This is a genomic window from Ferrimonas balearica DSM 9799 (genome assembly GCF_000148645.1).
Lineage (GTDB): Bacteria > Pseudomonadota > Gammaproteobacteria > Enterobacterales > Shewanellaceae > Ferrimonas > Ferrimonas balearica.
In genome coordinates, this window is record NC_014541.1 from 2,169,520 (window position 1) to 2,227,190 (window position 57,671).

Annotated in this window: 50 protein-coding genes (2 of these 50 only partly in view); 21 read left to right on the top strand and 29 right to left on the bottom strand. The window is 58.9% G+C overall.

From position 1 onward, the window contains the following. The 6 genes from rpsA to gyrA form a co-directional block, all read right to left on the bottom strand. Positions 1-1,242 carry the 5' portion of a 30S ribosomal protein S1 gene (gene rpsA / locus FBAL_RS09875; protein WP_013345447.1) on the bottom strand. It extends 429 nt beyond the left edge of the window, so 1,242 of the gene's 1,671 nt are visible here — the first part of the coding sequence; the start codon lies at positions 1,240-1,242; its stop codon lies beyond the left edge, outside the window. A 101-nt stretch (positions 1,243-1,343) separates the two neighbouring features. Then, positions 1,344-2,030 (bottom strand): (d)CMP kinase, encoded by a 687-nt coding sequence (gene cmk / locus FBAL_RS09880; RefSeq protein ID WP_013345448.1) that lies wholly within the window; start codon positions 2,028-2,030, stop codon positions 1,344-1,346. Between the two features lie 130 nt (positions 2,031-2,160). Next, on the bottom strand, positions 2,161-3,444 hold the full coding sequence (gene aroA, locus FBAL_RS09885; protein WP_013345449.1) for a 3-phosphoshikimate 1-carboxyvinyltransferase: 1,284 nt from the start codon (positions 3,442-3,444) through the stop codon (positions 2,161-2,163). A 77-nt stretch (positions 3,445-3,521) separates the two neighbouring features. After that, positions 3,522-4,619, bottom strand: coding sequence for a histidinol-phosphate transaminase (gene hisC / locus FBAL_RS09890; protein ID WP_013345450.1), 1,098 nt, complete (start codon positions 4,617-4,619; stop codon positions 3,522-3,524). 31 nt (positions 4,620-4,650) lie between these two features. Next, complete coding sequence (gene serC / locus FBAL_RS09895) at positions 4,651-5,718, bottom strand: 3-phosphoserine/phosphohydroxythreonine transaminase (protein ID WP_013345451.1); 1,068 nt, start codon at positions 5,716-5,718, stop codon at positions 4,651-4,653. Positions 5,719-5,777: 59 nt separating this feature from the next. Further along, positions 5,778-8,408: a DNA topoisomerase (ATP-hydrolyzing) subunit A gene (gene gyrA, locus FBAL_RS09900; protein ID WP_013345452.1), complete on the bottom strand. Its 2,631-nt coding sequence runs from the start codon at positions 8,406-8,408 to the stop codon at positions 5,778-5,780. A gap of 185 nt (positions 8,409-8,593) precedes the next feature. Between gyrA and ubiG the strand changes: the two genes are divergently transcribed. The 5 genes from ubiG (at position 8,594) to yfaE (ending at position 14,009) form a co-directional block, all read left to right on the top strand. Then, entirely contained in the window at positions 8,594-9,307 is a 714-nt protein-coding gene (gene ubiG / locus FBAL_RS09905; RefSeq protein ID WP_013345453.1) for a bifunctional 2-polyprenyl-6-hydroxyphenol methylase/3-demethylubiquinol 3-O-methyltransferase UbiG, read from the top strand. Further along, a complete protein-coding gene (locus tag FBAL_RS09910) occupies positions 9,307-9,969 on the top strand; it encodes an HAD family hydrolase (protein ID WP_013345454.1) in 663 nt (220 codons plus the stop codon). The genes ubiG and FBAL_RS09910 overlap by 1 nt, the downstream gene beginning before the upstream one ends. A gap of 373 nt (positions 9,970-10,342) precedes the next feature. After that, positions 10,343-12,616, top strand: coding sequence for a class 1a ribonucleoside-diphosphate reductase subunit alpha (nrdA, locus tag FBAL_RS09915; RefSeq protein WP_013345455.1), 2,274 nt, complete (start codon positions 10,343-10,345; stop codon positions 12,614-12,616). 14 nt (positions 12,617-12,630) lie between these two features. Beyond that, the gene (gene nrdB, locus FBAL_RS09920; protein WP_013345456.1) at positions 12,631-13,767 is read left to right on the top strand and encodes a class Ia ribonucleoside-diphosphate reductase subunit beta; all 1,137 of its coding nucleotides are present in this window, start codon (positions 12,631-12,633) and stop codon (positions 13,765-13,767) included. Beyond that, complete coding sequence (yfaE, locus tag FBAL_RS09925; protein WP_013345457.1) at positions 13,767-14,009, top strand: class I ribonucleotide reductase maintenance protein YfaE; 243 nt, start codon at positions 13,767-13,769, stop codon at positions 14,007-14,009. The genes nrdB and yfaE overlap by 1 nt, the downstream gene beginning before the upstream one ends. A gap of 13 nt (positions 14,010-14,022) precedes the next feature. Here the strand turns inward: yfaE and FBAL_RS09930 are convergent, their stop codons facing one another. Together FBAL_RS09930 and FBAL_RS09935 are read right to left on the bottom strand one after the other, a co-directional pair. Beyond that, on the bottom strand, positions 14,023-14,505 hold the full coding sequence (locus FBAL_RS09930; RefSeq protein ID WP_013345458.1) for a VOC family protein: 483 nt from the start codon (positions 14,503-14,505) through the stop codon (positions 14,023-14,025). Between the two features lie 106 nt (positions 14,506-14,611). Then, complete coding sequence (locus tag FBAL_RS09935; protein ID WP_013345459.1) at positions 14,612-16,636, bottom strand: NADPH-dependent 2,4-dienoyl-CoA reductase; 2,025 nt, start codon at positions 16,634-16,636, stop codon at positions 14,612-14,614. A 173-nt stretch (positions 16,637-16,809) separates the two neighbouring features. Between FBAL_RS09935 and sppA the strand changes: the two genes are divergently transcribed. After that, positions 16,810-18,645: a signal peptide peptidase SppA gene (gene sppA / locus FBAL_RS09940; protein ID WP_013345460.1), complete on the top strand. Its 1,836-nt coding sequence runs from the start codon at positions 16,810-16,812 to the stop codon at positions 18,643-18,645. A 98-nt stretch (positions 18,646-18,743) separates the two neighbouring features. Then, a complete protein-coding gene (ansA, locus tag FBAL_RS09945; protein WP_013345461.1) occupies positions 18,744-19,754 on the top strand; it encodes an asparaginase in 1,011 nt (336 codons plus the stop codon). Between the two features lie 27 nt (positions 19,755-19,781). Here ansA and FBAL_RS09950 read toward each other — a convergent pair whose 3' ends face one another. The 4 genes from FBAL_RS09950 to FBAL_RS09965 form a co-directional block, all read right to left on the bottom strand. Continuing rightward, positions 19,782-20,054 carry a YeaC family protein gene (locus FBAL_RS09950; protein ID WP_013345462.1) on the bottom strand — a complete coding sequence of 91 codons (273 nt, stop codon included), beginning with the start codon at positions 20,052-20,054 and terminating at the stop codon, positions 19,782-19,784. Beyond that, positions 20,051-20,377 carry a zinc ribbon domain-containing protein gene (locus FBAL_RS09955; protein WP_013345463.1) on the bottom strand — a complete coding sequence of 109 codons (327 nt, stop codon included), beginning with the start codon at positions 20,375-20,377 and terminating at the stop codon, positions 20,051-20,053. Before FBAL_RS09955 ends, FBAL_RS09950 begins: the two co-directional genes overlap by 4 nt. A 74-nt stretch (positions 20,378-20,451) precedes the next feature. Beyond that, the gene (locus tag FBAL_RS09960; RefSeq protein ID WP_013345464.1) at positions 20,452-20,937 is read right to left on the bottom strand and encodes a TlpA family protein disulfide reductase; all 486 of its coding nucleotides are present in this window, start codon (positions 20,935-20,937) and stop codon (positions 20,452-20,454) included. A gap of 73 nt (positions 20,938-21,010) precedes the next feature. After that, the gene (locus FBAL_RS09965) at positions 21,011-22,435 is read right to left on the bottom strand and encodes a glyceraldehyde-3-phosphate dehydrogenase (RefSeq protein ID WP_013345465.1); all 1,425 of its coding nucleotides are present in this window, start codon (positions 22,433-22,435) and stop codon (positions 21,011-21,013) included. Positions 22,436-22,656: 221 nt separating this feature from the next. Here FBAL_RS09965 and FBAL_RS09970 point away from each other — a divergent pair, with 221 nt between their 5' ends. The 4 genes from FBAL_RS09970 to FBAL_RS09985 all read left to right on the top strand — a co-directional run bounded on the left by FBAL_RS09970 (position 22,657) and on the right by FBAL_RS09985 (position 28,306). Next, positions 22,657-23,460: a DUF2989 domain-containing protein gene (locus tag FBAL_RS09970; RefSeq protein WP_013345466.1), complete on the top strand. Its 804-nt coding sequence runs from the start codon at positions 22,657-22,659 to the stop codon at positions 23,458-23,460. 233 nt (positions 23,461-23,693) lie between these two features. Then, entirely contained in the window at positions 23,694-24,701 is a 1,008-nt protein-coding gene (gene gap, locus FBAL_RS09975; protein WP_041251261.1) for a type I glyceraldehyde-3-phosphate dehydrogenase, read from the top strand. A 505-nt stretch (positions 24,702-25,206) separates the two neighbouring features. After that, a complete protein-coding gene (locus FBAL_RS09980; RefSeq protein ID WP_013345468.1) occupies positions 25,207-27,669 on the top strand; it encodes a DMSO/selenate family reductase complex A subunit in 2,463 nt (820 codons plus the stop codon). Between the two features lie 19 nt (positions 27,670-27,688). Beyond that, positions 27,689-28,306, top strand: coding sequence for a DMSO/selenate family reductase complex B subunit (locus FBAL_RS09985; RefSeq protein WP_013345469.1), 618 nt, complete (start codon positions 27,689-27,691; stop codon positions 28,304-28,306). Between the two features lie 49 nt (positions 28,307-28,355). Here the strand turns inward: FBAL_RS09985 and FBAL_RS09990 are convergent, their stop codons facing one another. The 5 genes from FBAL_RS09990 to zwf form a co-directional block, all read right to left on the bottom strand. Beyond that, entirely contained in the window at positions 28,356-28,754 is a 399-nt protein-coding gene (locus tag FBAL_RS09990) for a WYL domain-containing protein (RefSeq protein WP_013345470.1), read from the bottom strand. 81 nt (positions 28,755-28,835) lie between these two features. Beyond that, positions 28,836-29,471, bottom strand: a complete 636-nt coding sequence (locus FBAL_RS09995) for a bifunctional 4-hydroxy-2-oxoglutarate aldolase/2-dehydro-3-deoxy-phosphogluconate aldolase (RefSeq protein WP_013345471.1) — start codon at positions 29,469-29,471, stop codon at positions 28,836-28,838. A 9-nt stretch (positions 29,472-29,480) separates the two neighbouring features. Continuing rightward, on the bottom strand, positions 29,481-31,289 hold the full coding sequence (gene edd, locus FBAL_RS10000) for a phosphogluconate dehydratase (RefSeq protein ID WP_041251663.1): 1,809 nt from the start codon (positions 31,287-31,289) through the stop codon (positions 29,481-29,483). Between the two features lie 2 nt (positions 31,290-31,291). Continuing rightward, a complete protein-coding gene (gene pgl, locus FBAL_RS10005) occupies positions 31,292-31,999 on the bottom strand; it encodes a 6-phosphogluconolactonase (RefSeq protein WP_013345473.1) in 708 nt (235 codons plus the stop codon). Between the two features lie 3 nt (positions 32,000-32,002). After that, a complete protein-coding gene (gene zwf, locus FBAL_RS10010; protein WP_013345474.1) occupies positions 32,003-33,469 on the bottom strand; it encodes a glucose-6-phosphate dehydrogenase in 1,467 nt (488 codons plus the stop codon). Positions 33,470-33,739: 270 nt separating this feature from the next. Between zwf and FBAL_RS10015 the strand changes: the two genes are divergently transcribed. Both FBAL_RS10015 and pyk read left to right on the top strand, forming a co-directional pair. After that, positions 33,740-34,594, top strand: a complete 855-nt coding sequence (locus tag FBAL_RS10015; protein WP_013345475.1) for a MurR/RpiR family transcriptional regulator — start codon at positions 33,740-33,742, stop codon at positions 34,592-34,594. 196 nt (positions 34,595-34,790) lie between these two features. Beyond that, positions 34,791-36,227, top strand: coding sequence for a pyruvate kinase (pyk, locus tag FBAL_RS10020; RefSeq protein ID WP_013345476.1), 1,437 nt, complete (start codon positions 34,791-34,793; stop codon positions 36,225-36,227). Positions 36,228-36,397: 170 nt separating this feature from the next. Here pyk and serS read toward each other — a convergent pair whose 3' ends face one another. The 5 genes from serS to FBAL_RS19600 all read right to left on the bottom strand — a co-directional run bounded on the left by serS (position 36,398) and on the right by FBAL_RS19600 (position 42,702). Further along, positions 36,398-37,687 carry a serine--tRNA ligase gene (gene serS, locus FBAL_RS10025; protein ID WP_013345477.1) on the bottom strand — a complete coding sequence of 430 codons (1,290 nt, stop codon included), beginning with the start codon at positions 37,685-37,687 and terminating at the stop codon, positions 36,398-36,400. Positions 37,688-38,009: 322 nt separating this feature from the next. Then, entirely contained in the window at positions 38,010-40,196 is a 2,187-nt protein-coding gene (locus tag FBAL_RS10030) for a prepilin-type N-terminal cleavage/methylation domain-containing protein (RefSeq protein WP_013345478.1), read from the bottom strand. Between the two features lie 14 nt (positions 40,197-40,210). After that, positions 40,211-41,416, bottom strand: coding sequence for a PilX N-terminal domain-containing pilus assembly protein (locus tag FBAL_RS10035; RefSeq protein WP_013345479.1), 1,206 nt, complete (start codon positions 41,414-41,416; stop codon positions 40,211-40,213). 9 nt (positions 41,417-41,425) lie between these two features. Further along, a complete protein-coding gene (locus FBAL_RS10040) occupies positions 41,426-42,142 on the bottom strand; it encodes a PilW family protein (RefSeq protein ID WP_013345480.1) in 717 nt (238 codons plus the stop codon). Beyond that, entirely contained in the window at positions 42,139-42,702 is a 564-nt protein-coding gene (locus tag FBAL_RS19600; protein ID WP_013345481.1) for a pilus assembly FimT family protein, read from the bottom strand. Before FBAL_RS19600 ends, FBAL_RS10040 begins: the two co-directional genes overlap by 4 nt. A gap of 122 nt (positions 42,703-42,824) precedes the next feature. Between FBAL_RS19600 and FBAL_RS10050 the strand changes: the two genes are divergently transcribed. After that, positions 42,825-43,259, top strand: a complete 435-nt coding sequence (locus FBAL_RS10050) for a type IV pilin protein (protein ID WP_013345482.1) — start codon at positions 42,825-42,827, stop codon at positions 43,257-43,259. Between the two features lie 70 nt (positions 43,260-43,329). On the opposite strand, the gene crcB is transcribed toward FBAL_RS10050, so the two are convergent. The 5 genes from crcB to lrp all read right to left on the bottom strand — a co-directional run bounded on the left by crcB (position 43,330) and on the right by lrp (position 48,743). Next, complete coding sequence (crcB, locus tag FBAL_RS10055) at positions 43,330-43,707, bottom strand: fluoride efflux transporter CrcB (protein ID WP_013345483.1); 378 nt, start codon at positions 43,705-43,707, stop codon at positions 43,330-43,332. Continuing rightward, positions 43,700-45,028, bottom strand: coding sequence for a replication-associated recombination protein A (locus FBAL_RS10060; RefSeq protein WP_013345484.1), 1,329 nt, complete (start codon positions 45,026-45,028; stop codon positions 43,700-43,702). Before FBAL_RS10060 ends, crcB begins: the two co-directional genes overlap by 8 nt. Further along, entirely contained in the window at positions 45,025-45,633 is a 609-nt protein-coding gene (gene lolA / locus FBAL_RS10065; RefSeq protein ID WP_013345485.1) for an outer membrane lipoprotein periplasmic chaperone LolA, read from the bottom strand. Before lolA ends, FBAL_RS10060 begins: the two co-directional genes overlap by 4 nt. Further along, positions 45,630-48,089, bottom strand: coding sequence for a DNA translocase FtsK (locus tag FBAL_RS10070; protein WP_013345486.1), 2,460 nt, complete (start codon positions 48,087-48,089; stop codon positions 45,630-45,632). Before FBAL_RS10070 ends, lolA begins: the two co-directional genes overlap by 4 nt. Before the next feature lie 150 nt (positions 48,090-48,239). Further along, positions 48,240-48,743 (bottom strand): leucine-responsive transcriptional regulator Lrp, encoded by a 504-nt coding sequence (gene lrp, locus FBAL_RS10075; protein ID WP_013345487.1) that lies wholly within the window; start codon positions 48,741-48,743, stop codon positions 48,240-48,242. A 179-nt stretch (positions 48,744-48,922) separates the two neighbouring features. Here lrp and ald point away from each other — a divergent pair, with 179 nt between their 5' ends. From ald to cydC, 4 genes are all read left to right on the top strand, one after another. Beyond that, positions 48,923-50,041 carry an alanine dehydrogenase gene (gene ald, locus FBAL_RS10080; protein WP_013345488.1) on the top strand — a complete coding sequence of 373 codons (1,119 nt, stop codon included), beginning with the start codon at positions 48,923-48,925 and terminating at the stop codon, positions 50,039-50,041. Positions 50,042-50,148: 107 nt separating this feature from the next. Continuing rightward, on the top strand, positions 50,149-51,099 hold the full coding sequence (gene trxB / locus FBAL_RS10085) for a thioredoxin-disulfide reductase (RefSeq protein WP_013345489.1): 951 nt from the start codon (positions 50,149-50,151) through the stop codon (positions 51,097-51,099). A 57-nt stretch (positions 51,100-51,156) separates the two neighbouring features. Further along, on the top strand, positions 51,157-52,839 hold the full coding sequence (cydD, locus tag FBAL_RS10090) for a heme ABC transporter permease/ATP-binding protein CydD (RefSeq protein WP_013345490.1): 1,683 nt from the start codon (positions 51,157-51,159) through the stop codon (positions 52,837-52,839). Then, positions 52,832-54,502 (top strand): heme ABC transporter ATP-binding protein/permease CydC, encoded by a 1,671-nt coding sequence (gene cydC, locus FBAL_RS10095; protein ID WP_013345491.1) that lies wholly within the window; start codon positions 52,832-52,834, stop codon positions 54,500-54,502. Before cydD ends, cydC begins: the two co-directional genes overlap by 8 nt. Before the next feature lie 36 nt (positions 54,503-54,538). On the opposite strand, the gene FBAL_RS10100 is transcribed toward cydC, so the two are convergent. Then, the gene (locus FBAL_RS10100) at positions 54,539-55,009 is read right to left on the bottom strand and encodes an outer membrane lipoprotein (RefSeq protein ID WP_013345492.1); all 471 of its coding nucleotides are present in this window, start codon (positions 55,007-55,009) and stop codon (positions 54,539-54,541) included. A 45-nt stretch (positions 55,010-55,054) separates the two neighbouring features. Here FBAL_RS10100 and aat point away from each other — a divergent pair, with 45 nt between their 5' ends. From aat to infA, 3 genes are all read left to right on the top strand, one after another. Then, positions 55,055-55,768: a leucyl/phenylalanyl-tRNA--protein transferase gene (gene aat, locus FBAL_RS10105; protein ID WP_013345493.1), complete on the top strand. Its 714-nt coding sequence runs from the start codon at positions 55,055-55,057 to the stop codon at positions 55,766-55,768. Continuing rightward, on the top strand, positions 55,761-56,462 hold the full coding sequence (locus tag FBAL_RS10110) for an arginyltransferase (protein ID WP_013345494.1): 702 nt from the start codon (positions 55,761-55,763) through the stop codon (positions 56,460-56,462). Before aat ends, FBAL_RS10110 begins: the two co-directional genes overlap by 8 nt. Positions 56,463-56,536: 74 nt before the next feature. After that, complete coding sequence (gene infA, locus FBAL_RS10115; protein ID WP_013345495.1) at positions 56,537-56,755, top strand: translation initiation factor IF-1; 219 nt, start codon at positions 56,537-56,539, stop codon at positions 56,753-56,755. A gap of 112 nt (positions 56,756-56,867) precedes the next feature. Here the strand turns inward: infA and clpA are convergent, their stop codons facing one another. Then, a protein-coding gene (gene clpA / locus FBAL_RS10120) for an ATP-dependent Clp protease ATP-binding subunit ClpA (RefSeq protein WP_013345496.1) crosses the window boundary here: on the bottom strand, positions 56,868-57,671 show its end. 1,473 nt of this gene lie beyond the right edge of the window; the window shows 804 of its 2,277 coding nt (coding positions 1,474-2,277); the start codon falls outside the window, past its right edge; it ends in the stop codon at positions 56,868-56,870.

The following is a 57,671-nucleotide window of genomic DNA, read 5'->3' on the forward strand; positions in this document are numbered from 1 at the left end:
TTCTTCGCCTTTCTTGTACTCGCGTACGGCGTCTTCACCGGTAGCGTTCCAGGAGATGTCGGACAGGTGAACCAGACCGTCGATGCCGCCTTCCAGGCCGATGAAGATACCGAAGTCAGTGATAGACTTGATCTTACCGGAAACCTTGTCGCCCTTGTTGAAGTTGCGAGCAAACTCTTCCCACGGGTTAGCTTTGCACTGCTTCAGACCCAGGGAGATACGACGACGCTCTTCGTCGATGTCCAGAACCATAACTTCCACGCTGTCACCCAGGTTAACAACCTTGGACGGGTGGATGTTCTTGTTGGTCCAATCCATCTCGGAAACGTGTACCAGACCTTCAACGCCTTCTTCGATTTCAACGAAGCAGCCGTAGTCAGTCAGGTTGGTCACGCGACCGGTCAGCTTGGCGCCTTCCGGGTAACGGTTAGCGATGGATACCCACGGATCTTCGCCCAGTTGCTTCAGACCCAGGGATACACGGGTGCGCTCACGGTCGAACTTCAGAACCTTAACGTTGATCTCGTCGCCAACATTCACGATTTCGCTCGGGTGCTTAACGCGCTTCCAAGCCATATCGGTGATGTGCAGCAGACCGTCAACGCCGCCCAGATCTACGAACGCGCCGTAGTCGGTCAGGTTCTTAACGATACCCTTAACTTCCTGACCTTCAGCCAGGTTCTCCAGCAGCTGCTCACGCTCAACGCTGTTCTCAGACTCGATAACCGCACGACGAGAAACAACAACGTTGTTGCGCTTCTGGTCCAGCTTGATCACCTTGAATTCCAGGTCTTTGCCTTCCAGGTGAGTGGTATCACGCACCGGACGAACGTCAACCAGGGAGCCCGGCAGGAACGCACGGATGCCTTCCAGCTCAACGGTGAAACCGCCTTTAACCTTACCGTTGATAACACCGATAACGGTCTCTTGCTCTTCGGCAGCCTTTTCCAGACGTACCCAGGCTTCGTGGCGCTTAGCTTTCTCACGAGACAGCTGAGTCTCACCGAAACCGTCTTCAACGGCGTCCAGTGCTACGTCAACTTCGGAGCCAACTTCGATTTCCAGTTCGCCTTTGGCGTTCTTGAACTGTTCGGCCGGGATCGCGCTTTCGGATTTCAGGCCAGCGTCAACCAGAACGATGCCGTTCTCGATGGCGATTACAGTACCCTTAACGATGGAACCCGGACGGGTTTCCAGGCTCAGCAGGGACTCTTCAAACAGTTGAGCAAATGATTCAGTCATGTAAATTTAAAGTTTCTTTAGGTCGTCCACGTTCATCCTGAACACGGGGTAGTTGCCTTTAGTTCGCAGCGTCCTGCCGCAAACACCAAAATGGACCGCCCTTAACGGGGCTGATCCAAACTTGTCACCACGTGGCTGAGTACCGCATCCAGAACCTGGTCGATCCCCATCCCCGTAGTATCAATCTCTAGCGCATCTTCGGCGGGCTTCAACGGGGCCACGGCCCGGTTGGAATCTCGCTCGTCACGCTCGCGTATCTCGCCTAAAAGGCGGTCAATGCTAACATCATAGCCCTTTTCCTTCAACTGAGCGTAGCGACGTTCTGCACGTTCTTCTGCACTGGCAGTCAGGAAAATTTTGGCCTGGGCGCTGGGGAATACCACTGTGCCCATATCACGACCGTCGGCAATCAGGCCCGGGTGGTCACGAAATGCGCGCTGACGACGCAGCAGCGCTTCCCGTACCCGAGGCAGTGCCGCGACTTTGGATGCGGCATCGGCGCACTCCTGAGAGCGGATCGCCTTAGATACTTCTTCACCTTCCAGCACCACTTTGACGCCGTCTTCACCGGCCTGAAACTGGACATCCAGATGCGCGGCCAACAAGGACAGGGCTTCTTCGTTATCCAGTTCAACATCGTGGTGAATGGCTGCCAGCGCCAGCACGCGGTAGATCGCGCCGGAGTCGAGCAGGTGCCAGCCCAGTTTATTGGCCAGCAGTTGGCAGATGGTGCCTTTACCGGCCCCGCTGGGGCCGTCAATGGTAATAACCGGTGCCTGTTCAGGCATAGTTATCCTCCGGAATTCTGTGCTTGCCGACCCGTAAATGCAATGCGCCCGGCCGGCTGGGCGAGCGCATTATACACGAGTTCAAACAGATAGCAGTGTCGATCCGGATTTGCTTACATTTTCTTGCGCTTTAGCGGCAAAGGGCGTTCAAGCGATCGAAATAATCCGGGAAGGTCTTGGCGGTGCAACCGGGGTCATTGATGGTGACCGGCACGCCCCCGACCGCGAGCAATGAGAAACACATCGCGATCCGGTGATCATTGTAGGTGTCGATGGCGGCATGGTGCAGTTTTTCTACCGGCTCAACCCGAAGATAGTCGTGTCCCTCTTCCACCACAGCCCCCACCTTTTTGAGCTCTGTTGCCATGGCGGCCAGGCGGTCGGTCTCTTTTACACGCCAGTTGTAGACGTTGCGGATGGTGGTTGGGCCCTTGGCAAACAACGCGGTGGTAGCAATGGTCATGGCGGCATCGGGGATATGGTTCATGTCCATATCGATGCCATTGAGTTCACCCCGTCGCGCGGTAATGGACTCATCCTGCCACTCAATCTCTGCCCCCATGGCGGCCAACGCATCGGCAAAGTATTTGTCGCCCTGCAGACTGGCGCGGCCGACGCCGTGCACAGTGATGGGGCCACCACCGATGGCGGCAGCGGCCAGGAAGTAGGACGCTGAGGACGCGTCGCCTTCCACCAGGAAACGACCCGGACTGACGTAGCGCTGGCCAGCGGCAATCACAAACTGACGATAGTCGCGGTTCTCAACTTCAACGCCAAATTTGGCCATCAGCGCCAGCGTGATGTCGATGTAGGGCTTGGAAACCAGCTCTCCTTCCACATCAATGGTCAGGGTGTCCTGGCACAACGGTGCGGTCATCAACAATGCCGTCAGAAACTGGGAGGAGATAGAGCCATCAATGCTGACGCGACCGCCGGCCAGTTGGCTGGCATGGATCCGCAAAGGCGGGTAGCCCTCCGCTTCGAGGTACTCCACTTTGGCACCGAGCGGACGAAGGGCATCGACCAGGTGACCAATCGGACGCTCTTTCATCCGGGGTTCACCGGTCAGCACATAATCGCCCTGCCCCACTACCAACGCTGCACAGAGGGGGCGCATGGCGGTGCCCGCGTTACCCAGAAACAGTTCCAGTGCCTGATCGCTGTTGGCAATGGGGCCGCCACGGCCCTGTACCACAATCTCACCTTTCTCCGCCTGCCACTGATAAGAGACACCAAGCAGCGCCAGCGCATTCAGCATATGACGGATGTCATCGGAATCGAGCAGGTTGGTCAGGGTGGTTTCACCTTCAGACAGCGCAGCCAGCAGCAGCGCGCGGTTGGAGATGCTCTTGGAACCAGGGAGGTAAACGTCACCCTCGACATGGGCGATGGGAGGAAGCGGTAACTGTTTCATGGTACTCCAAAACAAAAAGCGGAAGCCGAAGCTTCCGCATAATGGCCCGAAGCCACCTAGATGTCTAGACGCGTTATTCAGCGGTGGGCCAGTACCACATCCATCGCTGCCATAAACCGGGTGTTCTCGGCCTGGGTACCGATACTCACCCGCAGGTGGTTCGGCATACCGTAGCCCGCAACCGGCCGGACAATCACGCCCTGCTGCAGCAGCGCCTCGTACACCGCACCAGCGTCACCCACTTCCACCGCAATGAAGTTGCCGGTACTGGGGATGAAGGGCAGTTTGCGCTCGGTAAAGTATTGCTCCAGCCGCGCCATCTCGGTGTTGTTGAGCTCGATCCCCGCCGCCAGATACTCGGCATCATCCAGTACCGCGGTTGCCGCGGCCAATGCCAGGCTGTTGCAGTTAAAGGGTTCGCGAACGCGGTTGAGCAGATCAGCCATCGCTTCACTGGTCAATGCGTACCCCACGCGCAAGCCCGCCAGACCATATGCCTTAGAGAAGGTACGGCTGACGATCAGGTTCGGATATTGGGCCAGCCACTGATGGCTCTCCGCCCGCACATCCGCCTCAACGTACTCGTAGTAGGCTTCATCCAATACCACCAGGATATTGGCGGGCACCTTATCCAGAAACGCTTTCAGTGCGTCGGTCGGCAGGAAAGTGCCGGTGGGATTATTGGGGTTGGCGACGCAGATCATCCGGGTTTTGTCGGTGATGCTCGCCAACATGCCTTCCAGGTCGTGCCCCCACGCTTTGGAGGCAACCGGAACCGCCTTGGCGCCAATCGACTGAGTCAGCAGGGCGTAGACAATAAAAGCATGCTGATCGTAGATCACTTCACTGTCGGCGCTGACGAAGGTGCGGAACAGGATCTCCAGCACCTCGTTGGAGCCGTTACCCAGGGTGATTTGGGCCGGGTTAACCGACCAGCGTTCGGCCAGTTTCTGCTTCAGGTAGAAGCCATTGGCATCGGGATAGCGGGTTAACTCGGCGGTGGCCTGCTCGATGGCTGCCTTCGCCTTGGGGCTTAACCCCAACGGGTTTTCATTGGAGGCCAGCTTGACGATGTCGCTGATGCCGAGCTCACGTTCCAGTTCTTCCACGGGTTTGCCGGGCTGGTAGGGATGCAGCCCCAACACGCCCTGGTTGGCCAGGGTCTTAATATCCATACATTCAATCCTTGTGTTGCGCGTAGCCCGCTTAACCGTAGGTACGGGCGAAATGGTCCATAAACTGCACCAAGGCGTCGACGCCGGCCTCGGGCATGGCGTTATAGATGCTGGCGCGCATCCCCCCAACCATGCGGTGACCCTTGAGGGCTTTCAGCCCCGCGGCCTCCGCTTCGGCCAGGAAGCGCTTGTCCAACTGCGCATCGTGCAGCTGGAATGTAACATTCATCTCGGAACGATGGCTCGGTGCTACGGCGTTTCGATAGAAGTCACTGGCGTCAATAAAGCCATACAGCTTGTCGGCTTTACGACGGTTAACCTCGGCCATGGCGGCCACACCACCCTGGTGCTTGAGCCACTGAAACACCTCCCCGGCCAGGTACCAGGCAAAGGTAGGCGGGGTGTTGTACATGGAGTCATGATTGGCAGCGAGCTGGTAATCCAGAATCGCGGGGCACCGACTGTCGGCGTTGCCCAGCAGGTCACGACGCACAATCACCAACGTCAGACCGGCCGGGCCAATGTTCTTCTGCGCCCCGGCGTACAGCAGCGCAAACTGAGACACGTCGAGGTCGCGACCCAGGATGCAGGAGGAGAGATCCGCCACCAACGGCGCAGCCACCTCAGGCACATCAAACATCGCCACGCCATCGACGGTTTCATTGGGGCAGTAGTGAACGTAGGCGTACTCACTGGTGTCCGCGGGAATGCGGGACAGATCCAGGGTACGGGATTCACAGCGCAGGTCGACGCGCTCGATGTCACCGTATTTCTCCGCTTCGGTTGCGGCTGCCACAGACCATTGGCCGCTTTCCAGGTAGAGGGCCTTGCCCTGCCCCAGCAGGTTCAGGGGAATGGCGGAGAACTGGCCACGGGCCCCACCGTGCAGAAACAGCACAGCGTAGTTGTCCGGAATGGCCATCAGCTCACGCAGGTCCTGCTCCGCCTTTTCTGCCACGGCCATGTATTCCGGGCTGCGGTGGGACAACTCCATCACCGACACGCCCAATCCCTGGTAATCACAGAACTCTTGTTGGGCTTTGCGCATCACCGCGGTCGGCAACATCGCCGGGCCGGCGCAAAAGTTATAAATCGTCACGCGAAATCCCTCTAAAAGAAAAGCGGGCGCCTCAATCGAGGCGCCCGCTAGCGTGTTGGTTACTCGTCGGCGCCCGTTGCTTCGGTATCGCCGGACTGAGCTTCCGGTTGGCTCTCGCCTTCAGCTTCGGTGTCGATCTCGCCTTCCAGCAGGGATTCGTCCACTTCGACCTCGTCGATGCGTTCCAGACCGACAACCTGTTCCCCTTCCGCGGTGCGGATCAGGCGAACACCCTGGGTGTTACGGCCCACTTCGGAAACCTCAGATACGCGGGTACGGACCAGGGTGCCACGGTTGGTGATCAACATGATCTCGTCGTTCTCACCCACCTGCACGGCGCCCACCACCAGACCGTTACGCTCGCTCACCTTAATGGAGATAACCCCTTTGGTGGCACGGCTCTTGGTCGGGTATTCCTGCTGCGGGGTACGCTTACCAAAACCGTTTTCGGTTACGGTCAGGATGGCGCCATCTTCATCCGGCACAATCAGGGAGACTACGCGGTCGCTGCCTTCCAGGTTGATGCCGCGAACACCGGTGGCGGTACGGCCCATGGCACGCACCTGGTCTTCGTTGAAGCGCACCACTTTACCGGCGTCGGAGAACAGCATCACTTCGTTGTTACCTTCAGTGATGTTAACGCCGATCAGTTCGTCGTCGTCCGCCAGGTTAATGGCGCGAATACCGGAGGAGAGCGGACGGCTGTACGCATTCAGAGCGGTCTTCTTCACGGTGCCTTTCGCGGTCGCGAACAGGATGAACTTGTCGGCGGAGTACTCTTCTACCGGCAGGATCGCGGTAATGCGTTCACCTTCACCCAGCGGCAACAGGTTCACAATTGGGCGACCACGAGCGGTACGGCTGGCCAGCGGCAGCTGGAACACCCGCATCCAGTACACTTTACCGATGGAGGAGAAGCAGAGAATGGTGTCGTGGGTGTTGGCCACCAACAGACGCTCAATAAAGTCTTCATCCTTCATCTTGGTGGCGGACTTGCCTTTACCACCACGGCGCTGGGCCTCGTAGTCGGTCAGCGGCTGGTACTTCACGTAGCCCTGGTGAGACAGGGTCACGACCACATCTTCCTGGGTGATCAGATCTTCCATGGAGATGTCGGCAGAGGCGGCGCTGATTTCAGTCATACGCTCATCGCCGTACTGGGTCTTCACCGCTTCCAGCTCTTCACGGATCACTTCCATCAGGCGCTCAGTGGAGCCCAGGATGTGCAGCAGTTCAGCAATCTGTTCCAGCAGCGATTTGTACTCATCCAGGATCGCTTCATGCTCCAGGCCGGTCAGCTTTTGCAGACGCAGGTCGAGGATCGCTTTCGCTTGTTCCAGGGTCAGGTAGTACTTGCCGTCACGGATGCCGTATTCCGGGGTCAGCCACTCAGGACGGGCGGCGTCATCACCGGCTTTTTCCAGCATGCCGGCCACGTTGCCGAGATCCCAACCTTGGGACAGCAGCGCTTCACGGGCTTCAGCCGGAGTCGGAGACTGACGGATCAGCTCAATGATGGGATCGATGTTGGCCAGGGCGATGGCCAAACCTTCAAGGATGTGGGCGCGTTCGCGGGCCTTACGCAGCTCGTACACGGTACGGCGGGTCACCACTTCACGGCGGTGACGGATAAAGGCTTCCAGCATCTCCTTGAGGTTGAAGATCTTGGGCTGGCCGTTGGCCAGTGCCACCATGTTCATGCCGAACACGGTCTGCATCTGAGTCTGGGCGTACAGATTGTTCAGTACCACTTCCGGCACTTCACCACGCTTCAGCTCAATCACGATGCGCATGCCGTCCTTATCGGACTCGTCACGCAGACCGCTGATGCCTTCAATCTTCTTGTCCTTCACCAGCTCGGCGATCTTTTCGATCAGTCGGGCTTTGTTCACCTGGTAGGGGATCTCGTTAACGATGATCGCCTCACGACCGTTCTTGTCGGTCTCTACCTCGGTTTTGGCGCGGACGTAAATCTTGCCACGGCCGGTGCGGTAAGCTTCAAAAATGCCCTTGCGGCCATTGATGATACCGCCGGTGGGGAAGTCCGGGCCGGGGATGATTTCAATCAGCTCATCGATGGTGGCATGTTCGTTGTCAATCAGGTGCAGACAGCCGTCAACCACTTCGGTGAGGTTATGGGGGGGGATGTTGGTGGCCATACCTACGGCAATACCGGAGGCACCGTTAACCAACAGGTTCGGGACTTTGGTGGGCAGAACCGCCGGGATCTGCTCAGTGCCGTCGTAGTTCGGCACGTAGTCGACGGTTTCCTTATCCAGGTCCGCCAGCAGTTCGTGGGCGATGCGGTCCATACGGACTTCGGTGTAACGCATCGCTGCGGCGGAGTCGCCGTCCACGGAACCAAAGTTACCCTGACCATCAACCAGGGTGTAACGCAGCGAGAAAGGCTGGGCCATACGGACGATGGTGTCGTACACCGCACTGTCACCGTGCGGGTGGTACTTACCAATTACGTCCCCGACCACACGGGCCGACTTCTTATAGGGCTTATTCCAGTCGTTACCCAGCTCATTCATCGCAAAAAGAACACGACGGTGAACGGGCTTAAGGCCATCACGAACATCCGGCAAAGCCCGCCCTACGATTACACTCATGGCGTAATCGAGGTAGGAGCTTTTTAGTTCTTCTTCGATGTTAATCGGCGTGATTTCTGTAGCCAGATCAGTCATAGAAACTAAATTCCCTCACAGCGCCCGCCACGACGGCGACCGCCCCGGTCTTACCGGAAAAAACAGTGATTTGGCATTCTAACACAAGCCACCGCCAATAGAAGCGCACAAACATGGTTTCGCCGCAGCGACCGCCGTGGCTATAATCGGGGCCAGTGAGAGCCTGCAAAAAAGCGGATAAATTGATGTATAACAACGCAAATGTGGATCCATCCGAAGTCGCCAAATTTGAACAGCTTGCTGCTACCTGGTGGGATCCTGAAGGCCACTCTGGCCCCCTGCATAAGATGAACCCACTTCGCCTTGCCTATATTGAGCGCCATGCCGATGGTCTGTTTGGTAAAAAAGTGGTCGATGTCGGCTGCGGTGGCGGCCTGCTGAGCGAAGCCATGGCGCGTGTCGGTGCCAAGGTAACCGGTCTGGATATGGGTGAAGAACCCCTCGAGGTAGCCCGACTGCACGCGCTGGAAAGCGGTGTGGATGTCGATTACCTGCAGGCTACCGCGGAACAGCACGCTGCGGACTACGCCGGTCAGTATCAGGTAGTGACCTGCATGGAGATGATTGAGCACGTGCCGGACCCGGGCTCCGTGATCCGCGCCTGTGCCGACCTGGTGGCGCCGGGCGGCCATCTATACCTGTCCACCATCAACAAAACCCCCCTCGCCTACCTGACCACCATCGTCGGCGCTGAGCAGTTGCTGAAAGTGCTGCCCAAGGGTACCCACGATTACAACAAGTACCTGCGCCCCTCTCAGCTGGTGGCCTGGTGCGAACAGGCCGGGCTGAAAGTCCGTCATGCCGATGGCGTCCGCTACAACCCGCTGACCCAAACCTTCAGCATGACCGAGTCCATGGCGGTGAACTACATGATCCACGCCTACAAGCCGGAGGCGTAATGACCATCCAGGGTGTTCTGTTCGATCTTGACGGTACCCTGCTGGATACCGCGTTAGACCTGGGCGCAGCGGCAAACCATGCGCTGCGTCGTTATGGCTATCCGGTGCTGTCTGAGGCCCACGCTTATCAGCACAGCTCCCACGGCAGTCGGGGCCTGTTGCGGGCGGCGTTGGGGGACCAGTTTGAGCGCACCGATTATGAGCCGCTTAAGGACGCGTTGCTGTCGGCTTACCTGTCGGCGCTCTGTGTCCACACCCAACCTTACGATGGCGTTCAGGAGTTGCTGCAGCGGCTCGAACAGCGCCAGTTGCCCTGGGGCATCGTCACCAACAAACCGGGTTGGCTGACCGACCCCCTGTTGGCCCAGCTGCCGTTGTTCTCGCAAAGTCGCATCAATATCAGTGGCGACACGTTTGAGGTGGCAAAGCCTCATCCGAAGCCGTTGCTGGCGGCCGCTGAAGCGCTTGCCGTGGATCCCGGAGCCATATTGTACGTTGGGGATGCCGAGCGCGACATGCAGGCGGCCCAGGCGGCAGGCATGCGTGCCTGTGTAGCGCTATGGGGTTATCTAAGACCCGAAGATCAGCCCATGGCCTGGCCGGGTGACTGGTTCTGCACCAGCCCCTACGAGCTGGTCACCATGCTGGGTCTGAATGACTGAGAAATACGCAAACGATCCGCTGGATCGTTTTTTTTTGCCGGGGCATTCCCACACGGGGAAAAGGTGTGCTAGGGAAGCCATCGGGCCCACTGGCGCGGTTGGGGGGTTAGGCGCTACTAACCCCTTGCAGTTGGTCTCAGCTTACTCACAATTTTGTCCACAGCCCCGGCTCTTGAATCGCCCCCCAAACCGCCCTATCTTGTAGTCATACTTTAAAGGTCACCTATATGTAGTGGTGACCAAACCAGCAAACACACAAGTCGGCACCGCTGTTTGGTTGCTCAGTCGCGCTCAGTGATGGAGAGTCGCGCAGCCAATACCGCGTCGCCGTTTTTTGTGTTTCAGGGATCAACCACGGACCAGAGCACAGGGCATGAACAGTAACCTTCTCGTGACCAAACGAGACGGTCGGAAGGAACCGATCGATCTCGAAAAGATCCACCGCGTCATCTATTGGGCCGCTATGGGGCTGGATAACGTTTCCGTTTCCCAGGTCGAGTTGGCTGCCCAAATCTACTTCTACGATGGCATCGAAACCGAAGCCATCCACGAAACCCTCATCAAGGCTGCCGCTGACCTGATCAGCGCCGACAACCCTGACTACCAGTACCTGGCTGCCCGCCTCGCGGTTTTCCACCTGCGTAAGAAGGCGTTTGGCCAGTTTGAGCCGCCCCACCTGTATGACCACGTGACCAAGCTGGTTCAGGCTCGCCGTTATGATGAGCACCTGCTGGCGGATTACTCCCGGGAAGAGTTTGATGAGCTGAACGCCTACATCGATCACTGGCGTGATATGAAGTTCTCCTACGCGGCCATCAAGCAGCTTGAAGGCAAATACCTGGTGCAGAACCGGGTTACCGGTGAGGTGTACGAGAGCGCCCAGTTCCTCTACATGCTGGTGGCGGCCTGCCTGTTTGCCGACTACCCGAAGGATGTGCGTCTTTCCTACGTCAAGCGGTTCTACGACGCCACCTCCAAGTTCAAGATCTCGCTGCCGACGCCGATCATGAGCGGCGTGCGCACTCCGACCCGTCAGTTCAGCTCCTGCGTACTGATTGAGTGCGGTGACAGCCTCGATTCCATCAGCGCGACCTCGACTTCCATCGTGAAGTACGTGAGCCAGCGTGCCGGTATCGGTATCAATGCCGGTCGTATCCGCGCTCTGGGCAGCCCGATCCGTGGCGGTGAAGCGTTCCATACCGGTATGCTGCCGTTCCTTAAGCACTTCCAGACCGCAGTGAAATCCTGCTCTCAGGGCGGTGTACGCGGTGGTGCAGCCACCCTGTTCTACCCGCTGTGGCACCTTGAAGTGGAAGACCTGCTGGTACTGAAGAACAACCGCGGCACCGACGCCAACCGTATCCGTCATATGGATTACGGCGTCCAGATTAACCGCGCCCTCTATCAGCGCCTGATCGAAGGTGGCGACATTACCCTGTTCTCGCCCTCTGACGTGCCCGGCCTGTACGACGCGTTCTTTGCCGACCAGGACGAGTTCGAGCGCCTGTACCAGCAGTACGAGCAGGACCCGTCCATTCGTAAAAAGACGGTCAAAGCCATCACCCTGTTCAGCCTGCTGATGCAGGAGCGTGCCTCCACCGGCCGCATCTACATCCAGCACGTTGACCACTGCAACACCCACAGCCCGTTCGATCCCAGAGTGGCGCCGGTGAAACAGTCCAACCTGTGCCTGGAGATTGCACTGCCGACCAAGCCGCTGTCCCATCCGGACGACGAAAACGGTGAGATCGCGCTGTGTACCCTGTCCGCGTTCAACCTGGGCGCCATCGAGCAACTGGACGAACTGGAAGAGATGGCGGACCTGGCGGTGCGCGCTCTGGACAGCCTGCTGGATTATCAGGATTACCCGATCAAAGCCGCCCGTATCAGCACCATGAACCGCCGTACCCTCGGTATCGGCGTGATCAACTTTGCCTACTACCTGGCCAAGAACGGTGCCCGCTACTCCGACGGCAGCGGCAACAACCTGACCCACAAAACCTTTGAGGCGATTCAGTACTACCTGCTGAAAGCGTCGGTTGGCCTGGCCAAAGAGAAAGGCGCCTGCCCGGCCTTTAATGAAACCACCTACAGCCAGGGTATCCTGCCGATCGACACCTACAAGAAGGCGCTGGATGCCATCTGTGATGAGCCGCTGCACCTGGATTGGGAAGGTCTGCGTGCCGAGATCCTGGAGCATGGCCTGCGTAACTCCACGCTGTCGGCATTGATGCCGTCCGAGACCTCCAGCCAGATCTCCAACGCCACCAACGGCATTGAGCCGCCCCGTGGCCTGGTGAGTGTCAAAGGCTCTAAAGACGGTGTGATGAAGCAGGTGGTGCCGGGCATCGAAACCCTGCGTGACCAGTACGAGCTGCTGTGGACCATCCCCAACAACACCGGTTACCTGCAGCTGGTTGGCCTGATGCAGAAGTTCGTCGACCAGGCGATCTCCGCCAACACCAACTACGACCCGAGCCGCTACGAAGGCAATAAGATGCCGATGAAAGTGTTGCTGCAGGACCTGATGCTGGCGTACAAGTACGGCCTTAAGACCCTGTACTACCAGAACACCCGCGACGGCCAATCCGATAGCCAGAACAAGGCTGACGATAACGACTGCGCCGGCGGCGCCTGTAAGATCTAAGGGATTCAGACACCATGAGCCAACTTTACAGCACCTTCTCACGCACCCAGAACGACGCGCTCAAAGAGCCGATGTTCCTGGGCAACCCGGTGAACGTGGCCCGTTATGACCAGCAGAAGCACCGCATCTTCGAGGACCTGATCGAGAAGCAACTCTCCTTCTTCTGGCGTCCGGAAGAGGTGGATGTGACTCAGGATCGCATCGACTACAACGCGCTGCCGGACCATGAGAAGCACATCTTTATCTCGAACCTGAAGTACCAGACCCTGCTGGATTCCATCCAGGGCCGCAGCCCCAACGTGGCGCTGCTGCCCCTGGTGTCTCTGCCGGAACTGGAAACCTGGATCGAGACCTGGTCGTTCTACGAGACCATCCACAGCCGCTCCTACACCCACATCATTCGCAACATCGTGAATGACCCGGGCGTGGTGTTTGACGACATCGTGGTCAACGAAGAGATCCAGAAGCGCGCCAGCGATATCTCCCAGTACTACGACGACCTGATCCACACCACTCAGCTCTACCAGCAGTTTGGTGAAGGCACCCACGACATCAACGGCAACAAGGTGACGCTGACCCTGCGTGGTCTGAAGAAGAAGCTCTACCTGTGCCTGATGTCCGTCAATGTGCTGGAAGCCGTGCGCTTCTACGTCAGCTTCGCCTGCTCGTTCGCCTTTGCCGAGCGCAAGCTGATGGAGGGTAACGCCAAGATCATCCGCTTTATCGCCCGCGATGAGCAGCTGCACCTGGTCGGCACCCAGCACATGATCAACCTGATGGCTGACGGTCGCGATGACCCGGAGATGGCGGAGATCGCCATTGAGTGTCACAGCGAATCCATTGAGATCTTCCGTCGCGCTGCCGAGCAGGAGAAAGCCTGGGCGAGCTACCTGTTCAAAGACGGCTCCATGCTGGGCCTGAACAAGCAGATCATCGAAGACTATGTTGAGTTCATCACCAACGAACGCATGGCCGGCATTGGTCTGCCGCCGCTGTTCGACAAGCGCAGTAACCCGCTGCCCTGGATGAGCACCTGGCTGGAAAGCGACACCGTACAAGTGGCGCCGCAGGAGGTGGAAGTGTCCTCCTACCTGACCAACCAGATCGACAACAACCTCTCCACCGGAGACCTCAAGGACTTTGAGCTCTGATGGCGCGAGTCACCCTGGCGGATGGGCAAGAGCTCGTTCACCAGGATGATCGCACACCGCTGCTGCGCAGCCTGGAGAGTCATGGCCATTACAGTGAGTGCCGCAATGGCTATTGCGGAGCCTGTAAAACGGTGTTGGCCAAAGGCAAAGTCAAATACCTGACTGAGCCAATGGCCTACCTCCGGCCCGGGCAGATCCTGCCCTGCTGTTGCGTGCCGGATGGCGACATCGAACTGGCTTAATGCAAACCGCGCCTCAGGGCGCGGTTTTTTGTTGCTTGCTCTGCAGGAACTCATCAAAGCGTTGCTGAATCTCCGCTTCGGTCAGATCCTCTTTGTGAGTGGCCAGGGTCCAGACGTGGCCGAACGGGTCTTCCAGCGTTCCGGCCCGATCGCCATAGAACTGATCCTCCACCGGCCGCAACGCTTTAGCGCCCGCGGTAACGGCCCTTTGATACACCGCGTCGACATTGGCCACATAGAGGCAGAACGAGACCGGGGTCCCGCCATAATGAGCCGGCGCATGAAACCCCATGTCAGGAAACTCATCCGCCAACATCAGCGTGCTGTCGCCAATGGCCATCTCCGCGTGCCCGACCCGGCCATCCGGCATCGACAACACCATAGTGGTCACGGCACCAAACACCGTCTCGTAGTACGTCATGGCGGCTTTGGCATCGTCCACGACCAGATAGGCGTTGAGTTGGGAACCGGTGGGAGAGAAGTGCACATCGCTCATAGACCACTCCAATTTGGCTGCATTGGACTCTATCAGGTATGGCAGAGCCCGCCGCAAACCACAAAAAAGCCCCGGCATAACCGGGGCTTCTTGATAGGGCTGAAACTTACAGTGCAGCGGCGATCTCTGCGGCCTGACGTATGGCACGCTTGGCATCCAGCTCCGCCGCAACGTCGGCGCCGCCTACGTAGTGGAACGGCTTACCCATCTCCGCCAGCATCTCACCCAGGCTTCGATTGGATTCCTGGCCGGTACAGAGCACCACGGTGTCCACCTCGAGGCATTTTTCGCTGCCGTCGTGGCGGATATGCAACCCCTGGTCGTCCACCTTCAGGTACTCCACACCGGACAGCATAGTGACACCGCGATCCTTCAGTACCGTGCGATGGATCCAACCGGTGGTCTTGCCCAGCCCTTTGCCAGGCTTGGTAGTTTTACGCTGCAGCAGGGTGATCTCCCGGGCCGATTCAAACGCAGTACTGTCCCGCTCAATCAATCCCCCGTTGCTTTGATACTCCGGGTCGATGCCCCACTGGGCTAACCAGGTGTTGGGGTGCAGCGTCGCGGACTCGTGGGCCTCCGAGAGGAACTCGCCCATATCGAAACCGATGCCACCGGCCCCCATCAGGGCTACCCGCTTACCCACTTCCACTTCACCTCTGAGCACCTGTTGATAGGTGACCACTTTGGCGTGGTCAACCCCCTCCAGGTTCGGCACGCGGGGCACCACCCCCGTAGCCAGAATCACTTCATCGTAGGACTTCAGCAGTTCCGGATCCGCAGGCTGTCCGAGGCTGACGGTCACCCCCATCCGTTTCAGACGCTGGGCAAAATAAGCCAGTGTCTCTTTGAACTCCTCCTTGCCCGGGATCTGAGCGGCCAGATTAAATTGGCCCCCCAGCTGCTCATCTTTCTCAAACAGCGTAACCCGGTGGCCGCGTTCAGCGGCGTAACAGGCTGTCGCCATTCCCGCTGGCCCTGCCCCGACGACGGCCACCCGCTTCGGCTGCGGCGCGGCGTCCAGTTTCAACTCGGTTTCGTAGCAGGCAAAGGGGTTCACCAGACAGGTGGCCCGCTTCAGTGAGAAGGTATGGTCCAGGCAGCCTTGGTTACAGGCGATACAGACATTGATGTCTTCCGCCTCGTTGTTCGCCGCTTTGGCAACAAAGTGTGAATCGGCCAACAGCGGGCGGGCCATGGAGACCATATCCGCCTGGCCACTGGCCAGAATCGACTCCGCCACATCCGGGGTGTTAATTCGGTTGGTGGCCACCAGCGGCACCTTAACCTCGCTGCGCAGGCGCTCAGTGATAAAACTGAATGCGGCCCGCGGCACACTGGTGGCGATAGTGGGGATCCGCGCTTCGTGCCAGCCAATTCCGGTATTGATGATGGTGACACCGGCCTCTTCCAGCCATTTGGCCAGCTGAACCACCTCTTCCCAGTCATTGCCACCGTCCACCAAATCCAGCATCGACAGGCGGAAGATGATGATGAAATCAGGGCCGACCGCCTCGCGGACTGCCCGGACCATCTCCAGTGGGAAGCGGGCCCGGTTCTCCAACGCGCCCCCGTACTGGTCCTGACGTTCATTGGTACGACGGCACAAAAACTGATTTAACAGGTAACCTTCAGAGCCCATCAGCTCCACACCGTCGTAGCCCGCTTTCTGGGCCAATCGGGCGCAGCGGGCATAATCCTTAATGGTGCGTTTAATGCCACCCTGGCTCAGGGCTTTGGGCTTAAACGGAGAGATGGGGGATTTGACCGGGCTGGCACTGACACAAAACGGATGATAGCCATAGCGACCAGCATGGAGGATCTGCATGCAGATTTTGCCGCCGGCCTGGTGCACCGCATCGGTGACCCGCTTATGTTTGCCAACCTGCCAGGGGAAGCTGAGCTGGCACGCGTGCGGGGAGAGACGACCACGGAAATTGGGGGCAATACCGCCGGTGACGATAAGCCCTACCCCACCACGAGCCCGTTCCGCATAGAAGGCTGCCAGCTTGTCAAAACCGCCCTTCTCCTCCTCCAGGCCGGTGTGCATCGAGCCCATCAGTACGCGGTTCTTTAATTGGGTAAACCCCAGATCCAGGGGCGCCAACATATTGGGGTAGGAGTTGCTCATCCTTAAACACCTATTTTAAACGTTTGTCCTAGACTATATCGACGTGACGGCCATCACAAGTCGCTCGCCGCCCTGCAATCATATAAACCCTTACAAATGGAAGGAAATTCACCCTCCCGCAATCCAGTCGCATGAGATAGCATAAGGGTGAGACACTCTACGGAAGGCAAGGTATGTCGACACAACCTTCACTGTTTAAACGATTTTTTCGTTTTATCGCCAGCTTGTTGAACACCACCCGCAAGGTGATCGTCAACCTGGTATTCTTCGCGGTGCTCGCCGTAGTTATCGTCGCCATGACCGGCGACGAGCTTGAGCCCGTGCCCGATGGTGGTGCTTTGGTCATCAAACTGGATGGCATCCTGGTGGAGCAGAAACGCCCACTGGATCCCATCGAGCTGATTACCGGTCAGAGCAGCGATGAGCCTAAGGAGATCCTGATGGCCGACCTGCTGCTGGCCATTGAGGAAGCCGCCGCCGACGATCGCATCACCGGCATCGTCCTGAAACCCGGTCAACTGAGTGGCGGTTTATCCAAGCTTCAGGAGATCGGCAAGGCTCTGCAAGCCTTTCAGCAAACCGGTAAACCGGTTATCGCTCAGGCCGGCTGGCTCGACCAGGGCAACTACCTGGTGGCCAGTTTTGCCGACGAGATTCAGCTGAATCCGGGTGGCGTGGTGTCCATTGATGGATTTGGCATCTACCAGGTCTACTTCAAGGAAGCCCTGGCCAAACTGAAGATCAATACCCACCTGTTCCGCGTTGGTAAGTACAAGTCCTTTGCTGAGCCCTACACCCGGGACAGCATGTCCGACGAGGCCAAAGAGGCCAACATCGCGGTACTCGATGACCTTTGGGGCGCCTACGTCACCACGGTGGCACAAAACCGGGACATTGACCCGGCTCTGCTGGCTCCCAGCCTGGACAGCCTGAACGCTCAACTGGAAGCGGTGGGCGGCGACATGGCGAAATTGGCGCTTAACACCGGCCTGGTGGATGCGCTGATGACCGACATCGAGATGCGCGATCGCCTGATGGAGGAGTTTGGGACTGAGCCTGACGACGAGCACGCCATCAAAGCCATCGGTCTGAACGGCTATCTGGCCCACGTTCGCCCCATGCTTGATGTACAGGGTGATAACCAGATCGCGGTTGTCGTCGCCAAGGGCACCATTCTCAATGGTGACCAACCGGCCGGCACCATCGGCGGCGTCAGCACCTCACGCCTGCTGCGGGAAGCCCGTCAGGATGAGAAGGTAAAAGCCGTGGTGCTGCGGGTGGACAGTGGTGGCGGCAGTGCCTACGCCTCTGAGCAGATCCGCCAGGAAGTCCTGGCTCTGCAGGCCGCGGGTAAACCGGTTATTGCGTCCATGGGCTCAGTGGCCGCCTCCGGTGGCTACTGGATCTCCGCCAATGCCGACCGCATCTTTGCCCAGCCGACCACCATCACCGGTTCCATCGGCATCATTGGCCTTATCACCACCTTTGAGGACAGCGCCGCTGCCGTCGGGGTGTACGCCGATGGCGTGGGCACCACCGAAATGGCCGGACTGAGTGTCCTGCGCCCCCTCCCCGATGGCTTCAAGCGCATCGTGCAACAGGGTCTCGATAAGGGCTACCAGGATTTTATCCAGCTGGTTTCCAGCGCCCGTGACCTTCCCCTGGAGCAGGTCGACAACATCGCACAGGGTCGCATCTGGAGCGGTAAAGCCGCCCTGGACCTGGGGCTGGTGGACGAAATGGGTGACCTGGAAGCGGCCATCACCAGTGCCGCAGCACTGGCCCAGCTCGAGCAGTACGAGACCCGGGTGATTGGCCCGACTCTGAGCCCCGAGCAGGAGATGCTGCAGCAGATCTTCGGCGCCGCTCAGGCCTACCTGCCCCAGGTTGAAACGCCGGCCTGGCAGAAAGTGCTGAACAGCCTGACCGCGCCACTGCAGGCTCAGCTGAGTCTGGACGACCCCAATTCTCGTTACCTGCTCTGCCTTGAGTGTGACGCATTGAACTGAGTCGAAAATCCTGACCCAAAGCCCGGCCCCTGCCGGGCTTTCTTTTGCCTGTCCCGCCGCTATAATCGCGCCAACAGCACGACCAAAGAGTCCTGAACATGCAAAGAAAACGGATCTACGTGGCCTATACCGGCGGTACCATCGGTATGCAGCGCACCGAAAACGGCTACGCGCCAGTGGCGGGCTTTTTAACGGAAAGCGTGAACGCCAATCCGGAGTTTCATCGCGCCGAAATGCCGGAGTTCGAGATCCACGAATATGACCAGTTGATCGACAGCTCCAATATGAGCCCGCACGACTGGCAGCAGATCGCCGATGACATCCAGGCCCACTACGACCAGTTTGACGGCTTTGTGATTCTCCATGGTACTGACACCATGGCATTCACCGCCTCCGCCCTCTCCTTTATGCTTGAGGGGCTGGAGAAGCCGGTGATCGTGACCGGTTCACAGATCCCATTGGCTCAACTGCGTTCCGACGGCCAGCAAAACCTGCTGAATGCCCTCTACATCGCCGCCAACTACCCCATTGCAGAAGTGTGCCTGTTCTTCAATAACACACTGCTGCGCGGTAACCGCAGCACGAAGGTTCACGCCGATGGTTTCGCGGCCTTTGACAGCCCGAACCTGAAGCCCCTGCTGGAAGCGGGCATCGAGATCCGCCTTGGTGGCGTTACCCTGGCCGAACCGACCGGCAAACCGCTTCAGGTGCACCGAATTACCCCGCAGCCCATTGGCGTGGTGACCCTCTACCCCGGCATCAGCACCGAGGTGATTGCCAATCTGCTGCAGCAGCCGGTCAAAGCCCTGATCCTGCTCTCCTTCGGCGTCGGTAACGCCCCTGAGCGGGAAGACCTGCTGTCGTTGCTGAACCAGGCGAAGGAACGGGAGATCATGGTGGTGAACCTGACCCAATGTCTGCAGGGCAAGGTGAACATGGCCGGTTACGCGACCGGTAACGCCCTGTCACGCTGTGGCGTCATCAGCGGGTTTGATATGACCACCGAAGCAGCCTTGGCCAAACTGCACTACCTGCTGTCACAGCCACTGAGCTTCGCCGAGCGCTGCGAAATGATGCAGCAACCGCTGCGAGGCGAGCTGAGCCAGTAACAAAAAAGGCGCCTGAGGCGCCTTTTTTTATTCCGGTTTGATGCGCGCTAATGGCGCTTCTTTAAACTGGCGCTTCAGTTCCGCCTTGGACAGGTGGATGATGTTGCCATCAGGGCCAACCGTCAGGTGCTGGTCCTGGTTCGCGTGTTTTGCCTGCCAGGCGATCACCGCCTGCATGGCGGAGTCACGCTGCTGCTCAGACAACACCGTGCCATCGGGCCATTTGCCAGTTTCAACGCCAGCCTGCAGCCGTGCCACCAGTTCCGGGGTGAGGCTATCCACCATCGCTTGCCAGTTCATCCTTTACTCCTTTTTGCCAGCACGATGCGAACCCGGGTGATCAGGTAACCCACAAAGCCCGCGGACATCAGGCCAATACCAGCCGGAGCGCGCCAGCCATCTGCGGCCTCACCACCCCACCACCACAGTGCGAAGCCGCCGACAAAGGCAAACAGCGCGATAAAGCTGTGGGTCATCAAACTCTGATTGTGTTTGATCTGGCGGATCCTCGCAGCACGTTCCAGCGATTCCGGATCATCGGTACGGGCAAACTGGCAGTGGGGACAGAACGGGGCTTTGTCTGAGATGCGTTTCGCGCATGACGGACAGTGTATCAACGCCATTGGGCACTCCCTGTTGATGTTGGTCGGCCCACTATAGGGCCGACGGCAGTTTCAGTAAAGCGTGCGATGGATCACTAAACGCCATACCAGGCCAGGTAGAGACGTAAGGCCCAACCGGGCAGGTAGCCAACACGGCGGGCCAGTACGCTGCCCTCTTCGTCCACGATAACGTAAGCAGGGAACGCCGGTACCTGATAGTCCCGGGCCAACTGGTTATTGCCCAGCCAGACCGGTCCCAGTTCAGGGTGCCCGTCAAGAAATTCAGCCACCTCAGCCCGGTCTTCAAAAGAGAGTGCCACCAAGTGAACCGCCCTGCCGGATTCACGCAGTGCGTCCACATGATCAATGGTCAGGTCACAGATCTGGCACCAGGGGGCGAACAGGTAGAGCAACTGGCGCTGTCCGGCTTGAGGTAACGCCTGACTGCCTCCCTCCCATCCCGCCACGATGGCATGAGGGGCAGGCTCCCCCACCGGTGTCATGGCCAGCCCACGCAGCCAGCCGCCACCCCAGATGGCGAGTCCCAGAATGACAACCCAGATAACGCCCTGTTTCAGCATAAAAGGCTCTCCCGAAAACAAAAAAATCCAGCCCCGTTACCGAGGCTGGATAGTGCTGCTCAGAACGGGACGGTTAGGGTAATACCAGACCGGTCACGCCCAGCATTTTTTGCATTACGCCGATAACCTGGTTGCTGTAACCAAACTCGTTGTCGTACCACACGTACAGAACTGCACGGTCGCCATCAACAATGGTGGCCTGGGAGTCAACGATACCGGCAAAGCGGGAACCCACCAGGTCGCTGGATACGATCTCGGTAGACTCGGTGTAATCCACCTGATTCTGCAGGTCGGAGTACAGCGCGGTCCAGCGCAGGTATTCGTTCATCTCGTCACGGTCGGTTTCGTTGGCCAGGTTGAGGTTCATGATGGCCATGGACACGTTCGGAGTCGGTACGCGGATGGCGTTGCCGGTTAGCTTACCTTTCAGTTCCGGCAGCGCCTTAGCCACGGCCTTGGCGGCACCGGTGGAGGTGATCACCATGTTCAGCGGCGCGGAACGACCACGGCGCTCGGCCTTGTGGAAGTTGTCGATCAGGTTCTGATCGTTGGTGTAGGAGTGAACGGTCTCAACGTGGCCATTCTTGATGCCGAACTTGTCGTTGATCGCTTTCAGCACCGGAGTGATGGCGTTGGTGGTACAGGAGGCCGCGGACATGATGGTGTCTTCCGCCAGGATGTCGCTGTCGTTGACGCCGTACACGATGTTCTTAATGTCGCCGCTGGCCGGAGCGGTCAGCAGCACTTTGGCGGCACCCTTGGACTTCAGGTGCAGACCCAGGCCCGCTTCGTCCTTCCAGATACCGGTATTGTCGACAACCAGTGCGTTGTCGATGCCGTACTGGGTGTAATCCACTTCGTCCGGGCTGTTGGCGTAGATCACCTGAATGTAGGTGCCGTTGGCGATGATGGCGTTGTTCTCGTTATCCACCTCGATGGAACCGTTAAACGGACCATGGATGGAATCGCGACGCAGCAGGCTGGCGCGTTTCTCGAGGTCACCATCTTTACCGCCACGAACGACGATGGCGCGCAGGCGCAGGGTGTTGGAGACACCGGTGCGCTCGATCATCAGGCGAGCCAGCAGGCGACCGATACGGCCAAAGCCGTACAGCACCACATCACGGGGCTCCAGAGATTTACCCATAGCCGGAGCCAGCTGCTCTGCCATGTACGCGTCGATTTCGGACGCGTCGCTGTGGTTGCGCCAGTAGTTTACTGCCAGCTTGCCGATATCAACACGGCAGTGCTTGATGTCCAGACGGGTCAGCGCTTCAACAAAGGGGAAAGACTCACGCAGACGCAGTTTCTCACCTTCATACTTGGCCACCAGACGGTGGGCTTTGGTGATGTCGATGGTGGAAGCGTTCAGCAGAGGGCGGCCGTAGATCTGAACCTCGACCCCTTGGTTGCGATACAACTTGCCCAACAGAGGCTGCATCGCCTCGGCCAGTTCAAAACGCTCTTGCCAGCTTTGAAGGTGTTTGTCTGCGGTCATGTACAGAGTCCTATGAAGATGTTCCCTATGGAGAAACAATAGAGCACGCTGAAAAAATTATAATTTATGTCGCTTTAGGATCGCCTACCTTGGCGGCCTCGGAAAGCGCGGCTATTCTACAGAAAACGTTCGCGCGATTTCCAGCGCCCCCAAGAACCCAACCTGTTGCTAAATAACAGTATTTTTCGCCAAGGACTGGCAATTGTGGTAATTCTCCGATCATGAAAACCCTTCCGATTTTCGCCCTCCTGGCCATCGCCGGGCTTAGCGGGTGCGACCGTGGCCCCAATGTCCGCTCCATCTGCGAGCAGCAACCGGCACTCTGCAACGACCTAAATACCGCCGGGTGGTGCCGCCACAACCGGGCTAACATCATTCACGCCCGACACCAGTTCGAAATGACCGGAGACGCCAGTCATCGCTTTGATGAACTGGTGGAACTGGAAGGCTATGTGGACTGCATGAACAATGTCTCGCAGATGGTGGGTAAAACCTCCGGCGGGGCGCTGGAGCAGGAGCGGAGTCACTATTTCCTGAAAGGGCTGGCAGCACTTGAAGCCCTTCAGCAAGCAACACAAAAAGACCCTCATCCATCGCTAAGTCTCTACCATTGGACCCGATTTAATGACGATATGGCGCTTAATCGATTTCTGGAAGCCGAAGCGCAAGGCGAACTCGAGGGCGTTCGACTGAAACGGTTGGCGGGCTTGTTTTTCAGCGAAAGGGATCCGGCCAAAGCCAAGCGTTACCTGCTGGAAGTGGTAGAAGCCAATCCCATGGCCGCCCGAGTTGACAGTGAACTGCTGATGCAGCTTGGCTACGTATTAAACTCGCTGAAACAGTCGGAATCCGCCTTCCTGTTTACCTACCTTGGGCAACAAGGCGAGCATCGTGCCCCGCCTGAGGCATTAGCCGAACACCTAGGGCTCCCGGCGCAAAAGGCACCCGCACTGGTTGAACGGGCCGACGCGCTGGCTAAACAGATGGGCCAAGGCAAGCTCCCTCGCCAGCGCTTCAATTTGTAAGTGAATTTCATCAAAAATCGCCGTCAACCGGCGATTTTTTTGTCGCTGCGGACGCTTGGGTGGCGTACAACATTCCGGCTCACCCAACCCCGCCGCACTGTACTAGGGTTTACAACGCTGGCTGGCCGAACCGCGCTGGTTTAATTACCAACATTTTGACCAAAAACACTTGACCGGCCGCGCCTTTATTGTAATTTTACTACATATCGACAAGGCATTACGGAATGAACGCTATGATCAAAGTCGCTATCAACGGTTACGGTCGAATTGGTCGCAATGTGGTCCGGGCACTGTACGAAAGTGAAAAGCAGTACCCCATCAAGATTGTCGCCATCAACGACCTGGGCGACGCCGCCATCAACGCCCACCTCACCAAATATGACACTGTCCATGGCCGCTTCAATGCCAAAGTCGAACACGACGACAGTGCCATCACCATTAACGGTGACCGCATCCTGACCTTCTCCGAGCGTGACCCGAGCAAACTGCCCTGGGGCGAGCTGGAAGTCGATGTGGTATTCGAATGTACCGGCATCTTCACCACCAAAGCCACCGCCTCTGCTCATATTCAGGCGGGCGCTAAGAAGGTGATCATCTCTGCACCCGGTAAAGAGGTGGACGCCACTGTGGTATACGGCGTCAACGAAGATGTGATTACCGCTGACATGACCGTTATCTCCAACGCGTCCTGTACTACCAACTGTCTGGCCCCCTTTGCCAAGCCGCTGAACGATGCGCTGGGTATTGAGTCCGGCCTGATGACCACCATCCACGCTTACACCAACGACCAGCGCCTGTCTGACGTTTACCACTCAGATCTGCGTCGTGCCCGTGCGGCCGCGATGAACATGATCCCCACCAAAACCGGTGCTGCCGCGGCGGTTGGTCTGGTTATCCCGGAACTCGCCGGCAAACTGGATGGTGGCGCTGTCCGCGTTCCCACCGTTAACGTCTCCGTGGTCGATCTCTCCTTTATCGCCAGTCGCGATACCACCGTGGAAGAGGTCAACGCCATCGTTGAGAAAGCGGCCAGTCAGGGCGTGCTGTCTGAAGTACTTGCGGTCAACCACGAGCCGCTGGTCTCCATCGACTTTAACCACTGCCCGATGTCCTCCACCTTCGACGCCACTCAAACCCGCGTTTCTGGTCGACTGGTTAAAGTGATGGCTTGGTACGACAACGAATGGGGCTTCTCCAACCGTATGCTGGACAATGCCCTGGTACTGATGAACGCCAAATAAGGCACACACCAGTCAAAAGAGCCTCCCGGTTGGGAGGCTTTTTTTATGCGCATTTGCAGCCATGCCCTACGGGTCTTTGCGCCGACAGGTGGTGCACCCTACCGCTGGAAATGCAGCGATTGTGCGCACACGTTGCCACCTGGCCTCATCGTGTTCAAGCCCGCTGCAACGGCGAGTTTGGCGCAACTGAATTTGTCCTAGATCAACCTTTGCGTGGTTAAAGTTTAACCGCCCCAGCCTTGCTGCCGTGACCTCTCTCCCCTGTGCTAGCTTTCCCTGCAGAAGGTCGGGAAATGCATGCGGTATGAGATTGTCAGCCTTCTGCCAGCCGTCGTTTTGGGCAATTAATTCAGTAGCTTACAATGCGTTGACGTGAGTTACTGATTTTATAGGACCTTTCCACTTACCTGAGCAGGCCCGTTACACCCAACGGCCCCTGACACAGCGCCATCCTTCGTCGGCCTCGCCTGCAGCGTACCGCATCACCAAGCCATCGAGGTGCGCCATGCTACGTCGTGATTTTCTGAAACTGAGTGCTTCCGCCGGTGCCGTTACCTGTCTGGCCGCCTGTGGCGACGATGACAATGACAACGAACCCGTGGCACCGCCGGAGGTGGGCGATGAAGCCATCAATTTTTCCGCTTGCCTGGTGAACTGCGGGTCCAACTGCCCTCTTAAGGTGTTCAGTAAAGAGGGGGTCATCACCCGCATCGAAACTGATCACGCCACCACGGACCAATATGGCGACCACCAGGTACGTGCATGCCTTCGTGGACGCTCAATGAAGCAACGAACCTATGCCGCTGACCGCCTCAAAGCGCCGATGAAGCGCAAAGCGGGCAGTCGCCGTGGCTCGGGTCAATTTGAAGAGATCAGCTGGGAGCAGGCCTTTCAGGAAATTGGCCAGAAAGTGATAGAGCTGCAGGCCAACTATGGCCCTCGTTCCATCTTCCATCATTACAGTTCCGGCGCGTATTACGGGTTTGCCAGCAGTGCCTGCCTGCAGCGAGCGTTGCGGCTGTCCGGTGGTCACCTGAACTACTACGGCAACTACTCCTGGGCCACGCTAAATGTCGCCAGTCCTGCCACCTTCGGTACCGGCGGAACCAGCGGCACGCGCCTGTCCGAAATCCGCAACTCCGACCTGGTGGTGGGCTTCGCCTTTAACCCGTTCGAGATCCGCATGTCCGGTTCCGGCGAGCAGATAGACTTCCTTAATGCGATAGAGCAGCGAAGACAAACTGGCAACCTCGACGTGATCATCGTCGATCCGCGTTATACCGACAGCAACCTTGGTAAAGAGAACCAGTGGCTGCCTATCCGGCCCGGCACCGATGGGGCGTTAGCCGAAGCGGTGGCCTATCAGATGATCAGCAGCGGCTGGGTAGAACAGAACTCGAAAGCCTTCCTTGACCAGTACGCCATCGGATATGACCGCGCCTCACTGGAGCGCGCCCAAAGCGACAACCCGGATTACGCCACGCTTATCAACCCGGAAGAGAACTACCATGACTACATCATGGGCGTAGGTGCCTATACCCTTGCCCGTACGCCGGATTGGGCTGCGGCCATCTGCGGCATCCCGTCCCGGCTGATTGTCGATTTGGCGGACAAGATCATGAACGCCAAATCCCCCTACATCACCATCGGCGCCGGCTGTAACCGCCAGGCCTGCGGTGAACAGACCATGCGGGCGCTCTATATGCTGCCAATCCTGACCGGAAAGTTGGGCCAGAACGGCGTCAACAACGGCGAGTTGCCCACCAACTTTGGCCTGTCACGTTCGGGCATGAGTGCCGGTGCCAACCCGGAATCGGCTTCCATCAGCTTCTACACCTGGGCCGAGGCGATAGAGCGCGGTGCCGAAATGACGCCCACCAGGGATGCGGTCAAAGGGCTGGGCGACGGCGAGGACAAGCTGGGGGTGAACATCAAGGCGGTGTTCTCCTCCTCGGGCAACGCCATCATCAACCAGCATTCCGACATCAACCACACCCGCCAGATTCTGGAAGATGACAGTCTGTGTGAACTGATTGTGGTGGTGGATTGCTGGATGACCGCCAGTGCCCGCTTTGCCGACTACATCCTGCCGGACACCACTTGGGTCGAGTCCAACGATCTGGCCGATGACAGCTACGCTTCCGGCGAAACCGGGTATCTCACGTTTATGTCCACCGGCCTTGAACCACTCTACAACTGTCGCACGCTGTACCAGATTGGCCTGGGCCTGGCTCAGGTATTTGGTAAAGAGCAGGAGTACAGTGAAGGCCGCAGTGAGCAAGAGTGGCTGGAGTACCTTTATGAGGGCACGCGGGCCAGCAACCCGGAGCTGAACCTGCCAGCCACCTATGCGGAAGCGCAGCAAGTGGGCTTCTTCCGGCGCCACAGCCCCGATACTTATGTGGCATTGCAGGATTTCGTCAACGGCGGCGAACCGTTGTCCACCCCGTCCGGTAAGATCGAAATCTACTCACTGGATTGGGCCAAAAAGCGCGCCGAGTGGATTCCGGCCTCCGACCAGCCCTACGACCAGATCACTCCCCTGCCGCAATACACCGCCGCCTGGCAGGGCTACGAAGACGAAGCGACCCGCGACGACTATCCGCTTCAGATTGTCGGTTACCACACCAAAGGGCGTGTCCACTCCAGCTATCACAATGTTGAGTGGTTGCGCGAAGCGGTTGAGGATGCCGCCTGGTTTAACCCGATGGATGCGGCACGCTATGGCGTCACCAAGGGCCAGATGATCACCCTGACCAGCCCCCGCGGCGCTATCAGGGTTCGTGCCAAGATCACCCCAAGAGTGATGCCCGGCGTGGTAGCTATGGCACAGGGGGCCTGGTACAAGGCCAACCGCATCGGCGAGGTGGATCCCGGCGGGTGCGTCAACACCCTGACCCTGTATCACCCCACCGCAGTGGCCAAAGGCAATCCGCAACACACCATTCGGGTCAAGGTAACCGGTTAACACTGGGGAGAGCGTGATCATGAACGAACCCAAACAATACGGCTTCTACATCGACACCACCAAGTGCACCGGATGCAAGACCTGTCACGTCAGTTGCAAGGACCGCAGCGACCTGCCCAAAGGCCTGAAGTGGCGGCGGGTTTATGAATACGGTGGTGGCAGTTGGCAGGAAAACGGCGACGGCACGGTTGAGCAGAACGTTTACAGCTACTACGTGTCCATCGGCTGCAACCACTGTGACAACCCGGTCTGCGTCGAAGTGTGTCCGGTAGGCTCCATGCACAAGCGGCGCAGCGATGGCCTGGTACACGTCGATCCGGCGGTCTGCATCGGCTGTGAAGCCTGTGCCTTTGCCTGCCCCTATGATGCGCCACAGTTTGACCGCGAACGCGGCATCATGACCAAGTGTGACGGCTGCTATGAGCGACTGGCTGTGGGAAGAAAACCCATCTGTGTTGAGTGTTGCCCGCTCAGGGCGATGGACTTCGGGCCGATGGATGAACTGCGGGCGCGTTACGGCGCCATTGCGGACATCAACCCGCTGCCCTCCTCCACCATCACCAAGCCGAACCTGTGCATCAAGCAGAACCGTAACGCCCAGGATGGCGGTGACGTGCTCAATGAGTTTGAGGTCTGAACAAAGGGAGGCTGACGCCTCCCTGAGATGGCATCGGCGTTGCCGCCCGTTACGCTGACAGCAGCCCCCAGGCCAGCAAGCCCCCCAGCAGCATCCAGACCAGAGGCAAGCCCATCGCTGCACCACGGTTCGACGCCTCATGTTCCGGCTGTTGCGCCAGTTGAATCAGCTCAGCCAATTGTTCCGCTACTCGTGCGGAGGGGTACTCGGTGCCACTGGCAACGTGAGTCAGAGCAGACTGCAAACGATCGAGGCGGAAGGTGCGGCGACTGCCGCGCAACACGCAGACACCCTCCAGGTATTGGCGTCCCTCATCGGTGACAAAGAAGCGACACAGGCGCACATCCCGTTTCGAGATCTGACCGTCGCGATCCGCGTAGTCAAAACGGCAACGAATCACCGGTAGAGTAATGCTGCACAGTTCCCGTATCGTCGCAGTGGATTCCATCCCCTGGCTCCTTCAAATTAATGGCCTGAAAACCATAAAAAAACGCCCGCCAAAAGGCGAGCGTTTTTGTCCCGAACCGGATTACCCGGCGATCGCTTTTTTCGACAGCTCGGTGATGCGCTGCCAGTCGCCATTGGCGATAGCGTCGGCCGGTGCCACCCAACTGCCCCCAACGCAAGCCACATTGGCCAGGGCCAGGTAGTCGTGGTAGTTGTCCGGGCCGATGCCGCCGGTGGGACAGAAGGTCAAGCCAGCCAGCGGGCCTGCCATCGCTTTAAGCGCCTTGGCGCCGCCACTGGATTCGGCCGGGAAAAATTTCAGGTGGTCGTAGCCCTGTTCCAGCGCCTTCATCGCATCGGACACCGAGGCAACGCCCGGGATCAGGGCAATGGGCGCGCGCTTGCCCGCTTCCAGCAGACTCTTGGTGGCACCGGGGCTGATGGCAAACTGGGCGCCGGCCTCAATGACCGCATCCAGTTGCTCCGGTGTCAGCACCGTCCCCGCACCCACCAGCGCTTCAGGAACGGCCTGACGAATCGCGCTGATGGCGTCCAATGCGCAATCGGTACGCAGGGTCACCTCGAGGATCTCGATGCCCCCGGCGACCAGCGCTTTGGCCAGCGGCACCGCCTGGTCCAGTTGCTCAATCACCATCACCGGCACTACCTTGCTGCGGGCGAAGATTTCGCTGGGCGAATAAAGCCAGGTTGCAGACATAGGATTTCCTTATTTCAACAGAGCCGACGCACCCAACTCCGGGCTGGCTAACAGGTTACGGAACTGGCTGAAGAGCTCGCGCCCCATGCCTTCATTGTTGCCGGACAGTTCCGGCTGTTGGATCTGGCGCTGTGCCAGTTCGGCATCGCTAACCAACAGCTGCAACTCGCCCTTCTCGGCGTCGAGGCGCAGCATGTCGCCATTCTGAATCTTCGCCAGCAAACCACCATCCAGCGCTTCCGGGGTTACGTGGATCGCAGCGGGCACCTTTCCGGACGCGCCGGACATACGGCCGTCGGTCACCAGTGCGACCTTGAAACCGCGGTCCTGCAGCACAGCCAGCGGCGGCGTCAGCTTGTGCAGCTCCGGCATGCCGTTGGCTTTCGGGCCCTGATAGCGCACCACCACAATGCAATCGCGGTCCAGTTCACCGGATTTAAAGGAGGCATCGAGGTCGTGCTGGTCTTCAAACACCACTGCGGGCGCCTCGACGACCCGGTGTTCCGGCGCCACGGCAGACACCTTAATCACCGCACGGCCAAGGTTGCCATTGAGCAGGTTCAGGCCACCACTTTGCTGGAACGGGTTGGTGGCCGGGCGCAATACGCTCTCATCACCAGAATCGGACTCGGCGTCCACCCAGCGCAACTGACCGGCTTCCAGCACTGGCTGCTTGGTGTACAGGTCCAGTCCCTCACCCGCTACGGTTCGTACGTCGGCATGCATAAAGCCGCCGGCCAGCAGTTCGCGGATCAGGAATGCCATACCGCCCGCGGCCTGGAAGTGGTTGATGTCTGCTTCGCCGTTGGGGTACACCCGGGCCAGCAGCGGAACGGCGGCAGAGATCTCGGCGAAATCCTGCCAGGTCACCTGGATCCCCGCGGCGCGGGCCATCGCGACCAGATGCATGGTCAGGTTGGTGGAGCCACCGGTGGCCAACAATGCCACGATGCCATTCACCACGGCTTTCTCGTCGTAGATTTCAGCCAGGCTCAGGCCCGCTTCACCCTGGGCATGACGACACACCTGTTTCGCCGCGGCGTCGGTAAAGGCCACACGCAGTTCACTGGTGGGGTTCACAAATGAAGAGCCCGGCAGTTGCAGGCCCATCGCTTCGATCACCAATTGGTTGGAGTTGGCGGTGCCGTAGAAGGTACAGGTGCCGGGGCTGTGGTAAGAAGCGGACTCCGCTTCCAGCAGCGCATCGTCACCCACCTTGCCCTGGGCATATTCCTGGCGAACCCGGGCTTTCTCTTTATTCGGCAGCCCGGACGGCATCGGGCCGGCCGGAACGAACAGCGTCGGCAGGTGGCCAAAGCTCAGGGCGCCCATCATCAGGCCGGGAACGATCTTGTCGCAAATTCCCAGCAGCAGCACACCGTCGAACATGGCATGGGACAGGCCCACTGCGGTCGCCATCGCGATCACTTCCCTGCTAAGCAGGCTCAGCTCCATACCGGGTTGGCCCTGAGTCACACCGTCACACATGGCAGGAACGCCACCCGCAACCTGAGCCACTGAGCCAATCTCACGGCAAGCGGCCTTGATCGCCTCCGGGTAGGTGGCGTAGGGCTGGTGCGCCGACAGCATGTCGTTGTAGGCGGTGATAATGCCGATATTGGACTTGTTGAACTGCTTCAGGTCGGACTTATCGGCCTGGCCACAACCGGCAAACCCGTGTGCCAGGTTACTGCAGGAAAGCTGGCGACGCTGAACGCCGCGCTGGCGCAGGTTGTCGATGCGCTCAAGGTAAGCGGCACGGCTGTCCCGGCTGCGCTTGATGATTCGCTGGGTAACTGTGTCGATGGTCGGGTTCAGCATCAGGCTTTACTCCAATAAACGTCGACGGGCACCTTACGCTGGTCCAGCACTGCGCGGATGGGCATGGCCATTACGTCTTTGCTGGAAAGCGCCTCGTCCAATACCGCCTTTTTGCTTTCACCGGACAGATGCAGGTAGATCTGGCGGGCGTTCAGAAGGCTGTGAAGTGACAGGGAAAGTCGTGGATGAGGCGCGGTGGTCGGACGCACTGCCAGGCACACGGCCTCAGTGGTCAGGCCGGCCTGCAACTCTTCAGAGCAGGGGAACAGCGAGGCGGTATGGCCGTCGTTGCCCATGCCCAGAATCACCACGTCAAACGGACGCGGCAGATTGGACAGGGTTTCCGCCGTCATGGCAGCACCGGCTTCCGGCGTGCCGTGGATGTTATACATCCCGCGGAACTTCGCTTTGGCGGCATTCCCCACCAGCAAGTGCTCCCGCACCAGGCGCTCATTACTGTCGGCATGGTCTGCGGGCAACCAGCGTTCATCGGCCAGAGTGATGTACACCTCCTGCCAGTCGATGGGCATGGTGCGCAGCTTGTGAAACAGCGGCACCGGCGTGCTGCCGCCGGAGACCACCAGAGAGGCTTGTCCGCGGCTGTCCACGGCGGCCTGAAGGGCGTCGGCGATGCGCTGAGCCAAAACGGCAACCAGCTCATCGCTCTGCTCGAAGGTTTTTAGAACCGGAAGGGCAATCGCAGACATCGCTTACTCCTCCCAGGAACGACCATCGCGGGTGATCAGCGCCACAGACGCGACCGGCCCCCAGGTCCCGGCAGGATAGCTCTTCGGCGGCTCATTGGAGCGAGCCCAGGCATCCAGGATGGAGTCACACCACTTCCACGCCTGCTCCACCTCATCACGACGGACGAACAGCGCCTGATTACCCAGCATGCACTCCAGCAACAGACGCTCATAAGCATCCGCGATGCGTTCGTTCTTGAAGGTATCGGAGAATGACAGGTCAAGTTTGGTGGTCTGCAGGCGCTGGGTTTGGTCCAGCCCCGGCACCTTGTTCATCATCTGAATCTCAACCCCTTCATGGGGCTGCAGACGGATGGTCAGCTTGTTGGGCGGCAGTTGGCGGTAGCTATCGCGGTACAGGTTGTGCGGCGGGTTCTTAAAGTGCACCACGATTTCGGAGTGCTTGAACGGCATCCGCTTGCCGGTACGCAGGTAGAACGGCACGCCGGCCCAACGCCAGTTGTCGATGTCGACGCGAAGGGCGGCAAAGGTCTCGGTGTTACTGTCGAGGTTGGCGCCCTCCTCCTCCAGGTAACCGGGAACCGGCTGCCCCTTCAGGAAGCCTGCGGTGTACTGGCCCCGCACGGTATTTTCGTAGATGTTTTCCTGGTTAATCGGGCGCAGGGATTTGATCACCTTCACCTTCTCATCCCGGATGGAGTCGGCATTCAGATTGACCGGCGGGTCCATCGCGACCAGCGCCAGCACCTGCAGCAGGTGGTTCTGGATCATATCGCGCATCTGGCCGGCTTTATCGAAGTAGTCCCAACGGCCTTCGATACCCACCTCTTCCGCAACGGTGATCTGAACATGATCAATCGTACGGTTATCCCATTTGGACGCGAACAGGGAGTTGGCAAAGCGCAGCGCCACCAGGTTCTGTACCGTCTCTTTACCCAGGTAGTGGTCGATACGGTAGATCTGGCTCTCTTCGAAGTAGGCTGCGACCTGATCGTTGATCACCATGCTGCTGGCCAGGTCATGGCCGATTGGCTTCTCCAGTACCACGCGGGTATCGGGCTGGATCAGGTTATTGGCCTGCAGGCAGCCACAGATGGTGCCGTAGATGGCCGGCGGGGTGGCGAAGTAATTGACCATCACATGGTCTTCCTGCACCACATCACGCAGTGCCTGATAGCCTTCGCTGTCGGTAAAATCGAGCCCTACATACACCAAGCGCGCCATAAAGCGCACTAAGGTTTCATCACAGAGGGTTTCTTTTACGAAGGTGTTGAGCGCTTCGGAGACCACGGACAGGTACTCCTCCTGCGACAGAGGTTGCCGGGCAACACCCACGATGCGGGTTTGCGAATGCAACAGCCCCGCTTTGTCCAACTGATATAAAGAGGGGAGCAACTTACGGCGGGCCAGATCCCCCCGAGTGCCAAACAGGACAAAATCACATGGCTTCATCGCCGAGTCACTTGCCATTGTCACATCCAACTCCTTGTTTCGGCGGCGCACCGCAGAATGATGTAATTTAACTACATTAGAATGAAAAAATCCGGCAAGCGCAAGTGCTTAGCGCGGCGCATTGCTGGCTAACTTTCAATATTGTTTGTAATATACCGGAACACTGTCCACTTCGCTGAACCGGATTATCGAAGGGTCATGGCTAAACAGTATAGTGACTGCCAATCACCTCTCGAACTCCTTTCTGTGGCGGGTGGGAACTGCATCAGGGAAAAGAGTCCAGATTGAATGAATACGCTCGAAAAGATCCAAAAAAGCCTGCCTAACTTCAGTAAGTCTGAGCGCAAAGTGGCCGAAGTGATCCTGGCTAACCCACAGACCGCCATTCAGTCCAGTATCGCGACTCTGGCCAAGATGGCCGACGTCAGTGAACCGACCGTCAACCGCTTCTGCCGCAGGCTTGATACCAAGGGCTTCCCCGACTTCAAACTGCACCTCGCGCAAAGCCTGGCCAATGGCACTCCCTATGTTTCCCGCCATGTCGAAGTGAACGACTCCGCCGAGGCATACAGCAACAAGATTTTTGAATCCTCGATGGCCGCACTGGACTCCGCCCGCCAGTCGATCAACCCCGACCAGATCAACCGCGCCGTGGACATGCTGACACAGGCGGACCAGATCTCCTTCTTCGGTTTGGGTGCCTCCTCCGCCGTTGCCCACGACGCCCTCAACAAATTCTTCCGCTTCAACGTGCCGGTGGTGTCTTTCGATGACGTACTGATGATGCGCATGAGCTGCATCAACGCCCGTGAAGGCGCAGTACTGGTGCTGTTCAGCCACACCGGACGAACCAAGACGCTGGTGGAGATTGCCCGTCTGGCCAAAGAGAACCATGCCCAGGTGATTGCGGTCACCAGCAAGGATTCCCCCCTGGCTAAAGAAGCCACACTGGCGGTCACCATGGATGTGCCGGAAGACACCGATCTCTATATGCCGATGGCCTCCCGCCTGGCCCAGATGGTGGCCGTGGATGTATTGGCTACCGGCTTCACCCTGCGCCGCGGCCCGCGTTTCCGTGAGAACCTCAAACGGGTCAAAGAAGCACTGAAAGAGTCGCGCTTCGAAAAGAACCCACCGCTGTAAATCTCCAAAGGGCCGGTCATCACCGGCCCTTATTCCATCCCCACCCAACTACACTTATCCTGCCTCGACCTTAACGCCCTTTTAGTGAGCTATTTTGACACCATAAATGTATGTAATTTTCTTTCATTTTCGGTGCGTTACTTGTAGCATCTGTAGCCAGTGAAGCAACGCATAAGCATCCCTGACGGAGTCAATCATGTTCCGAAGAACCAAGATTGTAACCACCCTAGGCCCGGCCACTGATCGCGATGACAACCTCGAAAAGATCATCCTAGCCGGTGCCAACGTGGTGCGGATGAACTTCTCGCACGGCAGCGCTGAAGACCACATCGCCCGGGCCGAAAAGGTTCGCGCACTGGCCGCCAAGCACCGCCGCCACGTCGCCATCCTCGGCGACCTGCAAGGCCCCAAGATCCGAGTATCCACCTTTAAAGACGGCAAAGTGCAGCTGGCCCAGGGCGCGCCCTTTGTGCTGGACAGCGCAATGGCCAAAGGTGAAGGCGACGAGCACGCCGTTGGCCTCGACTACAAAGCCCTCCCCGATGACGTCGTACCCGGCGACATCCTGCTGCTGGACGATGGCCGGGTACAGCTGCGCGTAGAGCGCGTCGATGGCACCAAGGTGCACACCACCGTGACCGTAGCCGGCCCCCTCTCCAACAATAAAGGGATCAACAAACTTGGCGGTGGCCTCTCTGCTGCGGCGTTGACCGACAAGGACAAAGAGGACATCAAAACCGCCGCGAAGATCGACGTCGACTACCTCGCCGTTTCCTTCCCCCGCAGCGGTGACGACCTGAACTATGCCCGCCAACTGGCCCGTGAAGCCGGCTGCCGTGGCCTGATTGTGGCCAAGGTCGAGCGCGCTGAAGCGGTGGTGGACGATGCCGCCATGGACGACGTGATCCTCGCCTCCGATGTGGTGATGGTGGCTCGTGGTGACCTGGGCGTTGAGATTGGCGACCCGGAACTGGTTGGCGTGCAGAAGAAGCTGATTGCCCGCTCCCGCCAGTTGAACCGCGTCGTGATCACCGCCACCCAGATGATGGAGTCGATGATCACCAACCCGATGCCGACCCGCGCCGAGGTGATGGACGTGGCCAACGCGGTACTGGACGGCACCGATGCCGTGATGTTGTCGGCCGAAACCGCAGCGGGCAGCTATCCGGAAGAGACCGTTCAGGCCATGGCACGGGTTTGTATTGGCGCCGAAAAACACCCTCGCGTGGTGGTGTCCAAGCATCGTCTTGAAGAGAAGTTCAAGACCGTTGAGGAGACCATCGCCCTGGCAACCATGTACGCCGCCAACCACCTCGATGGCGTCAAGGCCATCGTGGCGCTGACCGAGTCCGGCAACACGCCCCTGATCATGAGTCGCATCACTTCGCCGCTGCCGATCATTGCGCTGTCGCGTCACGCGTCCTGCCTGAACCGCCTGGCGCTGTACCGCGGTGTACACCCGATTCAGTTCGACTCCACCGAGCACACCGAAAACACCATCGTGAAAGCCGCGATTGAGTGCATTGTGGCCGAGGGCCTGCTCACTGCCGGTGACAAAGTACTGATGACCAAAGGCGACATGATGGAAACCGTCGGCGGCACCAACACCTGTAAGATCGTGACCGTTGAGTGATTCAACCAGCGTCCACAGAAAGGGGAGCCATTTGGCTCCCCTTTCTTTTTGCTGTGGCATTCTGCGCGCCAGCGGTAACAACTCCCTGCCCAGCGCCTTTGGCGTTGGCACGCCAGCGAAAACGCCACAAAAAAACCGGCCAGATGGCCGGTTTTTAATTTCGTGAGGGCTTAACCGATGTGGGTCAGGCCACCCATGTAGGGGCGCAGCGCTTCCGGGATCTCAATGCGGCCGTCAGCTTGCTGGTAGTTTTCCAGAATGGCCACCAGGGTACGACCTACAGCCAGGCCGGAACCGTTCAGGGTGTGCAACAGTTCAGGCTTCTTCTCACCGGTGCGGCGGAAACGGGCCATCATGCGGCGGGCCTGGAAATCCCCCACGTTGGAGCAGGAGGAGATCTCACGGTACTTGTTCTGGCTCGGTACCCAGACTTCCAGATCGTAGGTTTTGGTGGCACCAAAGCCCATATCACCGGTGCACAGCACCACTCTGCGGTAAGGCAGGCCCAGCAGTTGCAGAACCTTCTCTGCGTGGCCGGTCAGCTCTTCCAGAGCCGCCATGGAGTCTTCCGGTTTAACCAGTTGAACCAGCTCAACCTTGTCGAACTGGTGCTGGCGGATCAGGCCACGAGTGTCACGACCGGAGGAGCCCGCTTCACTGCGGAAGCAGGGAGTATGCGCGGTCATGCGTACCGGCAGGTCCGCCTCGTCTAGGATCTCATCGCGGGCGAAGTTGGTCAGCGGCACTTCAGCGGTCGGGATCAGAGACAGCTTGCGGTCGCTGTCTTCAGACAGCGGCTGGGTGTGGAACAGGTCTTCACCAAACTTAGGCAGCTGGCCGGTGCCGAACAGGCTGTCCGGATTCACCAGGTACGGCACGTACATCTCGCTGTAGCCGTGTTCGGTGGTGTGCAGGTCCAGCATAAACTGGGCCAGTGCACGGTGCATGCGGGCTACCTGGCCGCGCATCACCACGAAACGGGAACCGGAGAGCTTGGCTGCCATCGCAAAATCGATGCCGTTCATCGCTTCGCCCAGATCGACGTGATCTTTGATCTCGAAATCGAACTGACGCGGCTCACCCCAGCGGCTGACTTCAACGTTCTCGTCTTCGTCAGCGCCCACCGGCACAGACTCGTGCGGCAGGTTGGGAATGCCAGCGGCGATATCATCCAGCTCGGCCATCAGGTCGTTCAGTTCGGCTTTCTTAGCGTCGAGTTGGCCACCCAGCTCAGACACTTCAGCCAGCAGAGGCTCGATATCTTCGCCACGGGCTTTGGCCTGACCGATGGACTTGGAGCGACTGTTACGCTCAGCTTGCAGCTGCTCGGTTTCCACCTGCAGCGACTTGCGGCGCTCTTCCAGTTCATTAAGACGGGTGACATCCAGGATGTAACCGCGAGTGGCGAGGCGCTCGGCGGTCTGTGCCAGGTCGGCACGGAGAAGTTTGCTGTCTAACATATCGCTCTTTTCTTGAATTTACTGGTCTTTCAACCGGTTACTTCAATACCTTGGGACAAAACTGCCAAAAAAGCCGAGCGTTGGCCCAACGGAGTATCATTTTTGTGTCAGTACTTTATCACAGAAACCAAAGGCCATACATCAGGCCCCACGCTGCCCCAGCTCACACTATTTCAGTCTATAAGGAAAACTCTATTACAGCCTGATGGGCTCTGGCCCGGAGCCAGCTCGAAAACGTCATTGCTCTGCCTTAGCGGCCACACCAGTTTGTGGCAAAAAAACGGCCGCATCAGCGGCCGGTTTGTAATTGCGGATTAGGGGCCTATTTTTTTCCCGAATCGTAACTGCAGTTCGGAATCTCCGAGGCATCTGCCGGGATGGCACCGCTGATCATCACCACACACAGCTTCTCTTTGTCGGCGGTGCCCGCGAGGTCCACCTCGGAGATTACCGACGGCGTAAAGGTGGCGCCGGAACCGGCAAAGGTCAGGTCATTATCAACACCATCGTCAGCAATCCAATCCGCTGGCAACACGCAACCAAATGAGGGGGTTGCACTGCCCTGCAGAACCGGTTGATCCGGACAATCGCCAATGCTGCTGGTGACCGAGGCCGAGAAGGTTTTCTTGTCGCAACTGGTCCAGCCTTCAAACGCACCGGTTTTGTTATCAAGCGCGGCGGTGTAGCAGAAGATGCGTCCGCCGACGGTCAGAGCGGTTCCACTGCCGTCGCCGCCATCCTCACCATCCGCATCGAAGGCCACACCGATAAAGCGTTCAAATACCGTATCGGCGTCGTACTGCGAGATAGGGCCGGTTCCGGTCACGCCCGAATTGCTCTTGCGGGAGGTCACCTTAACGATAAAGTTACCGCTGGCACTGGTGTTGTAAGTCAATTCACCGCGGCTGTAGTAGCCCTGGTAGTAGTCCGCATCTGCCACGGCGGATTTCGACCCTGCCACCGGCTGATTGCTGATAGCCACATCGCCGCAATCGTAGTCATCGGTACTTTTGGTGCAAAGGGTGCAACTGGACGTTGGGTCGCTGGCGGACGCGTTAAAGCTGCTGCTCCCACAGTCATACAACGCCCAGTCTGCCAGCAGCGTATTGTTGATCTCGTGGAATGGGTAAGCGTTCAACGGCATCGATGAGGGGCTGTCGCCGTAGTTTTCAATGGGGTCGACGTAGATGGCCCGTCCCATAAACTGAGTCCGGGTGCTGGTGAACGGTGAGATGATGATCGACCGCTGAGGAAAATTGGCCGTGCTGGCGGCGTACTCGTAATCCTCGGGGTCTGTCTCATAATTCTTGGATTGGGAGGCAAAGTCTTTGAGGATGGTTTCAACCCGAGTCTGGTACTCTGCCACAGTCGCCGTGCTGGCCAGGTGATTGCGGGTCATCACCTCCTGATTCACCTGCTGCCAGTCGGGCATCAGGACGTAATGGCCGTTGATGCGCATCAGTCGGCAGGCTTCAAGATACGCGTCCCCCGCATTCGCCTCGCGGAAGGCGTCGCCATCCAGGTAGTAGCGTTTGTTGCCCCAACGACCGCTGTCGTAGCTGTAGTGATTTTCCAGACGATCCGCACCACCACTGCCTGCATCAAAGTGATCCGCGCAGCAGCGGTTACACAGCGCCACGGCCTGACTGGTGCCAGTTGCCAAAGAGGTGCCGGTGGGCTTAACCGAGGTGCCAATCTGTTCCCAGTAAAGTTCAGAGTCCGCCCACTTGAGCTGCACCGGGTTATTGGTGTCGGCGCTGGTCAGCGACTTCTCACAGTTGCAACTGACGGTAAGGTTGTCCTCCTGCACAATCTTCTGGTCGTCGCCGTTGTCGAAGTTGATGGAATCGAACTGCACTAACACGATGCCGTCTTTGCTTTCGACTTCCGGCAACGGTTTGGAGGTTTCCCGCTTGCTGCCGTCACCCAAATCAATGTCGATCACGTCCGGGGCCGCCGCATCCTGGTGGGCGACGGTCGGTGAGTCACCTGCCAAGCCGGCTGCGCCCCCGGAAGAGGCGGTGCCGGTATCGGGGTTGGTTGGAGACAGGGTATAGGGCAAAGACAGCGTCTGGGAGCGGCCATTGGCATCGGTCCAGCTGACGTTAACCACAATCGCTTTCTGCTCGACCGTGTCCGCAGGGTCCGTCGTCGCAACGTAAGCGCCGCCCTCCAGCTTATAGTCGGTGACCTGCCAGCTGAGGGCAAAGTTGTGGGACTTGTACACCACATTGGTGCCGGCGGTCAGCTCATCAGAGCGGCCGCCTGCATTGTTGGCGATGTCTGCGAAATCAAAGCCCCCCACCCCATCGTCGAATGAGAAGCTGCGCAGATCGTCCAGCTTGGCGTGCGCCAGTTTCAGTGCGACCTCCCGCTGGCTGGTCGACGATGTGGCTTTAAGAAAATCGCCCTGCAGTCGGGTAAGTGCCGCAATACCCAGGCCTATCACGAGGGCGGCAATCAGAACCTCGATAAGACCGAAACCGCGTTGTTTTTTGCGCAGTGTCATATCGCTTTCCTTAGTCAGAAGTCTTTCCAGCTGCCCGCCACACGGACCAGCGGCCGGAAGGTGCCTAAAGTATCTTCGTCAAACGCCCCAAAAACTTCCGGATGCCAGGCAACGGCAGCGCTGCCATTCATATTGGGTACTTCATCGCTATTGCTCATTACCGCACCGTAGACCAGCGCCGTACCAGACAACTTCACACTGGCGTCAACGACGCCATTGTCCGGGCTGCTGTCGAAGGCAAACAGCACGCCATAGCTGGGGCCGGTTTTGAGGTCGAGGTCAGCATCCACCGCCACCAAAATGACCGGCGCGGTCGGAGTGCCAATGGTGCCGACACTGCAGCTCGTTAAACCGCTGCCCTCAAACACAAAAATCCCGGTGTCACTGCTGGTCAGGCTGGCACAGTCATCGATCTTGATGGCACCGCGTTGGTAGATCTGTTCCCAGTTTTCGGTGGAGATGCCGAAGGCAAACTCAAACATGTCCTGAGGAAAGCTCGGATCATCAATCACGATATCCTGACCACCCTGGACAAAATCACTCTTGGTGGAGCCCTTCGACTTTTCCGAATACACACGGTTGCCCGTGTTGCAGGCCCCTCCGCCAATGGCGAACTCCTCCACCCCACAGGTGGTCGCGGCACCGGTAAAATCGTCGGTGGTCCCGGCCCAGATCGACAGTGGCACGCCGGTGCCTCCACCATTAGGGTTGGCACCGATATCCAGCGTGCCATTGAACTTGCTGGCACTGGCCAGGGTTAACGGCGCCGGGTCACCCAGGTTAAACAACGGGGTCAGCCCGAAAATCTCCGAAACCACGGCGGCGCTGCCACCATCGCTGGCCTCATATTCCGCCCGAATGGTGACGGGTAACGCCTCTTCGATATTGGCCGGTGACTGGGCATTGCACTCCCAGGTGGCCGTCACCTCTTCACTGGTCCCCGGAATCATCACCTGGGCCTGATTGTCCGGATTGCTCTCACTGGTGGGCAGGTCCGGGTCCTTGAGGCATATCGTGGCAAAATCCGACAGCAGTAACCGGGAAGCGGCTTCCAGTCCCGATTCGGCATAGGAGAAGGCCATGGTGTACTGCTGCTCGTTAAAGGAGATGCGCTTCTCCTTCAGCAACACCCTGCCCGCAAACAGGGTGACACTGGTCAGTATCAGCAACACCAACAAGGTGGTTCCGAGTGTGACAAAGCCCTGGCTATCCGTGCGCATAAGGTGGTCCTAGTAACTGTTATTTCTGAGCCTGACCCGCTGATTCAGGGTCAGGCTTAAACCCGGCTTATCCACGACGGCACCGGACAGGGTTACTTCGATGGATTGGATCAGGCGCTCGCCGCCAGCCTGCAGAGGCGGGTCCAGCAAAAACGTAAGTTCGGTGATCTCGATGTCAGCGCTGGTTAACGCGATGTCGGTGGCGGACCAGTCAATGTTGTCGCAATCCGCTTCCGCCGAGGTGTCGTCCCAGCCTCCCCTCAGAATGCGGCCGGAAACCATCTTGTAGCCAACCACATCGCCCTGGGCGAGCGTGGCCACCGCGTCCTGGTAGTCGTCCGTGTCGGACTTCAACACAATGCATTGATAGGGCCCACCATCGGCATGGCTGCCCCCGGTCGCCAGTAAATCCAGGTGGCGGGGGGTCCAGGTACCGCCGCCATCAATGCTGCCCGGCAGAAACATAAAGGCCTGGTTCTGGGCAGTATCGGTGTTATCGCGATTGACCAGCCCGTCAGCGCGGTAGCCCGCCCGGCGTATGTCTCTGGCGATCACGGTCATCGCCGTCTGAAGCTCCTGATTCAGGCGCGACAGCTCCAATGTGGTGCTGTTGGCCCGTAGGTTGCCGGAGAAGAAGGTAAGCAGTGCTGAAAGCAGAATCAGGCCCACCGCCGCGGCCACCATCAGTTCAACCAGGGTAAAGCCCTTAACGCGACCTCGATTCATGAGCAGGACTCCACGCCGAGTACCGAGTCTGCCCCTGTGGGCACGCAGATGTTGGCCAGGCCGGCATTGGTCAATCGCACACTGACCTGCACCGAATCCCCCATGGCAAAGGTGGTACTGCCACTGCCCTCATCGAGTGTGGTGCGGCGATTGGGAATAGACACCACGCCACTGCCGCCACTGAGGTAATCCGAGGTCATGGTCACATGGTCAAAATCGTCGCTGCTGCCGCCTCGAAGTCGGCCGTCACCGGCGATGCTGCATTGAGCGGCGCCTGCGCTGCTGCAGGAGGTGCAGGTATCTGGGGTGTCAGTGATCCGGTAGCACCAGCCACTGTCACTGCTGAGAAACTTGATGGTGACAGTGTCGAGGTTGCGTTTGATCGCCTCGGTCTTGGCCAGGTGGTAACTTTCAAAGAAGTCGAAAGCGGCGCCTTTTACCGTCAGGGTGCGGGACAAATTCTGGTAGGAGGGAACCGCCACGGCGATGAAAATCGCCAGGACGGTCAGGGCTATCAGCAGTTCAAGCAGGGTCAGTCCCTGATCTCGTCTGAACGCCATTGTTGTGACAGTGCTCACAATCAGTTCCCTCTGAATGCCACTTGCATGTATGCTTATTGTAAGCCTATTGCGATTTGCCCCTTATTTCAATTACATCTTGTACACATAGGACAGGGAACGTCATGCAGAAGCGCACCATTCAACAGGCCGGCGTCACCTTGGTCGAGCTGATGATTGTTATTGCCATTCTGGCCATTCTCACCGCCATCGCCGCCCCGTCGTATCAGCAATACGTGCTGGAAGCCCGTCGGGCGGAAGCGGTGGAATCCTTAATGAATGCTCAATTGCTGCTGGAGGAGTATCGGATCACCTGCGGCAGTTATGGCCAGCACGGCACCACCTTCGCAAGCTGCAGCAACATCAGCAGCGGTGAGATGAGCTCGGTGTTGGGGATGGAGTCGGACTATTACAGCTTTGCCCTGACCAGCAGCGGCGCCAGCTACACCCTGACCGCGACCGCTAAGGACGGACAGACCGATGATAAAGAGGGCTCGACCCGTTGCTCTCCGCTAACGCTGAATCAATCTGATCAACGGGCCCCGACCGCCTGTTGGTAATTAATAAATCAGGTGTTTAACACCAGCACATAATAAAACGCCCTGCAGATGCAGGGCGTTTTATTAATACTTACTTGGCGTAGGAATATATCCACTGCTGACCCAAAAACACCATTAGCAGGCAGAGCACCAGATTCAGGGAAATATTCAGTGCCGCCTTTAACCACGCCCCCTCCTGCATCAGCAACAGGGTTTCATTTGAGAAGGTGGAGAAGGTGGTCAACGCCCCAAGCAGCCCTACCCCAATCAATGCCTTCCAGTGCGGCGACAGTTCAGCGCTGGCGCCGTAAGCGTACAGCGCACCCATAGCGAACGAGCCCACGCAGTTCACCGCCAGGGTGCCATAGGGAAACGCGGTGCCAAACAGCCGGAGAGCCAAAATCGAGGTGCCGTAGCGGAGCGACGCCCCAATGGCGCCGCCCAGCGCAACGGCCAGCCAGTTATGCATCGCGTTTGTCCTCGCTTTGTCTGTCCAGTTCCGCCAGATAGGCCAGCTTTTCGCCTATCTTCTTTTCCAACCCCCGGGTAGTGGGATGGTAGAAGCGCGTGCCCGCCAAGGCATCCGGCAGATAGCGCTCGCCAGCCGCGTAGGCGCCCGGTTCGTCGTGGGCATAACGATACTCAGCACCGTGTCCCAGCTCCTTCAAAAGCGACGTTGGGGCGTTGCGCAGGTGCACCGGCACTTCCTGCTCCGGCGTTTGCCTGGCCATTTGGCGGGCGGCCTTGAAGGCGGTATAGACCGCATTGCTCTTGGGGGCGCAGGCCAGGTAAACCAACGCCTGCGCGATCGCCCGCTCGCCTTCGGCCGGCCCCACCCGCTGGAAACAGTCCCAGGCGTTAAGTGCCACCTCCATCCCGCGGGGATCCGCATTGCCCACGTCTTCAGACGCAATGGCAAGGCAGCGACGGGCAACGTACAGCGGGTCACCCCCGCCCTCCAGAATACGACAATACCAATACAGCGCCGCATCCGGATTGCTGCCACGAACGGACTTATGAACCGCCGAGATCAGGTCGTAAAACTGGTCGCCTTTATTGTCGAACCGCGCTACCGGCTCACCCGCAACCTCTTTGAGCAACGCCTCGCTGAGCTGGCCGTCCTCGGCCATATCGGCCATCAGTTCCAGCAGGTTCAGGGCCCGACGCGCATCGCCATCCACCAGCGAAGCCAGCTGGCGAGCCACCGGCTCAGGCAGCGACAGGTTCAACTTGCCCAGCCCTTTATCCGGGTCGGTCAGCGCATGCTGCAACAACGACAGGATCGCCGACTCTTCCAGTTTTTTGATGACGTAGACCCGGGTTCGGGACAGCAGCGCGTTGTTGACTTCAAACGAGGGATTTTCAGTGGTGGCACCGATAAAAATCACGGTGCCATCTTCGATATGGGGCAGAAAGGCGTCCTGCTGGCTCTTGTTAAACCGATGGACTTCATCCACAAACAGCAGAGTCTGCCGACCATGGGCGGCCGCAATGTCCTTAGCCTTATCGATGGCGGCGCGGATCTCCTTGACCCCGGAGGTCACGGCAGAGATACGCTCCACATGGGCATTGGCGTATCGGGCCACCAGTTCAGCCAGTGTGGTTTTGCCGGTGCCCGGCGGGCCCCAAAGCAGCATGGAGTGAGCCCGTCCCGCTTCCAACGCCGCGCGCAGCGGCTTGCCCGGACCCAGCAGGTGCTCCTGACCGACATAATCATCCAGGGTTTCCGGCCGCATACGGGCGGCCAGAGGCCGGAAATCAGGGCCGAAGTTCAGACTCAGTGAGCTCATGGGTTGCGTTGGTCGTCAACCAAAGTGCCTTCCGGGGCGGCAAAGGTGAATCGACCCTGCTCCAACGGGCCAGTGTGGAAGCGAGACAGGGTCATGCGGGTTTCCACCTGCTGACCATCCACCAATGAGAGGCTTTCGATGGCATCGCCATCAAAGCAGATCGCCATGGTCTGGATCCCGTCGGCATCCGAGGGCGTCAGCGTAAAGCAGTCGCCATTCTGGCTGACCTGATAGGCAGCCCATTCCGCCTCGTCGTTGCTGGACAGCAGCGACAGCGGGGTCTGCCCGGTGGCGTCCTGCAGGTCATAGATGCTGACCTGCTCCAGCAGGGGGTCATACAGATAGACGTCTTCGCCGTCGGACAGGATGACGCTCTCTTCCGGCGCCTGCTGATGCCAGGCAAATCGGTTCGGTACCGCCATCGCCAGGCTGCCCTGGCCCTGTTGCAACAGGGTGCCATCGGGGTCGGTGACCACCTGTTCAAACTGGGCTTCAAACTCAGGCAACTGCGCCAGTTTGGCTTGCAATGCCTGTTGCGGCGCGGCCATGGCCAGCGGTGCAACCAGTGCACCAAGGGCCAGGGTTAAGGTTTTCAATTTCGTCATTGCTGTGGTCCGGGTACCAATACGTCTCGGTTACCATTATGACCCGGTGGGCTCACCAGGCCGCTCTGTTCCATCTGCTCAACCAGGCGGGCGGCCCGGTTGTAGCCAATCTTAAGTTTGCGCTGGACGCTGGAGATGGACGCCCGGCGACTCTCCAATACAAAGGCCACCGCTTCATCATAGAGCGGGTCAGCGTCCTCGCCATTCTCAGCGGCTTCGCCCGGCAGCAGAATCTGCTCGCCGCCGGTCTCACCCGCCAGGATTTCATCAATATACTGCGGCTTGCCACGGGCTGCCCAGTCGGCCACCACCTTATGCACTTCGTGGTCGTCAACGAAGGCGCCGTGTACCCGGATAGGCACGCCGGTGCCGGGCGGCAGGTAGAGCATATCGCCCTGCCCCAACAGCTGCTCCGCGCCCTGTTGGTCCAGAATGGTGCGGGAGTCGACCCGGCTGGACACCTGGAACGCGATGCGGGTCGGGATGTTGGCCTTAATCAGGCCGGTAATCACGTCCACAGAGGGGCGCTGGGTGGCCAGAATGAGGTGGATACCGGCCGCACGGGCCTTCTGGGCGATACGAGCAATCAGCTCTTCCACCTTTTTGCCGACGATCATCATCATGTCGGCAAACTCATCCACCACCACCACGATGGCCGGCAGTTTCTCCAGTTCCGGCGCTTCGGTGGCCATAGACTGTTCAGGCTGCCAGAACGGGTCTTTAATCGGCTCACCCGCTTCACGGGCCTCCAGCACCTTGGCGTTGTAGCCTTTAAGGTTACGCACCCCCAGTGCTGACATCAGCTTGTAGCGGCGCTCCATCTCTCCCACACACCAGCGCAAGGCGTTGGAGGCCTCCTTCATATCGGTGACCACTTCACACAAGAGGTGTGGAATGCCTTCATAGACCGACAGTTCAAGCATTTTGGGGTCGATCATGATCAGTCGAACCTCTTCCGGGGTCGACTTGTAGAGCAGGCTCAGGATCATCACGTTAACCCCGACCGACTTACCGGAACCGGTGGTACCAGCCACCAGCAGGTGCGGCATCTTAGCCAGGTCCACCACCACCGGATAGCCGGAGATGTCCTGACCCAGCACCATGGTCAGGTCTGACTTGGCTTGCTCGAATCGCTCACTGTCCAGCACGTCACGCAGATACACGATTTCACGGAATTTGTTTGGCAGTTCCAGGCCGATCACCGATTTGCCGGGGATCACCTCAACCACCCGCACCGATACCGCGGAGAGCGCCCGGGCAAGGTCCTTGGCCAGGTTGGTGATTTTCGACACCTTAACGCCGGGCGCCAGATCCAGCTCAAACCGGGTAATCACCGGACCGGGATGGACATCCACGACGGTGGCGGTGACGTTGAAGTCGAGCAGTTTGGCTTCCACCAGGCGCGCAATGGCATCCAATTCCTCCTGGCTGATGGGGTTCTGGGACTTATTGGGGCGGTCCAGCAGCTCCAGCGTGGGCATTGGCGTGGTGGGCACCTCAGGCAGCGTCACCCCGGCTTTGTCCATCGCGGCCGCCAGATAGGGTTCCAGTGCCGGTTTGGCGTCGTCGGCAGCACTCTCAGGTTCAGGGCCGCCCACCCAAGGCGGTGCCAGCTCAGGTTCGATGCGAACTTCGGTGTCCAAAATCGGCTCAGCCGAGAACTCAGGCTCTCGCTTCAGGACGGGTTCGGCGTCATCGAACGCCTGCCAGGCAGGCTCCTCCTGATACTGGTTGGTTTCAGCTGCCCCAGACACCTCATCGTCATCGTCGTGATCCTGGTCTTTGCGGCGCTTAAAGCGATCAACCAGTTCCATAAAGCCACGGGTGTCTTCGGTATCACGGTCTTCATGACTGAAATGGCGAGGCAGGTTCCACAGCATCAGGCCCAGGGCGATGGTGCCCTCACCCACCTTCTCGGCAACGGTCAGCCAGCTGATGCCAGTCATCAGGGTAAAGCCCGCGCCGATAAAGCAAAGCAGGAACAGCGTGGTGCCCAACAGGTTGAAATAGGGCAGCATGGCCGCGCTGACGACGTCGCCTACCACGCCACCGGCGGAGAAGTAATGCAGATCATCGGCGTTCATTGACGCCAATGCCGCAAAGCTGAGTACGGTCAGCAGAAAACCGATAACCCGCAGTCCGACTGAGAAGTAGTCCAGTTCAGCCAGGCGGTATGCCTGATGAAACGCCAGCCAACCGATGGCCGCACAAACCGGGGGCACCAGATAAGCGGTCAGGCCAAACACGAAAAACAGTATATCCGCGATCCAGGCGCCTACCGCGCCCATCGCGTTACTGACCGGGCCATCCCACGCGGTCTGGCTCCAGCCCGGGTCTGCCGGGTGAAAGGTGGCCAGGGCCATCAACATAAACAGTGCCACGATGGTGCTGAGGATCAGGCCCCCTTCCATCAGGCGCTGCAGGCCCGTCATTGGTTGCAGGTTGGACGATGACAAGTGTCGCTCCTCGACCGGTCCAAAAAAAGATGAATAACCCGCTTACCTTACCAAAAGCGACTGGTTGTTACCTACCGTTGCATCACCATCATCCTGCCATACAAACAAAAAGTGCCCCGATTGGGGCACTTTTGCGCAGATTGCCGGGGTTCAGGCGGTTGCCATGTTGGAGATCTGCACCCGACTGGTCTGTTTTACCTCCTCCATCACCACGTAGGTGCGGGTGTCCTTCACCGCTGGCAGACGCAGCAGGGTTTCAGACAACAAGCGGCGGTACGCAGTCATATCGCTTACGCGGGTCTTCAACAGGTAGTCGAAATCGCCGGAAACGAGGTGGCACTCCTGCACATCTTCGAGTTCCATAACCGCACGGTTGAACTGTTCGAAGACATCAGGGGTATCGCGATTGAGGGAGATCTCGACGTATACAAGCAGCGATGCGCCGAGGTAGTGAGGGTTGACCTGAGCAGTGTAACCGAGAATAAAGCCCTGTCTTTCCAGTCGCTTAACCCGCTCAAGGCAGGGGGTCGGACTGAGACCGACGCGCTTGGACAGCTCCACATTGGAGATCCGGCCATCCCGTTGCAGTTCATTCAGGATGTTGCGGTCGATTCTATCAAGTTCTTTTAACGGCTTTTTCTTGTTATATGCCATGAATACTTCCTTAGTTCCCGTCTGACGCGGGATATTGTCCTGTGTGCACCCAAATAAATCGGGGGAAATGCTCCCGACGGGAGAATATACTAACCGGACGGCTAAGGCCAAGTAAAATATCGCGAATTAATTAGCCGTAACGCAATCCAACAATAAACCTAATAAGAGGACGGAGAAGCATGATCATCGGTGTACCCAAGGAAATTAAGAACCATGAATATCGCGTCGGGATGGTTCCCGCCAGTGTGCGTGAGCTGACCATCCGCGGCCACCAAGTTCTGGTTGAAACCCAAGCGGGCATCGGAATTGGCTGTACCGATCAGGATTATGTTGACGCTGGCGCCGAGATCATCGGCAGCGCCGAAGGCGTATTTGCCCAGGCCGACATGATCGTCAAAGTAAAAGAACCGCAAGCCGTTGAGCGTGCCATGCTGCGCCCCGGCCAAATCCTGTTTACCTACCTCCACCTGGCCCCGGATGCCCCGCAAACCGAAGACCTGGTGAAGAGCGGCGCCATCTGCATCGCCTATGAGACCGTAACCGACGCCCGTGGCGGCCTGCCCCTGCTGGCCCCGATGTCTGAAGTGGCTGGTCGCATGTCCATCCAGGCCGGTGCCCAGGCGCTGGAGAAATCCAACCAGGGTCGCGGCATGCTGTTGGGCGGCGTACCGGGTGTTGAGCCGGCCAAAGTCGTGGTTATCGGTGGCGGCATGGTAGGCCGTAACGCCGCGCTGATGGCCGTTGGTATGGGTGCAGACGTGACCATCCTCGACCGCAACGTAAACGTCCTGCGGGAACTGAACAACCAGTTCGAGAACCGCGCCAAAGTGATCTACTCCACCGCAGAGGCGCTGGAACAGCACGTACTGGAAGCGGACCTGGTGATTGGCGGTGTACTGATCCCTGGCGCTGCGGCGCCGAAGTTGGTTACCCGTGACCACATCACCAAGATGAAGCCCGGTGCGGCCATCGTGGACGTTGCCATCGACCAGGGCGGTTGTGTGGAGACCTCCAAGCCCACCACCCACCAGGATCCGGTTTACATCGTTGATGACGTGGTTCACTACTGTGTGGCCAACATGCCCGGTGCCGTACCGCGTACCTCAACCTTCGCCCTGAACAACGCCACCCTGCCCTACATCATTGCCCTGGCAGAGAAAGGCTACGCCAAAGCCCTGCTGGATGATGCGCATCTGATGAACGGCCTGAACGTGATGGATGGCAAAGTTACCTGCCGTGAAGTCGCCGAGGCATTGGACTACCCGTACTTCAATCCGAACGAACTGGTAAAAGCCTGATTGGGTCAATCGGCTTTATCAATGTGACGGGGGCGACAGCCCCCGTTTCTTTTACCGGTCCTTTTTTTTAGAATCGCGTGCACAACGATGAAGACTCGGAGAGTTCAATGAGTGACGTAAAGCATTGCCAACTGCTGATCCTGGGTTCCGGCCCCGCTGGTTACACCGCTGCGGTGTACGCGGCCCGCGCCAACCTGAACCCGGTAATGATCACCGGCATGCAGCAGGGAGGCCAGCTCACCACCACCACGGAAGTGGAAAACTGGCCTGGCGACCCGGAAGGCCTGACCGGCCCGGGTCTGATGGAGCGTATGAAGGCCCACGCCGAGCGCTTTGAAACTGAAATCGTGTTTGACCACATCAACGAAGTGGATCTGAAGTCCCGCCCCTACCGCCTGAAAGGCGACAGCGGCGAGTACACCTGTGACGCCCTGGTGATTGCCACCGGTGCGAGCGCCAAGTACCTGGGTCTGGAATCCGAGACCGCCTTCCAGGGCCGCGGCGTCTCCGCCTGTGCCACCTGTGACGGGTTCTTCTACCGCAATAAGCCGGTTGCCGTTGTTGGCGGTGGCAACACCGCCGTAGAGGAAGCCCTCTACCTGTCCAACATCGCCTCCGAGGTCCATCTTATCCACCGTCGCGACAGCTTCCGCGCGGAGAAGATTCTGGTTAAGCGCCTGATGGATAAAGTAGCGAACGGCAACATTGTTCTGCACACCGACCGCACTCTGGATGAGGTTCTGGGTGACGAGATGGGCGTGACCGGTGCCCGCATCAAGGACACCCGCTCCGAAGCCACCGAAGAGCTGAAAGTGGACGGCGTGTTTATCGCCATCGGCCACCAGCCCAACACCCAGATCTTCGAAGGCCAGCTGGAGATGAAAGACGGCTATATTCTGGTGCAGAGCGGGCTTGAAGGTAACGCCACGGCCACCTCCGTACCCGGCGTCTTTGCCGCGGGTGATGTGATGGATCACAACTACCGCCAGGCGATCACCTCTGCCGGTACCGGCTGTATGGCTGCACTGGACGCAGAACGCTTCCTCGACGCGCAATAAACATTGCACGAGTGATCCACAATGGGGCCCGTCGGGCCCCATTTTGTCAGGTTCCCCATGGACAAAGACACTGAACGCCAGCTCACCAGCTGGCTTAAAGAAGCGGCCCTGTCGGGTCGTGGATGGCAACGTCTGGCCACACTGCTGGGCTTTGCCAATGGCCTTCTTATCATCGGTCAGGCCTGGCTGATGGCTTCCCTCCTGCATGGCCTGATCATCAATAACCAGCCTCTGTCCGACTTTACCCAGTCCATGATCCTGCTGGCGCTGCTGTTCCCGGCGCGGTCACTTTGCCTCTATGGCAAAGAGGTGGCCGGTTTTGAGGCCGGCGCCCGGGTTCGCCAGGTACTGCGCCGGGAGCTGCTCGACAAGCTCGGCCGGCTCGGCCCGGCCTACATCCAGCAGCAGCCCAGCGGCAGTTGGTCAGCGATGTTGCTGGAACAGGTCGAAAAGTTGCAGGAGTTCTACGCCAAGTACCTGCCGCAGATGATGCTGGTGGGGCTTATCCCCGCGGCCATCCTGGTGGTGGTGTTCCCCATCAACTGGGCCGCCGGGCTGATCTTTACGGTCACCGCACCGCTCACCGTACTGTTTATGGTGGTGGTAGGTATGGGCGCCGCGGATGCCAACAAACGCAATTTCCTGGCTCTGGCGCGGCTGTCGGGCCACTTTCTGGACCGTCTGCGCGGCCTGCGCACCGTGCGCCAGTTCGATCGGGTGGACGCAGAGGTTTCCCGCATGGAGATGGCGTCCGATCAGTTCCGCCGCCGCACCATGGAGGTGCTGCGTATGGCGTTCCTGTCCTCCGCCGTACTGGAATTTTTTGCCTCCATCTCCATCGCGGTTGTCGCGGTCTATTTCGGTTTTAGCTACCTCGGCGAGCTCAACTTCGGCCACTATGGTGCTGGCGTTACCCTGCTGACCGGCCTGCTGGTGCTGATACTGGCACCGGAATTTTTCCAGCCGTTCCGTGATCTGGGGGCCTATTACCACGCCAAGGCCCAGGCCCTGGGTGCCGCGGAATCGCTGATCCGCTTTATCGACACCCCGGAGCTGACACAATCCAGTGACGCCAAACTGGATAACACCGGAAAGATCGCTCTGGAAGCCCGGGATCTGGTGGTCACCACCGCTCAGGGTAAGGCCCTGACGGCGCCCATCAGCTTCCGGGCAGAGCCGGGCGAGTTGCTCACCGTCGGCGGCGTGACCGGCAGCGGTAAAACCTCGCTGATGCAGGCACTGATGGGCTTCCTGCCCTACCAGGGCAGTCTCACCGTCAATGGCATTGAGCTGTCCCAGCTGCCACGAGGCGCGTGGCTTCAACATCTGACCTGGCTGGGCCAGAACCCGGTGCTGCTGCATGGCACCGTGGCGGAAAACCTGCGCCTGGCCGCGCCGGACGCCAGCGACGAGCAACTCTGGTCTGTGCTGGAACAGGCCCACGCCGCCGAGTTTGTTCGCCGTTTACCGGGCCAGCTGAGCTACCAGGTGAACGACCGTGCTGGTGGCCTCTCCGTCGGCCAGGCCCAGCGCCTGGCGTTGGCCCGTGCCCTGCTCAAACCCTCCCCGCTGCTATTACTGGATGAGCCCAGTGCCAGCCTCGATCGGGACAGTGAGCAACTGGTGAATCAGGCGCTTCAACAGGCCCGTCAGGGCCGCACCACGGTGCTGATCAGCCACCGTCCGGAACAGTTGGCTCAGGGCGACCAGCAACTGGTCATGGGAGGTCTCAATGGGTGACCTGAAACCCTTCCTGGCGCTTTACCGCCAACACTGGGGTCGACTCAGCCTGGGCATCCTGCTGGCCGTGCTGACCCTGATCGGCAGCATTGGCTTATTGTCGCTGTCCGGTTGGTTTATTGCCGCCACTGCCGTGGCTGGCCTGGTGATTACCCGCAGCGCCGAGTTCAATTACATGATGCCCGCCGGTGGCGTGCGCTTCCTGTCGGTCAGCCGTACCGCCGCCCGCTGGGCCGAACGGGTGGTCAGCCATGATGCCACCTTCCGGCTGCTGGCGACGCTGCGTACCTGGTTCTTCCAGCGCCTGGCGCCATTGGGACCGGGTCAGTTGAAAGACCTGCGAGACGGTGATCTGCTCAACCGCATGGTGGCGGACATCGATGCGCTGGACCATCTCTACCTGCGCTTGATCACGCCTGTGGTGGCCGGTGCCGTGGCGATCCTCGCCCTGATGGGACTTATCGCGTTTTTTGACACCCGACTCTCGTTGATTCTCGGTGGCACCCTGTTCGCTTTGCTGTTGCTGTTTCCCCTGGTGTTCTACCGGCTCGGCCTGAAACCCGGCCAGGCGCTGTCAGAGCGTCTTACCGGCCTTCGACTGGCACTGGGTGACTGGCTGGAAGCCCAGAGCGAACTGGCGGTATTTGGTGCCACACAAGCCCAGCGTCAGCGTTTGCACGAACAGGAGCAGGCCCTGCTGGATGGCCAACGTGCGATGGCGCGCCTGACCGGCTTGTCTCAGGCCCTGATCACCAGCCTCAACGGTTGGGTGTTGCTGCTGATGATCTGGCTGGGTTGGGAACAGATGGGCAGCGCCACGCCTCCGGGCCCGCTGCTGGCCCTGCTGGTGTTCGCCACCCTGGCCAGCTTTGAAGCGCTGGCGCCGGTCGCCAATGCGTTCCAGCATCTGGGCCATACCCTGAGTGCGGCACAGCGCCTACGCCCCATTCTGGAGATGGAACCGGACCAACAGTTTGGCGACAAAACCGCACCGGAAACCTTTGAGTCGCTGAGCATCGACGCGCTGGGCTATCAGTATCCCGGCGCACTCGACCCAGTACTGGATAACCTGAACCTGACCCTGAAAGCCGGGGAAAAGGTCGCGATACTGGGTCGAACCGGCTGCGGCAAATCCACCCTGCTGGATCTGCTGACCCGCCAGTTCAGCCCGCAACAGGGTCAGATCCGGCTCAATGGCGAAGCGCTGGAGTCCTACCAGCACCGCGCGCTGACCCAAACCCTGTGCCACATCAGCCAACGGGTTCATATCTTTAATGACACCCTGGCGGATAACCTTCGCATCGCCGCCCCTCAGGCTACCGACGCGCAGTTGGTGGTGGCACTGGAACAGGTTGAGCTGGGCTACCTCGCCGCCGAACAGGGGTTGATGCAGTGGTTGGGTGAAGGCGGACGTCAGCTGTCCGGTGGCGAACGCCGCCGTCTAGGCCTCGCCCGCGCCCTGCTGCATCCGGCGCCGGTATTGCTGCTGGACGAACCGACCGAAGGCTTGGATGAGGGCACCGAAGCCCGGGTACTGGCCGCCATGCTGGCACACCGGCCTGACCGCACCCTGCTCTACATCACCCATCGCCGGGCGGCGTTGGCTCAGATGGACCGGGTGTTGTTGATGGACAACGGTCAGCTCGCCGAGCACGAGGGATAACGAAAACGGGGCCAACTGGCCCCGTTTCTTTTTGCGCTACATCGCTTTATCCACCCGCACCTGGCCTCCGGCCAGATAGACGATGCGCACCTGATCCCGGGCCCGGAACACCATGCCCGGGTCAAAGTCCTGAATCACCATCACCTGTTCACCACTCTCGGCCTGAATCATCAGCTCAACCAGGCGGTATTGCTTCACCTGATACTGGTTGGCCGAGCGATTGGCCAAACCGGCGCCAGCCAGCGCCCCCAGCACCGTGGCAACATCCTGGCCGCTGCCACCGCCAAACTGGTGGCCTATCACGCCGCCAAGTACCGCCCCGCCAAACACCTTCCAGCCCCGGTTACGGTCTTCGATCAACTCTTCCCGGCTGATCTCCCGCACCGATTCCACGGCACCATAGACCACCTTTTCCACCGGCACCGCCTGGTTACGGTTGTAGTTTGCCAGCGCATTGGCCGCTAGAATAAAACCTATCAACATCAGGGAAAGTCTTTTTGTCAGCATGGGAGTCCGCTCGTATTGACGCCATGCCCCTACTATAAGCCCAATATGGTCAGTGCCGTAAGTTATCTCAATCAACACGCCCAGTGGTTTCCGCCCGCTCACCAGGCCCTGGATGATCCCAATGGTTTACTGGCCATTGGCGGCGACCTGAGCCCGGACCGGCTGCTCCACGCCTACCGTAATGGCATCTTCCCCTGGTTCAATCCCGGCGACCCGATCCTGTGGTGGAGCCCGAATCCCCGGGCGGTTTTCGACATCTACACCCTGTCACCGTCGCGCAGCCTGCGTAAAGCCGTCCGCCAACAAGGCTGGCAATACAGCATCGACCTGGCCTTTGACCGCGTCATTGCAGCCTGCGCAGCCCCCCGTAACAACCAGGATGGCACCTGGATCAGCGAAGAGATGCAGCACGCTTACCGGCGCCTGCACCACGAAGGCCATGCCCATTCCGTTGAGGTTTGGGATGGGAATGAGCTGATCGGCGGCTTGTATGGCCTGGCGATTGGCAGCCTGTTTTGCGGTGAATCGATGTTCCACACCCGCAGTAACGCCTCCAAGGCCGCCTTTTGGGCGCTCTCCAGCCATCTGCATAAAGCCGGCGGTCGCTGGATTGACGCCCAGGTACCGAACGACCACCTGATGCGCCTTGGCGCTCAGTTGCTGCCGCGCCAGGAGTTCCTCAGCCATCTCCGCGCACTGAGGGACCAGCCCCTGCCGGAAGGCACCTGGCAAAGCGGGAGGTACGCCTTCGATGTCTGACATCCGTCACCTCAGCCTTGGCTTAAGCCAGAGCTTCCCTTGCAGCTACCTGCCGGAACAGCATGAGCAGCTGCTGGTCAACCGTGACCCGGTGGACGTCGGCCAGTTTGAGCAGCTGTTGGCACTGGGATTCCGGCGCTCCGGCGCGCAGATTTATCGACCCCACTGCCAGGGCTGCCAGGCCTGTGTGCCGGTACGTTTGCCAGTACAGCGTTTTCAGCCCAGCCGTTCACAGCGTCGGGTTCTGAACAAGAACGATGACCTGCAGTGGCGGGTCACCACCCATCCTACTCCGGACCAGCAGGCCCTCTATCTTGAGTACATCTGCCAGCGCCATAATGACGGCCCGATGTACCCGCCCTCGCTCGACCAGTTTGACCGCTTTCTGGTGTGTGACTGGCTGGAGCAACTGTTTATCGAAGCGTGGAAAGAGGACGAACTGGTGCTGGTGGCGGTGACCGACCTGCTTCCCAACAGCCTTTCCGCCACTTACACCTTCTTTCAGCCAGAACTGGCGGGACGCTCTCTGGGCACCCGCGCCATTCTGGCCCAGATTGCCCTCGCCCAGCAGTTGGGTCGCGACTATCTTTATCTGGGCTACCAGATCGACGCCTGCCCAAAGATGGCCTACAAGACCCAGTTCCGTCCCATTGAGTGGCTTGATGGCCAGTTGTGGCGGGATTGGCGCGGCTGACGCCTTTACAGTGCAGGGGTTTTACGGCATGATACGCCGGATTTTTTCTCATACTTAACGGGATGATTTGCTAGATGGCAAAAGAAGACAGCATCGAGATGCAAGGCACCGTCCTCGAGACATTGCCTAACACCATGTTCCGAGTGGAACTGGAAAACGGACACGTGGTTACCGCCCACATCTCCGGCAAAATGCGCAAGCACTACATCCGCATTCTGACCGGCGACACTGTCACTGTGGCGCTGACCCCCTACGATCTGACCAAAGGTCGCATCGTGTTCCGTTCTCGCTGATCGGTCATCCCCAAGCAAAAGCCCGGCTCGTGCCGGGCTTTTTGTATTGGGGGTGAGAAAGTGAGAAAAGAAAGCCCCCGGTAACGGGGGCTTTTTTGGTTTGGCCGGCAAATCAGGTGGTGGCTTCGGCCACCGCTTCCGGATAGCTGAAACCCAGGCCATTTTCGTCGACATCGACGGTGACCCGTCCACCTTTCTGCAGACGACCGAACAGGATCTCATTGGCCAGCGGCTTCTTGATCTCCTCCTGCACCAGGCGCGCCATGGGCCGAGCGCCCATATCACGGTCGTAGCCCTTCTCGGCCAGCCATACCCGGGCATCCTCGGTCACGGTCATGCAAACGCCCTTGGCATCCAGCTGCGCCTGCAGCTCAACCAGGAACTTGTCCACCACCTTGGCGATCACCTGCATATCCAAGTGGTTGAACCAGATGATGGAGTCGAGGCGGTTGCGGAACTCCGGCGTGAACACCCGGTTGATCTCGCTCATCGCATCGAAGCTGTGGTCCTGTTGCTTGAAGCCAATGGACTTGCGCACCGTTTCCTGAACACCGGCATTGGTGGTCATCACCAGAATGACGTTACGGAAGTCTGCCTTGCGGCCGTTGTTGTCGGTCAGGGTACCGTGGTCCATCACCTGCAACAGCAGGTTGTAGACGTCCTGGTGCGCCTTCTCAATCTCATCCAACAGCACAACAGAGTGCGGGTGTTTCAGCACCGCGTCGGTCAGCAGACCGCCCTGGTCATAGCCCACGTAACCCGGAGGGGCACCAACCAGGCGGCTGACGCTGTGACGCTCCATGTACTCAGACATGTCGAAGCGGATCAGCTCAACCCCCAACTGGCGGGCCAGCTGTTGAGTGACTTCGGTTTTACCCACCCCGGTCGGGCCGGCAAACAGGAAGTTGCCCACCGG

What these genes read in the sequence shown, in the direction of transcription:
- cmk (WP_013345448.1), bottom strand. Translation starts at nt 2,030, where the DNA reads ATGCCTGAACAGGCACCGGTTATTACCATTGACGGCCCCAGCGGGGCC.
- aroA (WP_013345449.1), bottom strand. Translation starts at nt 3,444, where the DNA reads ATGAAACAGTTACCGCTTCCTCCCATCGCCCATGTCGAGGGTGACGTT.
- hisC (WP_013345450.1), bottom strand. Translation starts at nt 4,619, where the DNA reads ATGGATATTAAGACCCTGGCCAACCAGGGCGTGTTGGGGCTGCATCCC.
- gyrA (WP_013345452.1), bottom strand. Translation starts at nt 8,408, where the DNA reads ATGACTGATCTGGCTACAGAAATCACGCCGATTAACATCGAAGAAGAA.
- ubiG (WP_013345453.1), top strand. Translation starts at nt 8,594, where the DNA reads ATGTATAACAACGCAAATGTGGATCCATCCGAAGTCGCCAAATTTGAA.
- FBAL_RS09910 (WP_013345454.1), top strand. Translation starts at nt 9,307, where the DNA reads ATGACCATCCAGGGTGTTCTGTTCGATCTTGACGGTACCCTGCTGGAT.
- nrdA (WP_013345455.1), top strand. Translation starts at nt 10,343, where the DNA reads ATGAACAGTAACCTTCTCGTGACCAAACGAGACGGTCGGAAGGAACCG.
- nrdB (WP_013345456.1), top strand. Translation starts at nt 12,631, where the DNA reads ATGAGCCAACTTTACAGCACCTTCTCACGCACCCAGAACGACGCGCTC.
- yfaE (WP_013345457.1), top strand. Translation starts at nt 13,767, where the DNA reads ATGGCGCGAGTCACCCTGGCGGATGGGCAAGAGCTCGTTCACCAGGAT.
- FBAL_RS09930 (WP_013345458.1), bottom strand. Translation starts at nt 14,505, where the DNA reads ATGAGCGATGTGCACTTCTCTCCCACCGGTTCCCAACTCAACGCCTAT.
- FBAL_RS09935 (WP_013345459.1), bottom strand. Translation starts at nt 16,636, where the DNA reads ATGAGCAACTCCTACCCCAATATGTTGGCGCCCCTGGATCTGGGGTTT.
- sppA (WP_013345460.1), top strand. Translation starts at nt 16,810, where the DNA reads ATGTCGACACAACCTTCACTGTTTAAACGATTTTTTCGTTTTATCGCC.
- ansA (WP_013345461.1), top strand. Translation starts at nt 18,744, where the DNA reads ATGCAAAGAAAACGGATCTACGTGGCCTATACCGGCGGTACCATCGGT.
- FBAL_RS09950 (WP_013345462.1), bottom strand. Translation starts at nt 20,054, where the DNA reads ATGAACTGGCAAGCGATGGTGGATAGCCTCACCCCGGAACTGGTGGCA.
- FBAL_RS09955 (WP_013345463.1), bottom strand. Translation starts at nt 20,377, where the DNA reads ATGGCGTTGATACACTGTCCGTCATGCGCGAAACGCATCTCAGACAAA.
- FBAL_RS09960 (WP_013345464.1), bottom strand. Translation starts at nt 20,937, where the DNA reads ATGCTGAAACAGGGCGTTATCTGGGTTGTCATTCTGGGACTCGCCATC.
- FBAL_RS09965 (WP_013345465.1), bottom strand. Translation starts at nt 22,435, where the DNA reads ATGACCGCAGACAAACACCTTCAAAGCTGGCAAGAGCGTTTTGAACTG.
- FBAL_RS09970 (WP_013345466.1), top strand. Translation starts at nt 22,657, where the DNA reads ATGAAAACCCTTCCGATTTTCGCCCTCCTGGCCATCGCCGGGCTTAGC.
- gap (WP_041251261.1), top strand. Translation starts at nt 23,694, where the DNA reads ATGATCAAAGTCGCTATCAACGGTTACGGTCGAATTGGTCGCAATGTG.
- FBAL_RS09980 (WP_013345468.1), top strand. Translation starts at nt 25,207, where the DNA reads ATGCTACGTCGTGATTTTCTGAAACTGAGTGCTTCCGCCGGTGCCGTT.
- FBAL_RS09985 (WP_013345469.1), top strand. Translation starts at nt 27,689, where the DNA reads ATGAACGAACCCAAACAATACGGCTTCTACATCGACACCACCAAGTGC.
- FBAL_RS09990 (WP_013345470.1), bottom strand. Translation starts at nt 28,754, where the DNA reads ATGGAATCCACTGCGACGATACGGGAACTGTGCAGCATTACTCTACCG.
- FBAL_RS09995 (WP_013345471.1), bottom strand. Translation starts at nt 29,471, where the DNA reads ATGTCTGCAACCTGGCTTTATTCGCCCAGCGAAATCTTCGCCCGCAGC.
- pgl (WP_013345473.1), bottom strand. Translation starts at nt 31,999, where the DNA reads ATGTCTGCGATTGCCCTTCCGGTTCTAAAAACCTTCGAGCAGAGCGAT.
- zwf (WP_013345474.1), bottom strand. Translation starts at nt 33,469, where the DNA reads ATGGCAAGTGACTCGGCGATGAAGCCATGTGATTTTGTCCTGTTTGGC.
- FBAL_RS10015 (WP_013345475.1), top strand. Translation starts at nt 33,740, where the DNA reads ATGAATACGCTCGAAAAGATCCAAAAAAGCCTGCCTAACTTCAGTAAG.
- pyk (WP_013345476.1), top strand. Translation starts at nt 34,791, where the DNA reads ATGTTCCGAAGAACCAAGATTGTAACCACCCTAGGCCCGGCCACTGAT.
- serS (WP_013345477.1), bottom strand. Translation starts at nt 37,687, where the DNA reads ATGTTAGACAGCAAACTTCTCCGTGCCGACCTGGCACAGACCGCCGAG.
- FBAL_RS10030 (WP_013345478.1), bottom strand. Translation starts at nt 40,196, where the DNA reads ATGACACTGCGCAAAAAACAACGCGGTTTCGGTCTTATCGAGGTTCTG.
- FBAL_RS10035 (WP_013345479.1), bottom strand. Translation starts at nt 41,416, where the DNA reads ATGCGCACGGATAGCCAGGGCTTTGTCACACTCGGAACCACCTTGTTG.
- FBAL_RS10040 (WP_013345480.1), bottom strand. Translation starts at nt 42,142, where the DNA reads ATGAATCGAGGTCGCGTTAAGGGCTTTACCCTGGTTGAACTGATGGTG.
- FBAL_RS19600 (WP_013345481.1), bottom strand. Translation starts at nt 42,702, where the DNA reads ATGGCGTTCAGACGAGATCAGGGACTGACCCTGCTTGAACTGCTGATA.
- FBAL_RS10050 (WP_013345482.1), top strand. Translation starts at nt 42,825, where the DNA reads ATGCAGAAGCGCACCATTCAACAGGCCGGCGTCACCTTGGTCGAGCTG.
- crcB (WP_013345483.1), bottom strand. Translation starts at nt 43,707, where the DNA reads ATGCATAACTGGCTGGCCGTTGCGCTGGGCGGCGCCATTGGGGCGTCG.
- FBAL_RS10060 (WP_013345484.1), bottom strand. Translation starts at nt 45,028, where the DNA reads ATGAGCTCACTGAGTCTGAACTTCGGCCCTGATTTCCGGCCTCTGGCC.
- lolA (WP_013345485.1), bottom strand. Translation starts at nt 45,633, where the DNA reads ATGACGAAATTGAAAACCTTAACCCTGGCCCTTGGTGCACTGGTTGCA.
- lrp (WP_013345487.1), bottom strand. Translation starts at nt 48,743, where the DNA reads ATGGCATATAACAAGAAAAAGCCGTTAAAAGAACTTGATAGAATCGAC.
- ald (WP_013345488.1), top strand. Translation starts at nt 48,923, where the DNA reads ATGATCATCGGTGTACCCAAGGAAATTAAGAACCATGAATATCGCGTC.
- trxB (WP_013345489.1), top strand. Translation starts at nt 50,149, where the DNA reads ATGAGTGACGTAAAGCATTGCCAACTGCTGATCCTGGGTTCCGGCCCC.
- cydD (WP_013345490.1), top strand. Translation starts at nt 51,157, where the DNA reads ATGGACAAAGACACTGAACGCCAGCTCACCAGCTGGCTTAAAGAAGCG.
- cydC (WP_013345491.1), top strand. Translation starts at nt 52,832, where the DNA reads ATGGGTGACCTGAAACCCTTCCTGGCGCTTTACCGCCAACACTGGGGT.
- FBAL_RS10100 (WP_013345492.1), bottom strand. Translation starts at nt 55,009, where the DNA reads ATGCTGACAAAAAGACTTTCCCTGATGTTGATAGGTTTTATTCTAGCG.
- aat (WP_013345493.1), top strand. Translation starts at nt 55,055, where the DNA reads ATGGTCAGTGCCGTAAGTTATCTCAATCAACACGCCCAGTGGTTTCCG.
- FBAL_RS10110 (WP_013345494.1), top strand. Translation starts at nt 55,761, where the DNA reads ATGTCTGACATCCGTCACCTCAGCCTTGGCTTAAGCCAGAGCTTCCCT.
- infA (WP_013345495.1), top strand. Translation starts at nt 56,537, where the DNA reads ATGGCAAAAGAAGACAGCATCGAGATGCAAGGCACCGTCCTCGAGACA.